Here is a 52,200-nt window from a genome sequence, read left to right on the forward strand (position 1 = left end):
TCGAACATAAGAAGAAACTTCTGACTCACTGGTTGGCTGATGAAACTCTTGATCAAGCGGTTGTATTCGCGAGCACTCAAGAAGATACAGATATGTTGGCTGAGGAACTTGCAGAAGCAGGTCACTCTGTAGTTGCACTTCATGGTGCAATGCCACAAACAGTTCGTAACCGTCGTTTACGTAGTATTCGTGAAGGTCGTGCAAAAATCTTGGTAGCAACAGACGTTGCTGCACGTGGTCTTGACGTACCGACAATTTCTCACGTAATTAACTTCGGTTTACCAATGAAACACGAAGACTATGTACACCGTATCGGTCGTACAGGTCGTGCTGGTCGTACGGGTCAAGCAATTACTTTAGCGACTTATCGTGAACGCGGTAAAATCCGTGCGCTTGAAGACTATTTAGATGCACGTTTAAGTGTTTCTGAAATTGAAGGCTTAGAGCCATCTCCACCTCCTGCTCGTTCAGGTCGTGATGGCGGTGGTCGTGGTCGTGGCGGCAATGGCGGTCGTGATGGTCGTCGTGGTGGCGGTTTTGGCGGTGGTCGTCGTTTTGAAGGCGAAAGCAACTTCAAACGCCGTGAAGGTGGTCGTGATGACCGTCCACGTCGTAGCTTCGATGACAAACCACGTGGTGAACGCCCATTCGGTGGTGAAGATCGTCCACGTCGCGAGTTCAATTCAGATCGCCCACGTCGTGAAGGTGGTTTTGAAGATCGTCCACGTCGTGAGTTCAACTCAGATCGTCCGCGTCGTGAAGGTGGTTTCAACGATAAACCGCGTTTTGACTCAAATGATGACAACCGTGGTAACCGTGTAGATTACAAACCGCGTCGTGAAAATGGTTTTGGTGACCGTCCAAAACGTAGTTTCGGTGGTGAAGATCGTCCACGTCGTAGCTTTGATGATAAACCTCGTGGCGAACGTCCATCATTTGGTGGCGAAGATCGTCCACGTCGTGAGTTCAACTCAGATCGTCCACGTCGCGAAGGCGGCTTCAACGATAAACCACGTCGTAGCTTTGATGATAAACCACGTGGTGAGCGTCCAGCGTTTGGTGGCGAAGATCGTCCAAAACGTAGCTTCGGTGGTGAAGATCGTCCACGTCGTAGTTTTGATGATAAACCGCGTCGTAAATTCGACCGTTAATCAAGTAGTTATTTAAAGAAAGGCCAGTATTTATACTGGCCTTTCTTATTTTTCAGTTTTGTTATAAAATAACAAAGTGTGAATTAGTTCAATTTTTTATTAAATAATGAGTCAAATTAAACGAAAAGAAACAATAATGGCGCAGTTGAAGAACTTATTGGTTCAGCACGGTTTGCCTTATCTTTTTATTGCACTCGTTTTGTGTAATGGGGTTTATTTTGCCTATGCTTTTATAACTGGGACTTCTATTGAGCAGTTTCAAATTTCTGAATTAACTTCTTTTTACGAACATACCTCTTCTATTTCGATCAAATAAGTTAGCTTTGCTTGTGTCAAAATAACAACAAGTTTGCTAATTTTCAGTGTTATAGTATGCGTGCATAAAAGTGCAGGAACGATTGCCATTATGAATAATAAAACTCCTCTCTCGGCTCAACCACTTATTGAAGTGAAAAATTTGAGTTTTAATCGAGGGGAACGCGTCATTTATGACAATATTAGTTTAAATATACGTCGAGGCCAGATTACGGCCATTATGGGACCTTCTGGTACAGGTAAAACAACATTATTACGTCTGATCGGTGGACAGTTAGTTCCTGATCAGGGCGAAGTTTTGCTCGACGGTAAAGATATTGCCAAAATGTCTCGTCAGGAACTTTTTTCAGCCCGCGCACGTATGGGAATGTTATTCCAGAGCGGTGCTTTATTTACGGATATGTCCGTCTATGAAAATGTGGCATTTCCAATTCGAGCCCACACCAAGCTTCCTGAAAATCTAATTGCTGAACTGGTTGCATTAAAACTTGAATCGGTAGGTTTGCGTGGTTCTGAACAGTTAATGCCAACAGAACTTTCAGGTGGTATGAATCGTCGTGTCGCTTTAGCACGCGCAATCGCGCTTGACCCTGATTTAATCATGTACGATGAACCTTTTGCGGGGCAAGATCCGATTGTAAAAGGTGTGTTGACACGTTTAATTCGTTCATTGCGAGAAGCTTTAGATTTAACCACAATTATTGTTTCGCATGACGTTCCTGAAACCCTTTCTATTGCTGACTACATTTACGTTGTAGCAGAAGGGAAAATTCAAGGGGAAGGAACGCCAGAAGAGTTACAAGCATATGCTTCTCCATTTGTACGCCAATTCTTAACAGGTTCGGCAGAAGGACCGGTTGAATACCAATTTAGTCATCAAGCCTATTTAGATAACGAGGTTCGTCCATGAATACGATTGCCTGGTTAGGTAGACTCGTTATTGAGCGGATTCGAGGGATTGGTGTTGCGGCACTAATGCTCTTACAAATTATTTTTTCTTTTCCTTCATCTGGTGGTTTTGGGCGATTTATTTACCAAATGCATCGGGTAGGGGTGATGTCTTTGTTAATTATTACTGTGTCAGGCCTATTCATTGGTTTGGTACTTGGTTTGCAAGGATATTCAATTTTAGTGAACGTCGGCAGTGAATCAATGCTAGGCACTATGGTGTCTTTAACATTGCTGCGTGAATTGGCACCAGTGGTTGCTGCTTTATTATTTGCTGGTCGAGCAGGTTCTGCATTAACAGCAGAAATTGGTTCAATGAAGCAAAGTGAACAACTTGCCAGCATGGAAATGATTGGGGTTGACCCATTAAAACAAATCGTATCACCACGTCTTTGGGCGGGAGTGGTCAGTTTACCCATGCTAACTGTCATTTTTGCTGCGATTGGTATTGTGGGCGGTAAAATGGTAGGTGTCGATTTTCTTGGCGTCGATGAAGGCTCATTCTGGAGCGGAATGCAAAACAACGTGCAATTTGGGCATGATGTCGTAAATGGCATTATCAAAAGTATTGTGTTTGCTTTGTTATGTACATGGATTGCGGTATATCAAGGATATGCGTGTGATCCGACTCCAGAAGGAATCGCAACTGCAATGACGAGAACAGTTGTATATTCTTCATTATGTGTTTTAGGTTTTGATTTCGTGTTGACTGCGGTCATGTTCGGAGGGATTTAATGAAATCACGTAGTAGTGAGCTGGCCGTAGGTATCTTTGTTATTATCTTCGGTATTGCCTTGTTCTTTTTAGCCATGAAAGTTAGTGGCCTTGTGGGTACTAACTTAAATGATAGTTATACCATGAAGGCTCAGTTTGATAACGTCAATGGTTTAAAGCCTCGTGCTAAAGTAACGATGAGCGGTGTCACAATTGGTCGTGTTGATTCAATTACTCTTGATCCAGTTACGCGTTTAGCTACCGTAACATTTGATTTAGATGGGAAGTTGACAAGTTTTAATGCTGAACAGCTAAAAGAAGTTCAAAAAAATGCTTTAGATGAACTCCGTTATAGTTCTGACTACACGCAAGCTTCTCCAGAGCAACAAAAAGCAATGGAACAGCAACTGACCAGTAACATGAACTCCATCACAAGTATTGATGAAGATGCTTATATAATGGTAGCAACGAATGGTTTATTGGGTGAGAAATATTTGAAAGTCGTTCCGGGTGGTGGCTTAAACTATCTTAAACGTGGCGATGTGATTTCAAATACTCAAGGAACCATGGATTTAGAAGATTTAATTAGTAAATTTATTACTGGCGGTGGTGCAGGTAAAGTTGCCGCTGGTTCAGCCTCAACAGATGCAGGTACTCCTGCAAGCACTAATAATGATAGTGCACAAACATCATTTGTTGAGTAAAAGATTATTTGAAGGAGTAGTTCCAGGTGAATACGTTGTTTAAACAAACCCTGACAGCAAGTCTTTTGTCTACGATGATTGCAGGTACAGCATTTGCTGCGCCTTCAGAAGCACCACCTGATTTTATTAAGCGTGTTGCTGATGGCTTGATCGCTCGTTTAAAAGCAGATCATGCAAAATTACAAAGCAATCCTGCGTTAGTGAAAACGATCGTACGTCAGAATTTAGACCCGTATGTAGATTCACAAGCGTTCACTCGTATTGTGATGGGTACTTATGCGACGAATCAGTATAGTACAGCTGCACAACGTGCTCAGTTTGAAACGAATTTCCGTAATACATTAATTGAAAATTACGGCAGTGCATTTGCTAAATATACGAATCAAAGCTATACCATGCGTCCTTACAAGGCAACTGCGGGTAAAAACCCTGTAGTGACATTGGACTTTAATCACAATGGTGAAAAAATTCCTGTCTCTTTCCAGTTAGCTGACAAAGGTACTCAGTGGAAAATCCGTAATATCAATGTTTCTGGTATTGATTTAGGATTACAGTTCCGTAATCAGTTTGCTGCAACAGTGAAACGCAATGGCGGTGATTTAAATAAAGCAATTGCAACGTTCCAACCTGATGCAGACGCAGCTGTTAATCAAAACAAACAGAAATAAGTAGGTGACGAGTGGTTCAGTATCTCAACCAACAATTGGTTGTTTCGGGAAAAATTGATTTTGAAAATGCGGAACAACAGTATCAAGCAGGTTTGGCTATCATAAAGAAGCAGCAAAGCTTCCCTCTAGTGGTAGATTTAACTGAGCTTGAACATGGTAGTACCTTGGCATTGGCTGTTTTAGTTCAATGGTTGCGAGAAACTCCAAAAAATACTGGTTTACATTTTAAAAATGTACCCGAGAAAATGCTGAAGATCATTCAAGCTTGCCATTTGCAGGAAGATCTGCATCTGATCTGATGTTTAAGATATAAAAAAGCACCTATATTTAGGTGCTTTTTTATGCTTGAAATTAGCATTTTATTACAAAGCTTAGATCCATTTTTTCCAGCGGAAGTAAATAATTGGACCAATAAAGAAACCCATAATAATGAGTAATACAACGAAGAAACTGGTCGTACCATGCGCAAAAGGTAATACGTCTGTGTTCATGCCATAAATACTGGCAATGAGCATAGGTGGAGCTAACATGCTTGGCAAGATCGAGAATCGACGAATCGTGTCATTCTGTTCGGTATTAATGAATCCGGAAGTCGTATCAAGTAAGAATCGTACTTTTTGGAATAAGAAGGCATCATGTTCTACCAGTGAGCGCACATCCTCACTTAGTTCTCGAATGTCGGCATCATAGATGTGACTGCCTAATGCTCGTGGACGCGATAAGAAAGTGAGCACACGTCGTAAATCAATGAGACAGAGCTGTGCTTTTCCTAGCATATCTTCTTGTTGAGCAAGGCGTGTAATCATGTCATCAAGATCTAGAATTTTTTCACGTTGGTGGTTATTTAGAACCTCTGTGGAGTATTTTTCTAAATCTTTGTGGATATCTTCTAAGATATCCGCAAGCTCATCGAGTTTCGCTTCAAGAAGGCCTAATAAAATCCATGTAGGATCTTTATAGTCCATGTCATAGTCATTTCGACGAGCACGTGCACGAAAGGCGCGAAAAGCAACTAACTTTTCCCCGCGCATCGTGAACAGGCGGTCCTTATGTAAAATGAAAGCGACCGTTTGCACCATTGCTAAAATGTGTGATGAGTCTTCTGCGTCACCATCTACCTGATAATTTTTATTTTTCGTTAAAAAATAAGTACTGATATGCAAAATACCGTCATCATCACGGTAAAATCGTGCAGAAGATGAAATATCTTCAAGCGACTTTAGTGTTGGTAAGTTTTGGTCATAGGCATCTAATACCCATTGTTGCTCTTCTTGTGAGGGTGCAATAAGATCAAGCCAGACTAATTCGGGATGTAGATCAAATCCACCATTGATGGTGGCATCTTCCAGACTTCCGCGTTCTGTGGCATAAAAGGCTTCAAGCATGTGTCTTTTTTCCTCACGCAGTCTGATGGAAATGGATGGGTGTATTTTAGACAAGGATTTGCCGAAAAACACTTGCCAATACGCTATTTTGCAAAAAAAAACTCTATCGATAGTTTAGTTTGTCAGCATGACAGTTCAATAAAACGGTTTTTTACACTATGAAATCAATTTGTATTTTCTGTGGTTCATCTCTTGGTTCAAACCCAATTTTCCAACAAATTGCCCAAGCTACAGGCGAGGCTATTGCAAAACAAGGTAAGACCTTGGTTTATGGTGGTGGTCGCTCAGGTCTAATGGGTGTCGTTGCCGATAGTGCCTTACAAGCAGGTGGACAAGTGATTGGCGTGATCCCTCGTGCTTTAGTCGATCGTGAGTTAGCTCATCCGGGCTTAACCAGATTATATGTGGTCGAAAATATGCATGAGCGTAAAACCAAAATGGCGGATCTTTCAGATGGGTTTATTGCTTTGCCGGGTGGCGCAGGTACATTGGAAGAAATCTTTGAACAATGGACTTGGGCGCAATTAGGTATTCATCAAAAGCCATGTGCTTTCTTAAATGTAGCGGGTTTTTATGAAGATTTACTTAAAATGATCCAAGGAACGGTAGATAATGGATTTAGCCAAGCACGGTTCGTTGATAAATTGATCGCATCAGACAACATTGAAGATATTCTTCAACAGTTTGAGCAATATCAGGCTCCTGCTCCAAAATGGACAAATGCAGACGTTCAACCATAAACGAGGTTAAATAGGTGAAAACAATCACGGTCGCTGCCGCAGTGATCTTAAATGAGCAAAATCAGTTATTGCTCGTAAGAAAGCAAAATACTCAAGCTTTTATGCAAGTAGGTGGCAAGCTGGAACCCAATGAGGCACCAGAGATCACCATGCAGCGAGAAATTTTAGAGGAAGTAGGTAGCTCTTGTGTGATTGAGCAATTTATTGGCCATTTCGAAACTGCAGCTGCCAATGAGCCAGATCATATTTTAGTGAGCCATTTATATCTAGTTCAGCTCGATCAAGCACCTAAAATTGCAGCTGAAATTGCTGAAATGAAGTGGATAGATTTAAATGATTCGGAAACTCAACTTGCACCATTGACCAAAGAAATTGTCATTCCTTGGTGTGAAGAGTATTTATCTACAGTGCAATAGCCTAATTCTTTAGTGTTGCTGCTAGGCAAGCCATGTGAATAGATGTGCAGCCTAATTGTTGAAGGGCTTGACTGAGCGCATGAATAGAGCTTCCTGTGGTTATCACGTCATCAATAATGAGAACACGGCGATAACGTCGTTTCTCTTTATGATGAGGTATAAATTGTTGTTCTATATTTTCAAAACGTTCTAGTCGAGAAAGACCTTTTTGAGAATGTTCGTTTAAACGGTGAATTGGTTGCCAAACGGGTATTTTTAAGTGTTTGCTTAAAATATTGGCAAGTAATAATGACTGATTAAAACCACGTTCAATTAAACGTTGATTGGAAATAGGCATGGGTACGATAGCTTGTACTTTAGGAAATTTTAATTGTTTTAAAATTTCCCCTAATAAGATTTGATAATGTAATTTCTGCTCATATTTAAACTGCTGAATAATCCGGTTAACTGGATAAGCATAGTCACAGGCCACAAGAACAGATTGATTATTACGTTGAATCGTTTGTTTAAGCCAAGGCAGCTGTTCCCAACAGTCTTTACAAAGTGAATATTTTTCTCGCGCACCTAACTCGCACAATGAGCAAGGTGAAAATAACTGAATAAGATGTTGGACGTTTAAAAAACTAAACATAGGCGTAGCGAGGTGCCTCAGGAAGCCAGCGCTTTAATAGAGCATCTGCCTGTTCTGGATAATCTTTTAAAACTTGCTGTGCTACATAGTGAGCTTGACTCAGTAAGTGATCATCTCGCTCTAACCGAGCAACTCTAAATCCCATATCCCCAGTTTGTTTAGTCCCTAGTAATTCACCTGGTCCGCGTAACTCTAGATCTTTTTCTGCAATCACAAAGCCATCATTACTTTCTCTTAAAATAGAAAGTCTCTCTTGCCCATTTTGTGAAAGAGGCGTTTTATATAGAAGTACACAAAAGCTGGCTTGAGCGCCTCGACCTACACGACCACGTAATTGATGTAACTGAGAAAGGCCCAAGCGCTCAGCATTTTCAATCACCATGATAGAGGAGTTAGGAACATCGACTCCAACTTCAATGACCGTTGTCGCGATAAGAAGTTGTAATTCATTATTTTTAAATGCTTGCATAACAGCTTGCTTTTCGTCAGCTTTCATTTTGCCATGCACCAAGCCAATGTTGAGTTCAGGAAAGCGTTCTTTCATTTCCTGATAGGTGGCTTCTGCTGCTTGAGCATCTAAAGTCTCAGACTGCTCAACTAGTGTGCATACCCAATACGCCTGTTTTCCATCTCTGCAATTTGAAGCAATACGTTGCAGTACTTCTTCTCGACGATCAAGAGGAATGGTAACCGTTTGAATTGGAGTACGGCCCGGAGGTAACTCGTCAATTATTGATGTGTCCAAATCACCATATGCACTCATTGCTAGAGTTCTTGGAATGGGAGTGGCCGTCATGACGAGTTGATGTGGGGTGAACTGCTCAGCACCTTTATTACGTAGAGCTAAACGCTGATCTACACCAAAGCGATGTTGTTCATCAATAATTACGAGTCCTAATTTGGCAAAACCAACATTGTCTTGAAATAAGGCATGAGTACCCACAATAAGTTCTGCGTGACCTTCTTTAATTTGTTGTTCTGCTTGAGCGCGAGCTTTACCTTTTTGTTTACCAGACAACCATGCTACTGTAACGCCTAATGGTTCAAACCAACGTTTAAAATTCAAATAATGCTGTTCTGCCAGAATTTCAGTAGGCGCCATTAATGCAACCTGCCAATTGGCTTCTAAAGCATGGCACGCGGCCACAGCAGCAACTAAGGTTTTTCCAGCACCTACGTCACCTTGCACTAGGCGTAGCATAGGTTGGTGCTGTTTTAAGTCATTTAAAATTTCTTTAGATACACGTTTTTGTGCATTGGTCATTTGAAAAGGTAAAGCTTCTAATAGCTTTTTAGCTAATATTTTGCTGCTTGAAAAAGCAGGTGATGCAATTTGACGAATATAAGCACGGCGATTAAGTAAACTAATTTGATGAGCAACTAGTTCTTCAAAAATAAGCCGTTGCTGCGCAGGATGAGATCCTTGGGCCAATTGAAGCATATTGGCATCAACGGGAGGCTCATGAATGTAATACAAAGCCTCTTTCAGCGCATAGCCATTGGTATATTGTTTTGGGAGTAACTCTGGTAGAGCATCACTATGATGCTTTAAAGCTTGTTTAACGTATTCGCGTAATTTAGGCTGAGTCAGCCCATCCGTACTTGGATAAATTGCTGTCAGTTGAGTTTCTGGTAGAGGTGTATGTTCATGAATGAGCTGAATTTCGGGATGATACATCTCAAGGCCGCGAGCACCTACACGAACTTCACCAAAAATACGTAAGCGATGACCAGGTTTTATTTTATCAGTCAGGTTTTTATAAATATGATAAAAGCGTAAGGTGACTTTACCAAATTCATCTTGCACCAAGGCTGCCATGGATTTTCTTTTTCCCGGAGGAAAGTCAATTGATTTGACTTCACCTTCGAGCAAATAGCTCCGACCAACCACAAGTTGATTCATTGGAATAATCGTACTTCGGTCTTCATAATCACGTGGCAGATGAAACAGTAAATCATCTGTGGTAAAAATATTTAGTTTTTCGAGCAGGGCTGCTGAAGCCGATCCAACGCCTTGTAACTGATGGACTGAAGTCATGTCCCCTCAACGAGTTTTCTATGCATATATTATTTATCGGTTATGGTAAAACATCTCAGCGTGTTGCTAAACAACTATTTGAGAAAGAACATCAAATTACCACAATCAGTCGTAGTGTAAAAACGGATAGTTACGCAACACATCTTGTCCAAGATATTTTTTCGCTTGATTTAAGTAAAATTGATCCTGTAGATATCGTGTATATTTTACTTTCTCCAAACGAGAGCACGGTTGAGGGCTACCAGCACACTTATGTAGATAGTATTGAACCGATTCGAGAAGCATTAAAAATACATCCAGTAAAAAAAATAATCGTTGTTTCGTCGACACGGGTTTATGGTGAAAATGCGGGGGAGATCATTGATGATTTTAGTGAAATTCATCCAAGTGATGAACAAGGCCATATATTACGTAATATGGAACTACTCTGGCAGAAACATTATCCAGCGCAATGTGTAATTGTTCGCCCTACTGGTATTTATGGAACTTCTATTGCCCGTTTAAAGAAAATGGCTGAAAATAGTCGAAGTTATCCAAACATACATTATAGCAATCGAATACATATTGATGATTTAGCAAGATTTTTAGCTTTTATGGCTGACTACGAAACTCATCAAGCGAGCTATATTGTGACGAATAACCAGCCATTACCATTACATGAAGTTATAGTCTGGTTTCAAAAACAATTAGGATTGCCAGAGCTAACTTTGGAATCAAGCCAAATTTCAGGTAAAAGAATTTATGCGAAACATTTGCCAGCAACGGGTTTTCAGTTAGAGCATCCAATTTGCTTTAATGACTATTTATTATGTTTAAATGTTCATGGTACTAAATAAAATTTTGATTAAACTTTAAATAAGAACAGAAATACCTGATGAGGCAGTCAAATTGCCGATAAAGATAAAAAGGTTGAAAGTGAAAAAAATTTGTTTAGCTCTGATTTTGAGCGTAGTAGCTGTTGCGAGTTGGGCTGAGGATCAGGTGTGGTGTGCATATGATCCTATTGGGTCCCAAGGGGATATTACTCGCCGTTTAAATGACATTCGGCTATATGCCCAGCAATATCAAGTCAAATTTAAAGTAGTTACCTATCAAAAAGAACAGCAGGCGATACAAGCTTTTGATGATGGGAAATGTTCAGGTCTAGCTGCATCCAATTTCAATACTTATCGTTATAACCAGTTTATGGGGAGTACTGCGGGTATAGGACTAATTCCTAATAATCGTACAGCCAAAAGCTTCTTGCAGCTTTTAAATCACCCTACAATTGAGAAAAGACTGGTTTCTAAGGACTATGAAGCTGTAGGAATGATTCCAATTGGTACTGCTTACATGGTTCTAAAAAATAAGAAACTCTCTAGAGTCGCTCAATTAAGAAATCAACGTATTGGTGTGCTACCCAATAATCCACCGCAACAAGCATTGGTACGAAGTGTAGGAGCTCGGCCAGTTTATGTTGATTTATCTAACGCGATTGTGCAGTTTAAGCAAAATAAAATCGATATTGTTCCTGCCCCAGTGTATGGCTTATTGCCATATAACTTACAAAAAGAATTTGGACAAGATACTCAAGTTATCAATTTTCCTTTGGCATATTTTGGGGTCAATTTAATTATTAAACCGCAAGCTTATCCTGCTAATTTTGGCCGAAAAATTCGGGGATGGTTTGTTCAGAATAGCCAATTGCTAACTAACCGTGCGACACAATGGGAAAATCATTTACCTGCTTATTATTGGGTGGATGTCTCTTTTTATGAAAAACAAAGTTATGACGTAATGGTTGCCAAAATACGTAATCAGTACGTCCTTTCAGGTTACTACGATGCTTATTTTGTTCAACTTATGAAACGTTTGCGTTGTATGGATGATCCACGTTATTTTGAATGTCCAATTCGTTAATAAAATAAAAGGCAACCGAGGTTGCCTTTTTGTCTGAAGACTTTAAGCTTTTTTACGTTTTAAGCGACGTTTAGCTTGTTGAGAGGCCATTGCTTCAAGAGCATCCTTTAACTCTTCGTCAGTAAAGGTCGTGATGTGCTGCAACATTTGCAAGGTTACTTCATCAAGCACCAACTGTGCGCCAGCAGCCATTTGACGGAAGTTATCATCAAACTCAATTTGGCCTTGATCGTTAGTACGAATGTAATTTTGCTGTGTAAGTACTTTTAAGAAGCTTTGGAATAAAGCTTTATCGAAGAACTCTGGCGAATTAAATTCATAGAGAACTGACAAACGTTGTCCAAGTAAATGACTTAACTCTTCAACTTGTTTCGCAGAAATATTCCCCGAACCGCGTTGAGTAATAAGTGCAAGCGTCATGTAGTAACGCTCAAGACTTTGCTTAACAGGAGTAGCTAAAACAACAAGCTGATTATGTTCTTCTGTATTTGGTGCAGAGCTAATCAGGTTACCTTCATCGTCTTGTTGGATAAGGTTTGATTGAACTAACGCATCAGCATATTGCTCAATTTGTGCCTTAAGCTCGCTACTCTTCCATTTAAGGAATAACTCAGCTTTCAAGAATGGATAGAGCGTATAGATGACATTGGTTAAATCTGAACGACTGATTTTTCCATTATGTTCAACAAGTGAAGCCACCAATGAAGGTAAAACAAAGGCGTGCAAAATGTTATTACGGAAGTAGGTCAAAAGAACGGCTTGATTATCTTCAATCGCAATGATATCGCCAAGCGCATGCTGAACTCGTTTGATAAGTTTAAGCTTTAAACCATACGCAATAATTTCTTTACCAGAAAGTGGCGTTACTTCCATACGTTGGTCATATGGGAAGTTTGATGCCAAGTTGCGATAAGCTTCTAGTTGCTTAATACAGATTTCTTCATCAAGCGTATGCTTTGGCGTTGCAAGCAAAATAATAGAAAGTAAAGAGACAGGGTTAATGACCACCGCTCGGTTAATATTTTCTAAAATTGCGTGTGCAGAGCTATTTACCGCATCTGAAACAGCTTGAGGGATTGGGTCGTCATTTTTCTCGATGTAAACGTTTTCTGCATTATGTTGCTTAAGCAGATCATCAAGGAAAACAGGTTCACCAAAGTTTACATGGACTTTACCAAAGATACGTTCAATTTTTCGTAAGGTTTTTACAATACCAAAAATAGATTCGGCTTCTTTTGGCTTACCTTGCATTTCACCTACGTAAGTTGAGCCTTCCATGAGTCGTTCATAACCAATATATGTTGGTAAGAAAACGATTGGTTTAGCACGACCACGTAAATGGCTGTGAACTGTCATGGCAAGCATACCGGTTTTAGGCGGTAATAGGCGTCCTGTACGTGAACGTCCACCTTCAATAAAGTATTCAAGTGGGGTATTACGTGACAAGATGCTATATAAGTATTCTTTAAATACAGTGGTGTATAGGCCATTACCGCGGAAAGAACGGCGAATAAAGAATGCACCACCTCCACGTAAAAGCTGCCCAACAAATGGTAAGTTTAAGTTATCACCCGCAGCAATATACGGAACCATCAATCCACGTTTATAGATCACATACGACAATAATAAATAATCAATGTGACTGCGGTGGCAAGGTGTGTAGACAACTTCATAATCTTTTGCCAGCTCACGAACTGTACTAAAGTTATGTACTTCTACGCCGTCATAAAGCTGAGTCCATAAGCGCGTTAAGGCAAGGTCAGCAAAGCGCACTGCTGAATGTGAATAATCCGATACGATTTCATTCACATAACCAATCGCACGGCGTTCCGCTTCAAGCATGCTCACTTTTCCGCGAATACTTTCACGGCGGATTGCTTCTTGAACATCACGAGATTTTACGACTGACTGCATGACATTACGGCGATCCGATAAATCGGGACCTAGCACCACTTCACGCTGACGGTCTAAATAATCATTTAACGTACTTACAATATAAGTTGCTGGTGAAAGATTTGGATAATGCTGCTGGGCATATTCAACCAATTCACGTAGCGATTGCGGTTCATGAAACTCTAAATAAGACTGACGACCATGCAAACCAATATTAACCAACTGCTTAACTGTGCTTGGCGTTGCCCATGTGTCGGAAAATAATAATTTAAACCAAGAATCTTCTTTATCTGGCGAACGGCCCCATAAAACTGTAACCGGAACAAGTTCTATATCAAGTTCAGGATTTTCTTGTAAAACTTCAATCAGTTTTATTAAGCGTGGTGGAAAAGCATGAGGAGGCGGATTCAGTAAATTATTTTCATCATTGTGCTGTAAAAATAAAACTGATGCTTTTTCCTGATGAGCGCCAACAACTAATGGATCTAACGCAGGTTTTAAATTTAAACGACGCGTTTCCCCATCAACCACTAAAGCATTGCTTCTAGAATGGTTTTGCAAGACATAGCAAACCACTTTTTGGCGCTCAGTCTTTGCTTCTGTTTCTGTTGTTTCTGATACTGGTTCAGTAGGAACTTCCCCAAGAACATGTGGTGTTACCACGAGGTCAAGTAGTTTACTCGAAAGCCGACGATACATTTGACCAAACCCACTCTTGGACATAAGAACTCCTACTTCTTAAAGACAAATCCCAGCACCAAATGCAGAGGGTAATTATTTTGCGGCATTTATTAAAAAAAACAATATGCTACTTTCTTATAAATTATAATGCTTTTGGCATATTTTATCGTTAAAAATCGTATTTTTAGCTGTTATATGAGCAATGTTCGTCAGAAGTTGACTGATTGTTCCATGTTCAAATAGCTTTTTATGGCACAATAGATTCTACACATCTGTACTTTAATACGATTTTTTACCTGAAATATGAAGGTATCTCTCATGAATGCGTTAACCCAAGAACTTGTCGATCTTCTTACTTTAGAAAAGCTAGAAGAAAATATTTACCGTGGCATAAGCCGTAATCTTGTCGGTAAACGTGTCTTTGGTGGACAGGTTTTGGGTCAGGCTTTACGTGCGGCATCTTATACAACTGATCGTCCCGCGCATTCTTTACATGCATATTTTTTATATGGTGGCGATATTAATGCCCCAATTATCTATGAAGTAGACCGTTTACGTGATGGGAAGAGTTTCGTAAGCCGTCAGGTTCGTGCAGTTCAGCATGGGCGAGTTATATTTTCGGCGATGGTTTCTTTTGCTAATCCAGAAGAAGGTCTGAATTATCAACATCAAGAACCAGACTACCCTGCACCAGAGACTCTTAAATCTGAAAATGAACTCAAAGAAGGTATTCTAAACTTCGTACCGGAAAATGTTCGCGCTAGCTTTATGCGTGAGCGCCACGTAGAGATTCGCCCAATTGATCCGGTAAATCCGTTTCAACCGCAACCTGAAGCTCCTTATAATGCGCACTATATCCGCACACATGACCGTATTCCAAAACAATTAGATGATATTGCTCTGCATCAAGCAATTGTTGCGTTTTATTCAGACTTTACCTTAATGACAACGGCTTTAAGACCGCATGGGCTCAGCTATATTTCTCCAAGTTTGCAGTGTGCAAGTATTGATCATGCAATTTATTTCCATCGTCCGCTACGCGCTGATGAATGGATGCTTTACGATATGGAAGCAACAGTCAGCGCAGCTTCTCGCGGTTTAAACTTTGGCCGTATGTGGCAAAATGGCCAACTTGTTTGCAGTACCGTGCAAGAGGGTTTAATTCGTTTGCGGGAAATTGAAACGCAATAAACTCATTTATAAAGCCATCTCATCAGATGGCTTTTTTATTTTTAATTGAAACGATGTGACAAAAAATTGCTCGTATGAAAAGCAAGCTCATGTCATATTTGCAAAAGGATTGCCAACTGAAAAAAATAATGCTGATATGAACTTAAACACACAAATTCTTATTGCTGCCATTTTAGGCTTAGCCTTTGGTTTCTTATTAACGTTGTATCCCGATACTGCGTTTGTAAAACATAGTTTATATGGGCTAGGCATATTAAGTAGTGTCTTTATTGGGCTGCTTAAAATGTTGTTGGTGCCTTTGATTTTTAGCTCGATTGTTGTGGGTGTCTCTAATTTGCAGGCGGGAGGGCAGTTAGGTCCAGTCTGGAAAATTACCTTTTTATGTTGTTTGACCACAACAACTTTGGCTTTAATTTTAGGTATAAGTTGTGCTCATCTATTTGAAGTAGGGCGCGGTATAGATATTTCTATTTTCCAAACGTCTATGCAAAATTATCAGGCGCCCGATAGTTTAAACCCTGCAAGTTTTTTCACCAATTTTATTCAAAATACATTAATCAACCCATTTAAAGCGTTTAGTGACGGTAACGTTTTAGCGGTTGTGGTGTTTGCATTATTTGTTGGTGTTGCGCTAGTCCATGGCGGTGAGCGTTTCAAAAGTATTCGCGTATTGAGTCATCAGTTTTTTGAAATAATGATGATGTTAGTCGGCTGGGTGATGAAGCTGGCACCTTTAGGTATTTTCGCTCTATTGGCAAAGTTAATGGCAACGGAAGATATTTCGGTATTAAGTCGTTTGGCTGAGTTTGCTGTTGTCGTAACGGGGACTACTATCTTTCATGGCGCTGTTGTTTTACCGCTACTACTTTGGATTTTTGGTCGTATGAGTCCTTGGACTTTTTTCAAAGGAACACGTACAGCGCTGATCACTGCATTTGCTACCAGTTCTAGCTCTGCCACGATGCCGCTTAGTATGAAATGCGCACAAGAAAACTTAGGTGTGCGCCCTCAAACAGCGGGCTTTGTGATTCCTTTAGGTACGCAGCTTAATATGGATGGTACTGCACTATATGAAGCTGCAGCTGCACTCTTTGTGGCAAATTTAGTGGGACTAGATTTAAACCTGACACAACAAATTATCGTGTGCTTAACAGCAATGATTGCATCACTTGGTGCACCTGGAATTCCGAGTGCGGGTATGGTCACCATGATTATGGTTTTACAATCGGTAGGTTTGCCAGCTGAGGCAATTGCGATTTTACTTCCGATTGATCGTCTATTAGATACAGTAAGAACAGTGGTCAATGTGCAAGGAGATATGATGATTAGTGTCGTTGTAGATCGTTATACAAAAGATAAAGATATCAGTGTCTAATCTCCTATAAAAAAGCAGGATTTAAAATCCTGCTTTTTTATTTTTAAGCGGCTTGAAGTTCGGCTCTTTTTGCTGCTGGAGATTGAGATAAATAACTTACCGCATCTTCAGTGCTGCCTTCTTTAACTGGATCATACCAAGGCATGAGGTAATCAATTTGTTGGGCAATCAGCCAAAATGGATTTGGTAGCACTTGGTTATCTTTGCGACTAATCTTAAGCCATTCTACAGCAACCCATACTGGGAAAAATCTGGATTTAGCTGCATCAGCAAAACGTGGATCTTGTTTCATAATATGTGCAGCGCCATCTACCCATAATCCAAGTACCAGTACAATCACTGCAAGACTTAAATAGTAGCGTGGAATATAGCCACCACCAAGATGGCGATATAAATCAAAAGCAACGGTACGGTGTTCAATTTCTTCTGAACCATGCCATTTCACTAGATCGACCATTTCGGGGTCAGCGCCTAACTCTTCCCAACGCTTGTTATAGAGTGCATATTTTCCTAATACACAAGTCATATGTTCGACGGTTGCAATAACGCCTAAACGGAAAAGGTCCCATTGTTCTTGTAGAAATTGAGGGACTTCTTTATCAAAGGGTTTATCTGCTAAGGCGGTCGTAAATAGATAATTCATAATGTCCAGATTTCGCTGGATATCAATATTACGTGCACTTAAATATTCTTTATTGGCAGAAGTATGCGCATTGGCATGCATAGCTTCTTGGCGGATAAATGCTTGTACATCCTGTTTAAGTTTTTCATCTTTAATTTGCGGTAAAACTTTATTGTACAAACGGCAAAACCAGAATTCTCCGGCAGGTAAAATATTATTAATTTCATTAATAAAATAACTGGCGAAAGGCTGATTTGGAATCCAGTCAACAGGGGTATCTTTCCAGTCAAATTTTACTTTACGGGGAAGAATTTTATAGTCAATAGAAGAACCTAAAGCCTTGTTCTTCAAAAAAGATAACAATTTCATCATTTAGTCCTGATTTTTAACTCGATGAAGTTATAACGAGTATAAAAAAAGCCCCTACATTTGTGTTTAGCAATAGGGGCCAATTTGAATATAAATTTAATGAAGAAATTGTATCTGCTATGACAATTTAACTTTCAGCGTCCTCATCGGTGGCTTCAGGAATCGCATCGACATCAAATTCTGGTTCTTGATCAAGCGTAAAATGTAGTCGTCCAGCCATAACACTTGCTAGCTCTTCTAAACCTAATTTATTAAGTGATGAGAAAAGTTGAATCGAGAAATCAAGCTTCATTTTTTTCAGCTGCTGCTTAACTTCTAATAGCACTTTGTTTGCTGGACCACGATTAAGTTTGTCTGCTTTTGTTAGAAGGATATGAACAAAAAGATGACGTGAATAAGCCCACTCTAGCATCATCATGTCGAAGTGCTGTAATGGATGGCGAATATCCATCAGTAATACTAAGCCTTGTAAGCTTTTACGATGAATGAGATAGTTCTCTAATTCTTTTTGCCATACTCGTTTCATATCTTCAGGTACAGCTGCATAGCCATAGCCAGGAAGATCGACTAAACGCTGATCAGGGTTACCTAGACTGAAGAAGTTAATCATCTGTGTACGGCCTGGTTTTTTTGAGGCACGTGCGAGTTGTTTTTTATTGGTTAAGGCATTAATAGCACTAGATTTACCAGCATTTGAGCGCCCAGCAAAAGCAATCTCGTAGCCACTATCTTCAACACAAAGTGCCAATTTAGGAGCACTCATTAAAAATTCAGCTTGGCGTAACCAGTTTAGTGATTGCACGGCATATTCCGTGATCGCTGGGTCTGGTTTCTTTTCATAGCTGATCTTTTGCTTTGGTGCGAGTCTGGCTTTGGTGTCTTTCGATTTTTCACTACGACGCATAAAAAATAACTTTTTAAATGAGAGGGCTCGCACCTAGTATAAAGGAGCTTGGGTATTCTTGCTAATTTTCAATAAATCAACTTATGAAAATTAATCCAAGTTAGATTTCTAAAAAGGCAATAGGAGAGTGAGCAGGAGCAGATTTTGATTGCTGCAAAACTTCTCCGAGTGTGTATTGGTCTAGGCTTTGATAAAAGCTCTCTAGAGCTTGATCTAAAATACCTTTTAAACCACAGTGACTGCGTAATACACAAGGGGGGGTATTGCACTCAACGATTTGATTATCACCCTGTAATATTCGAACAATTGAACCTAAATTTGAGTTAAGTGCATCTGGGTTTAAGCGTATTCCACCACCTTTTCCACGAATGGTAATAATCCATTCTTGTTTGCCCATAAAGTGAACAACTTTAACCAGATGGTTTTGTGAAACATGCAAATCTTTCGCGATTTCTGCAATCGTGTAGGGTGCATCACTTGGGCGTGCAACATACATTAATATTCGTAATGCATAATCGGTAAATTTATTAAGCTGCATGATCACCAAAAATGGAAGAGAATAAAAAGGATGATCATCTTAGCCTGAAAGTTTAAATAAGAAAACTTTCAGGCAAGAGGTTTTTACATTACAGCGTTAAAGGAGCTGAAACCTGCACTTGATCACCCACTCTGTAATGCTCAAGTAAAATATTAGCCACCGAAAACTCAGTATGGTTTTCTTCAGGCTGAACATCGAAGTGATATGAGTTATTTTCTTGAGCTTCTGTAAATTTAAAAGCTTTTGGTTGTTCAAGTTGTTGCTCTGGAACTTGTACTTTAACCGAAATAAAAGCATTGGCTGGACCAGTTAATACGTCCTCATGGTCAGTTGCTTTTAAAGTAAAACGTTTGCCAGATTCAAGAGGATCAATTTGTGTAATCTCAAATGAGCGCCAGCCAGCCCATCCACCTTTTAAGCTCTCAAGTTGTTCATACTTTTGTTTTTCAACGCCAATTAAAATGTCTGCTAATTGTAGATAAGCTTGCTTCCATGCCTCGATAAGTTCTGATTCAAATGGCACATTGAGTACTTCACTAATTGAATGAAGTAGGTTGTCACCAACAATTGCATATTGATCAGGCTGAATATCTAAGCTCACGTGTTTAGTGGTGATGCGTTCTACAGCTTTAGCGAGCACACTAGGGTTCTCAATATTTTCTGCATATGCAAGAACCGCAGCTGCAAGCGCGCGTGGCTGGCGTAAGCTAGTTTGATCATCTAAGTTGAAAACATTTTTTAATTCAGGGTTGTTATTCAACATACGCTTATAAAAGTATGTAGTTAGCGTAACGCCGTGTTCACGTAAAACAGGTACGGTAGATTTAACAAGTTCAATTTGTTGTGGAGTCATGGCTAGACCTTATTTATCTGGCTGTATAAGATGTATTTAAAATACATCTTTAAAAAATTAATGGCAATAACTTTTTGAGAAAAACCATAAAAAAATTAGGGGATATAAAATCCCCTAGTATTAACACAGTTTTATTAAAATTTTTTTATTTTCCAAATAACGAACCAAGTAGGCCTCGTACGAGTTTTTGGCCTGTACTTCCTCCTAAACTGCGCGCTGCACTTTTTGCAAAAGTTCCAACAATGTCTTGGGTCAGCTTGGCTCTTTCACGTGCTGCTCGTTCTTCTTCTTTTAATTGTTCACGTGCCAATCTTTCTTGCTCTTTAACTTGTTGTTTGGCTAAAGTTTCTTGTTCTTTTGCTTGTTGTTTAGCAATTTCGGCATTTTGTTGTTGCTGCTCGCGTTCAGCAACTTTATTTTGTAGCATTTCATAGGCACTATCACGATCTACAGCTTGTTCATATACACCAGCAATAATGCTTTGCGAGATTAGGGTTTGGCGCTCTTCGGGAGTGATTGGTGTAAATGCAGAGTACGGAGGCATGACCCAACCGCGTTCTACAATTTGTGGAGTACCTTGCTCATCTAGGCAACTAATGAGTGCCTCACCAACACCAAGTTCCGTAATTGCTTCATCAACTTTAAAGTTTGGATTAGCTCGGAAAGTATCTGCTGCAGTTTTTACCGCTTTTTGATCTTTAGGGGTAAATGCGCGTAGGGCATGTTGAACGCGATTACCAAGTTGCCCCAGAACACTTTCAGGTAAATCGAGTGGATTTTGGGTAATGAAATAGATACCTACTCCTTTAGAGCGGATTAAACGTACAACTTGTTCAATCTTGTCTTGGAGTGCTTGGCTGGCATTATCAAATAATAAGTGAGCTTCATCAAAGAAAAATACGAGTTTAGGTTTATCCATGTCACCGACTTCTGGAAGCTGCTCAAATAACTCTGAAAGCATCCATAAAAGGAAAGTGGCATATAGTTTAGGTGTATTCATGAGCTTGTCAGCCGCAAGAATATTAATGTAGCCATGCCCATTTGCATCAGTTTGAATAAAATCTAAAATATTTAAAGCAGGTTCGCCGAAAAATTGCTCTCCACCTTGATCAGCAAGGGCTAGTAAATTGCGCTGAATAGCGCCTAGGCTTGCTGGAGATAAATTGCCATATTCAGCTTTAAACTCGGCTGCATGTTCGCTAACAAACGTAATCATGGCTTTTAAATCTTTAAAGTCGACTAATAGTAGACCTTGGTCATCTGCAATGCGGAATACAGCAGAGAGCACACCTTCTTGAGTATCGTTTAAATTGAGCATGCGAGCCAATAAAATTGGCCCAATTTCAGAAATAGTGGTTCGGATAGGATGACCTTGCTGACCAAATAAATCCCAAAAAACAACTGGATTAGCTGCGAAAGGAACACTATCAATTTGTAAAAGCTTTAATCGTTCATTAAATTTATCTGAAGCTTCTCCCGCTTTTGCGAGACTCGAAACATCACCTTTAGCATCGGCAAGAAATACCGGTACACCAATTCGAGAGAAACTCTCTGCTAGAACTTTTAACGTAACTGTTTTACCTGTACCCGTGGCGCCTGCAATAAGTCCATGGCGGTTAGCAAACTGGGAAAGTAAAACAATTTCTTTGGATGTGTCATTAATATTTTTAGCAATAACAATCGGTGTACCCATATATTTTTATCCTGTGGTTCGAGTCACTATGATCTTGTCGTTTTTACAGTTGTTTCAGTGCGTTTTCGATATCTTGTATTAAATCTTGCGGATCTTCTAGTCCTATACAGAATCGAACCAATAATCCTTGTTGTAAATGTGTATTTTTAAGTTTTCGCATCATTTTTAAATCATAAAGCATAATCAGGCTAACAGGTCCTCCCCAGCTAAACCCGAGCTTAAATAAAGCCAATGCATCGCAGAAGCGACGTACTGCTTTAATATCATATTCAGCTTTAAAAATGACACTGACTAAACCAGCACTTTGACCATCTGTGCAGATTTCTTGCCAGTACTGATGGCCTGGGGCGTTCTCATCGCTTGGATGTAGAACTTGTGCAAATTGAGGTTGATTCTTTAGCCATTTAAGTAGAGTGTAGGCATTGGCTGACTGTTTTTCATAGCGTAAAGACATATGAGCAAGGCTACGTTGAATCTGTGCTGCATCGTCTCCCGAAACTGCAATACCTAAAATGGCATGCGTACGGAATAGGCGGTGATGCAGTTTTTCATCACGAGTTACAATGCTGCCCATTAAGATGTCACCCCCACCGCTTGGATATTTGGTGAGTGCATGAATAGTTAAGTCGACTGACAGATGTTCATCAGAAAAATTAAAAGCATTAAATGCAAGCCCAGCTCCCCAAGTGTTATCAAGAGCTGTTAAAACACCATGTTCTTTAGCTTTTTTGACTAGATTTTTAAGATCGGGGAATTCTAGGGTAACGGAGCCCGCAGCTTCTAGCCATAGCAGTTTGCTTCTATCGGTTGGCTGAAAGCTTGATGCATCAATTGGGTTATATACTTTAACGATAATCCCATATTGATCTTGTAGGTAATTTAGATGTTCGAGATTAGGTCCATAAATATTGTCTGGAACCCATACTTCATCATTGGTACTTAAAAAAGCTGAGTTCACAATATTAATTGCTGATAAACCGCTCGGTGCAAGTAAACAATGCAATCCACCTTCAATTTGCGCAATATTGTCGCCTAAAGTGAAGGTAGTAGGGGTGCCATGGGTTCCATAACTATAGTCATAAGGGTCAGTCCAATGACGATCAAAAAGGTGCGAAGTTGATTTAAAAATAATAGTTGATGCACGAAATAAGGGAGGTTGCACTGTTTCAATGAGTTGCGGAGCCTTTCTTGGGGCATGAATGAGGCGAGTTTGAAAATCGTTATGCTTTTTCATAGTGCGTTGTGTGTTAAATGATAAAGTTAGATTAAGAGAAATTTAAACTCTTCGCTAGATTTATAAAGTTTTGTAAGACGTTTCGTTACAGTAGACCCATAAAACAAAAACTTGGCTTTATTTTTGCAAAGACCACTACAACATTCTAACAACAATAGGTTTAAGTGCATGAAGTCGCATTTAAGAGTTCATTATTTTCAACATATCGCAGGTGAAGGCTTTGGGAGCTGTTATTCATTCTTAAAAGCTCACCATGCGACTATTAGTTCTACGGAATTTTTTGCACTTCCGGTCGATCGCTCACTTGAAATAGAAGCTTTACCTCAAATAGACGAGGTTGATTTGTTACTCGTCATGGGTGGCACCATGAGTGTAAATGATGAAGCAAATTATCCATGGCTTAAGATAGAAAAAAGATGGTTACGCCGATATTTAGCAGCAGGAAAGCCTGCTATAGGACTTTGCTTGGGCGGGCAGCTAATCGCTAATGCATTGGGGGCAGCCGTCAGCCGCAATCGCTATCAGGAACTTGGGTGGTCGACAGTTCAGAGAGTTGCTAATTTACCTCAAGACAGCTTTCCATTGCCTGAAAAAATAAAGGTGATGCAATGGCACAGTGAAACATTTGAAATACCTAAAGGTGCTATACACTTGGCTGAGAGTACGGCTTGTCGTAATCAAATGTACCAAATTGGAAAGAATGTATTGGGCTTTCAATTTCATCCGGAGATGACACCATCGACTTTAAAACTCTTGCTTGAAAATGAAGAGGAGCTATCAATTTTTAATGGAGAATATGTTCAATCTCCGAGAGAACTACAATATTCGGAAGCGCAAAAATTTGAACAAGGTAATCAACTCTTAAATAAAGCAATTGAATTTGTCATAAATGCATAGATGAGTTTTCAATGCTCAGTTAAAGCAGGTTTTGAGCAAAAAATAGAAAAAGAGAATTGCATAAGACTTAAACAATCGTTATAATGGGCGACCCTCAAAAGGAGGGGCATTTACTGCGAAGAAAGTAGTAAATGTGCATTACAGTCGTGGCATCGATCATGACCTTAGTGATTTTCACTGCCTTTGACACTTACCAATGGGTGAGATGCGTCAAAGGTGATTCTTTATATGTTTGGCTTGGAGTTTACTGGTATGTCTAACCAGAGAATTCGTATCCGTTTGAAGTCTTTTGATCATCGTCTGATTGATCAATCAGCTCAAGAGATCGTAGAAACCGCTAAGCGTACTGGCGCACAAGTTTGTGGTCCAATTCCGATGCCTACTCGCATCGAACGCTTCAACGTTCTTACTTCACCGCACGTTAACAAAGATGCGCGTGATCAGTACGAAATCCGCACCTATAAACGTTTGATCGACATCGTTCAACCTACAGATAAAACTGTTGATGCATTGATGAAATTAGATCTTGCGGCTGGTGTTGATGTTCAGATCGCTTTGGGTTAAGGCTTTCGGTTGATTAACTTCTAAGTTAATTAGGCCGCTTTTTTAGAGGTTTATGCACATGGCTATTGGTTTAGTCGGTCGCAAATGTGGTATGACTCGCATCTTTACAGATGCAGGTGTTTCTGTACCTGTTACAGTCATCGAAGTCGATCCAAACCGCATTACGCAAATCAAAACACTTGAAACTGATGGTTATCAAGCTGTTCAAGTAACTACTGGTGAACGTCGCGAATCTCGCGTAACTAACGCTCAAAAAGGTCACTTTGCGAAAGCTGGTGTTGCTGCTGGTCGTTTAGTTAAAGAGTTCCGTGTTACTGAAGCTGAGCTTGAAGGTCGTGAAGTTGGCGGCACTATTGGCGTTGATTTGTTCACAGTTGGTCAAGTAGTTGACGTAACTGGTCAATCAAAAGGTAAAGGTTTCCAAGGTGGTGTTAAACGTTGGAACTTCCGTACCCAAGACGCTACACACGGTAACTCAGTTTCTCACCGTGTATTAGGTTCTACAGGTCAAAACCAAACTCCTGGACGCGTGTTCAAAGGCAAGAAAATGGCTGGTCACTTAGGTGATGAACGCGTAACAGTACAAGGTCTTGAAATCGTATCTATTGACGCTGAACGTTCTGTTTTAGTTGTTAAAGGTGCAATTCCTGGTGCAACTGGCGGCGACGTGATTGTACGTCCTACCATCAAGGCCTGAGGGGAAATACCGTGAATTTGAAAACTGTTTCCGGCTCTGCTGTTGAATTGTCTGAAGTTGCTTTCGGACGTGAATTTAACGAAGCTCTTGTACACCAAGTTGTTACTGCTTACTTAGCAGGTGGTCGTCAAGGTACTCGTGCTCAGAAATCACGTGCAGACGTTTCTGGCGGTGGTAAAAAGCCATTCCGTCAAAAAGGTACTGGTCGTGCTCGTGCGGGTTCTATTCGTAGCCCTATCTGGGTTGGCGGTGGTAAAACTTTTGCTGCTCGTCCACAAGATTGGTCTCAAAAAGTAAACCGTAAAATGTACCGCGGTGCAATGCAATGTATCTTAGCTGAACTTGTTCGCCAAGATCGTCTTGTATTAGTTGAAGAGTTTGCTGTTGCAGCTCCAAAAACTAAAGAGTTGCTTGCAAAACTTAACGACTTAAATGCTGCTCGTGCATTAATCGTTACTGACGCTGTAGATGAGAACTTATATCTTGCAGCACGCAACCTTCCGCATGTAGATGTGGTAGATGCAACTGCAATCGATCCTGTAAGCTTGATCGCGTTTGATAAAGTTGTGATGTCTGTAGCTGCTGCTAAGAAAATTGAGGTAGAACTCGGATGAACAACGAACGTATCTATCAAGTCCTTAAAGGACCAGTCTTCTCAGAAAAGGCACAAGTTTTAGGTGATACTGTTGGTGTTCAAGTATTTAAAGTAGACATCAATGCTACTAAGCTTGAAATCAAAAAAGCAGTTGAAAAACTTTTTGGTGTAGAAGTTGTTAAAGTTAACACAACTATTACTAAAGGTAAGACTAAGCGCTTTGGTCGTACATTAGGACGCCGTTCTGATGTTAAAAAAGCATACGTCACCCTGAAAGCCGGCCAAGATGTTGAAATGGCTGACTTGGGCGATACCGCTGAAAGCGCAGCGGAATAAGGACGAAAATTATGCCGATTCAAAAATGTAAGCCAACGTCTCCAGGACGTCGCTTTGTAGAGAAAGTGGTTCATGACCATCTCCACAAAGGCGCGCCTTACGCACCGTTGGTTGAAGCTAAAAAACGTACTGGTGGTCGTAATAACAACGGTCACATTACTACTCGTCACGTTGGTGGTGGTCATAAACAACACTACCGTATCGTTGACTTCAAACGTAACAAAGACAGCATCCCAGCTGTTGTAGAGCGTATTGAATACGATCCAAACCGTACAGCACATATTGCTTTATTGAAATATGCTGACGGTGAGCGTCGTTATATCATTGCACCTAAAGGCTTACGTGCTGGCGATAAAGTACAATCTGGTAACGATGCTCCAATTCGTCCAGGTAACTGCTTGCCACTTCGTAATATGCCAATCGGTTCTACACTTCATAACGTTGAACTTAAAATTGGTAAGGGTGCGCAATTAGCGCGTTCTGCTGGTGCTTCTGTTCAGTTATTGGGTCGTGATGGTTCTTACGCAATTATTCGTCTTCGTTCAGGCGAAATGCGTAAAGTACATGTTGAATGCCGCGCTGTAATTGGTGAAGTTTCTAACCAAGAAAACAACCTTCGTTCATTGGGTAAAGCTGGTGCTTCGCGCTGGCGTGGTGTTCGTCCTACCGTACGTGGTATGGCGATGAACCCAATTGATCACCCGCACGGTGGTGGTGAAGGGCGTAACAAAGGTATTCAACCTGTAAGCCCATGGGGTCAAAAAGCTAAAGGGTACAAGACACGTACCAATAAGCGTACGACTAAGATGATTATTCGCGACCGTCGCGTCAAGTAAAGGAATCTGACTAATGCCTCGTTCTCTGAAAAAAGGCCCATTCGTCGATGCGCACTTGTTCGCTAAGGTTGAAGCGGCTGTTGCTAGTAACTCTCGCAAGCCGATTAAAACTTGGTCTCGTCGTTCGATGATCCTTCCAGATTTTGTTGGTTTAACAATTTCTGTTCATAATGGTCGTAACCACGTTCCAGTAATTGTTACTGAGCATATGGTTGGTCATAAACTCGGTGAATTCGCGCCAACTCGTACCTATCGTGGTCACGGTGTTGACAAGAAGTCTAAACGTTAATAGGTGTCATGATGGAAGTAACTGCTAAATTACGCGGTGCCGCTATCTCGGCACAGAAAGCACGTTTGGTTGCAGATCTTATTCGCGGCAAATCTGTTGCGCATGCTTTAAATATCTTAAACTTCAGCAATAAAAAAGCTGCTGTTTTAGTGAAAAAAGCATTGGAATCTGCGATTGCAAACGCTGAACACAATAACAGTTTAGATGTTGACGATCTTAAAGTATCTACGATTTACGTTGACGAAGGCATGAGCCTTAAACGTATTATGCCACGTGCTAAAGGCCGTGCAGATCGTATTACTAAGCGTACTTGTCACATCACCGTTAAGGTAGGGGTTTGATATGGGTCAGAAGGTTCATCCAATCGGTATCCGCCTAGGTGTTGTGAAACGTCATAACGCTAACTGGTATGCGAATCCGAAACAATACGCTGAATACTTGCTTAAAGATCTTCAAGTTCGTGAGTTTTTAACTAAAAAACTTAAGAATGCGATGGTGAGCAATATTCTTATCGAACGTCCATCAGGCGCTGCTAAAGTAACTATTAGCACAGCTCGTCCTGGTATCGTAATCGGTAAAAAAGGCGAAGATATTGAGAAATTACAGCGCGAACTTACCAGCATTATGGGTGTTCCTGCGCAAGTAAGTATCAACGAAATTGATCGCCCAGACTTAGATGCGCGTTTAGTTGCTGAAGCTATCGCTTCTCAATTAGAAAAGCGTGTAATGTTCCGTCGTGCTATGAAGCGTGCGGTTCAAAACACTATGCGTGCTGGTGCTAAAGGTATCAAAGTTGAAGTGTCTGGCCGTTTAGGTGGTGCAGAGATTGCTCGTACAGAATGGTATCGTGAAGGTCGTGTACCTTTACATACGCTACGTGCAGACATTGACTATGCTACTATGCGTGCAGAAACAACTTACGGTACGATTGGTGTTAAAGTTTGGATTTTCCGTGGCGAGATTTTAGGTGGCATGAAACAAGTCATGAACCCTGCTCCTGCTGAAGATCGTCCAGCTAAACGTGGTCGTGGTCGTGGTGAAGGTCAAGAGCGTCGTGGTCGTCGCGGTGACCGTGCTGCTGACAAGGGAGAATAATCCATGTTGCAACCTAAACGTACCAAATTCCGTAAGGTGCACAAAGGCCGTAATACTGGTCTAGCGCATCGTGGTAGTACAGTATCATTTGGTTCGATTGCAATCAAAGCAACTGAACGTGGTCGTATGACTGCTCGTCAGATTGAAGCTGCACGTCGTACTATTAGCCGCCGTATTAAGCGTGGTGGTAAAATCTTTATTCGCGTATTCCCGGATAAACCAATTACTCAAAAGCCTCTTGAAGTGCGTATGGGTAAAGGTAAGGGTAGCGTGGAGTACTGGGTTTGCCAGATCCAACCAGGTAAGATCCTGTACGAAATTGAAGGTGTGAACGAAGAATTAGCGCGTGAAGCATTTGCTTTAGCTGCTGCTAAACTTCCGTTTAAAACCACTATCGTGACTCGGACGGTAATGTAATGAAAACTAAAGATCTACGTGAAAAATCGGTAGAAGAGTTGAAAGCTTTGCTTGATGAGCAACAGCTTAATCAATTCCGTCTTCGTATGGCGAAAGCAACTGGTCAGTTGGGTAAATCGCATGAAGTGCAAGTTGCTCGTAAGACAATTGCTCGTATTAAGACACTCCTTACCGAAAAACAGGGGAACGGACAATGAGTGAAAAAACAGTCCGCACGTTAACCGGCAAAGTAGTAAGCGACAAAATGGACAAGTCTATTGTTGTTCTTATCGAACGCCGCGTTCAACACCCGTTGTATGGCAAATCAATTCGCCGTTCAACTAAGTTACACGCTCATGATGAGAACAATGTTGCTAAACTTGGCGATGTTGTGACCATTAAAGAAAGCCGCCCAATTTCTAAAACTAAAGCTTGGACTTTAGTGGAAGTAGTTGAAGCAGCTGCTGAGTAATTCGACGTTCTTGTTGCATCATCGGTCAATTTCGAGTACTCTTTGAGCCTTTCGAAATTGTGACCGGTGATGCTCGGTTTTGGAGTAGGGCAATGATTCAAACCGAAACTATGCTCGACGTAGCAGACAACAGTGGTGCTCGCCGCGTACAATGTATTAAAGTACTTGGTGGTTCACATCGTCGTTATGCTTCTGTTGGCGACATTATTAAAGTTACTGTAAAAGAAGCAATCCCACGCGCACGTGTTAAAAAAGGTGACGTGATGAATGCGGTTGTAGTTCGTACTAAATTCGGCATTCGTCGTCCAGATGGTTCTGTGATCCGTTTTGATGATAATGCTGCAGTTATCCTGAACAACAACAAAGCTCCGATTGCTACTCGTATCTTCGGACCAGTGACTCGTGAACTTCGTACTGAACAGTTCATGAAAATCATTTCATTGGCTCCTGAAGTTCTATAAGAGGCAATCATGGCTAAGATTAAAAAAGGCGATCAAGTTATCGTGATCGCAGGTAAAGAAAAAGGCAAACAGGGTACTGTATTGTCTGTTTCTGAAGACCGCGTTAAGGTTGAAGGCCTTAACTTAGTGAAGAAGCATCAAAAGCCGAATCGTGTAACTGGCGCTGAAGGCGGTATCGTTACTCAAGAAGCTTCGCTTCATATTTCAAACGTGGCAATTTTAAATGCTACAACCCAGAAGGCTGACCGTGTTGGTTACCAAGTGATTGATGGCGTGAAAACTCGCGTTTATAAATCAAATGGTGAATCAGTGGCGGTAGCGAAGTAATAGGTTGAAAAGGCAATGGCCAGACTTAAAGCACGTTACAACGAAGAACTTAAAGCGAAGTTACAAGAAGAACTTAGCATTAAGAACGTGATGGAAATTCCACGCATCACAAAAATTACCCTAAACATGGGTGTAGGCGCAGCTGCAACTGATAAGAAATTATTAGATGGCGCTGTAGTCGACATGCAATTAATTGCTGGTCAAAAACCAGTAATTACACTTGCTCGTAAATCTATCGCTGGTTTCAAAATCCGTGATGGTTGGCCGATTGGTTGTAAAGTTACTTTACGTGGCGACCAAATGTACGAATTCTTGGACCGTTTGATCTCAATCGCAATCCCTCGTATCCGTGACTTCCGTGGTTTCTCTTCGAAATCATTTGATGGTCGTGGTAACTACTCAATGGGTTTGAAAGAGCAAATCGTTTTCCCTGAAATCGATTTCGATAAGATTGATCGTATTCGTGGTATGGATATTACTATTACTACGACTGCTCGCACCGATGACGAAGGCCGTGCGCTTATGCGTGCATTCGGCTTCCCGTTCAAATAAGAGGTCGATATGGCTAAGAAAGGTATGATTAATCGCGAATTGAAACGCGAAAAAACAGTTGCTAAATACGCTGCAAAACGTGCTGAATTAAAAGCTACGATTGCAAACGTAAATGCAAGTGAAGAAGAGCGTTTCGAAGCGATGTTAAAGTTACAAGCATTGCCACGTAATGCATCTCCGGTACGTCTTCGTAACCGTTGTGGTTTAACTGGTCGTCCTCATGGTTACTTCCGTAAGTTCGGTTTAAGCCGTAACAAATTACGTGACACAGTAATGCAGGGTGATGTACCAGGCGTTGTTAAGGCAAGCTGGTAAGGAGCGACTAAATGAGTATGCAAGATACCGTTGCCGACATGCTAACACGTGTTCGTAACGCACAAATGGCTAAGAAACAAACTGTTTCTATGCCTTCCTCTAAGTTGAAAGTTGCTATTGCAAACGTACTTCAACAAGAAGGTTATATTTCAAATGTAGAAGTTGCTCAAGAAGAGACAAAATCTACTTTGACAATTACTTTAAAATATTTCGAAGGCAAACCAGTTATCGAAATGGTTAAACGCGTAAGCCGTCCAGGTCTTCGCCAATACCGTGGTAAAGATAAACTTCCAAGCGTTAAGCAAGGTTTAGGTATTGCAATTGTTTCTACAAGCAAAGGCATCATGACTGATCGCGCTGCACGTGCTGCGGGCGTTGGTGGTGAAGTTATTGCTTTTGTTTCTTAATAGGTGATTCCTCATGTCTCGTGTGGCTAAAGCCCCAGTAACTGTACCTAATGGTGTAGCAGTTACTCAGAACGGCCGGCAGGTCGAAGTGAAAGGCAGCAAAGGTACATTGTCTTTCAACCTGCATGCGCTGGTCGAGCTAAAACAGGAAGAAGGTAAACTTCAACTTGCTCCAGTTAAAGAATCGAAAGATGCTTGGATGCAAGCTGGTACTGCTCGCGCTGTATTGAATAACCTTGTAAAAGGGGTTAGTGAAGGCTTCGAACGTAAGTTGCAGCTAGTTGGTGTTGGTTATAAAGCTGCGGTTAAAGGTACTGTTGTAAACCTTAACCTTGGTTTTTCACACCCAATTGACTACGCTTTACCTGAAGGTGTAACAGCGGAAACTCCAACTGCTACTGAAATCATTTTGAAATCAGCAAACAAGCAGTTGTTAGGTCAAGTAGCGGCAGAAATCCGTGCGTATCGTTCTCCTGAACCATATAAAGGTAAAGGTGTTCGTTATTCGGATGAAGTCATTCTTCGTAAAGAAGCTAAGAAGAAATAAGGCGCGAGGTTCTTATGAACGAAAAGAAACAATCCCGTTTGCGTCGTGCGAAAAGCACACGCTTGCACATTCGTGCATTGGGTGCGACTCGTTTGTGTGTAAACCGCACTCCGCGTCACATCTATGCTCAAGTTATTTCAGCAGATGGTGGCAAAGTTTTAGCACAAGCTTCAACTTTGGATGCATCTTTACGTAGCGGTACTACAGGTAATGTAGACGCGGCTACTAAAGTAGGCGCTTTAATCGCAGAGCGTGCGAAAGCAGCTGGTGTAACTAAAGTTGCATTTGACCGTTCTGGTTTTAAATATCATGGTCGTATCAAAGCCTTGGCTGATGCTGCTCGTGAAAACGGCTTGGAGTTCTAATCATGGCTAAAGTTGAACAAAACGAAGGTCTTGTTGAAAAGCTGGTTGCCGTTGATCGTGTAGCCAAAGTTGTTAAGGGTGGTCGTATCTTCTCTTTCACAGCATTAACTGTTGTGGGTGATGGTAATGGTCGTGTTGGTTTTGGTCGTGGTAAAGCACGTGAAGTTCCAGCTGCTATTTCTAAAGCACTTGAAGCTGCACGTCGCAACATGATTACTGTAGACCTTGCAGGTACTACTTTACAACACCCTGTGAATGCTCGTCATGGTGCAAGCCGTGTATATATGCAACCTGCTTCTGAAGGTACTGGCGTAATCGCTGGTGGCGCAATGCGTGCCGTTCTAGAAGCTGCAGGTGTACATAACGTACTTGCTAAATGTTATGGTTCTACTAATGCTGCCAACGTAGTAAACGCAACTTTCAAAGGTTTGCGTGATATGACTTCTCCTGAGAAAGTCGCTGCGAAACGTGGTAAATCAGTAGAAGAAATTCAAGGGTAATCAATCATGAAAACGATTAAAGTTACCCAGACTAAATCTTCTTCACATCGCTTGAAAAATCACAAGCTTTGCTTACAAGGTTTAGGTCTGCGTCGTATTGGTCATACTGTAGAAGTGCAAGATACGCCTTCTAACCGCGGTATGATCAACAAAGTCTACTATATGGTTAGTGTAGAGGAATAAGCCATGACTCTGCGTTTAAATGAACTTGCGCCTGCAGAAGGTGCAAAACGTGAACACCGTCGTTTAGGCCGTGGTATCGGTTCTGGCGTTGGTAAGACTGGTGGCCGTGGTGTCAAAGGTCAAAAATCACGTAAAAGTGGTGGCGTTCGTCCAGGCTTTGAAGGCGGTCAAACAGCGATTTATCGTCGTTTACCTAAATTCGGTTTCACTAGCCAAATCGCTTTAAAAACTGCTGAAGTACGTTTATCTGAGTTAAGCAAGGTTGAAGGCGACATCGTTAGCCTAGAAACTTTGAAAGCTGCGAATGTTGTTCGTCGTGACCAAATTCGTGCTCGTATCGTACTTTCTGGTGAAATCACTCGTGCATTCACTGTTCAAGGTGTTGCATTGACTAAAGGCGCTAAAGCTGCGATTGAAGCAGCTGGCGGTAAAGTCGAGGAGTAATCTCGAGTGTCTATGTCTCCTAGTTCTTCAGGTCATGTCAACATGATGAAAGGTCAGCCATTTCATGTGAAATATCGTGAAATTATTCGCCGGATGAGTTTTCTAATCGGTGCATTGCTGGTCTTTCGACTAGGAGCGCATATTCCAGTACCAGGCATTAATAATGCTGCGTTAGAAAATTTATTTCATGCGAACCAAGGAACTATTCTTGGGCTATTCAATATGTTTTCTGGCGGTGCTTTAGAGCGAATGTCTATTCTTGCTTTAGGGATTATGCCTTACATTTCTGCATCAATTATTGTGCAGTTAATGTCTACTGTAATTCCTTCACTTGAAGCCTTGAAAAAGGAAGGTGAGCAAGGTAAGCGTAAAATTAATCAATATACGCGTCAGGGCACATTGTTACTTGCAGTGGTTCAGGCAGTTGGTATGTGTGCAGGTTTGATAGGTCAGGGTATTACTCTGTCTGTTGGCCTTGCATTTTATATACCGGCAGTTACTTCACTTGTCGCTGGAACTATGTTCTTAATGTGGCTAGGTGAGCAAATCACTGAAAGAGGTATTGGTAACGGTATCTCAATGATTATTTTCGCAGGTATTGTTGCTGGTTTGCCTAAATTAATTATGCAATCAGTATCTTCTGTAGATAATGGTCAGACAAGTTTGATTGGTCTTGTAATCTTTGGTCTTTTGTCTTTAGGTGTATTGGCAGCCATTGTGTTTATCGAAAAAGCACAACGTCGTATTCCAGTAAACTATGCACAAAAGCAACAAGGTCGTCGTATATTTACAGCACAGCAGACGCATTTGCCATTAAAAATTAATATGGCTGGTGTTATTCCTGCGATTTTTGCAAGTTCTTTACTATTGTTCCCAGCTAGTCTTGGACAATGGGTAGGAAGTGCAGATCCAAATGCTGGTTTTATTAAAAGTAGCTTACAAGACTTAGCGTTAGTATTGTCGCCTGGACAGCCTTTGTATTTGGTGCTCTTTGGTGCGTTAATTATCTTTTTCTGTTACTTTTATACGGCTTTAGTATTTAGCCCTAAGGAAGTATCAGAAAATCTAAAACGCAGCGGAGCTTATGTGCCTGGTATTCGCCCAGGTGAGCAAACTGCTCGTTACTTAGATCATATTCTTAATCGTTTGACGTTTATTGGTGCGATTTATATTACGGTCATTTGTTTAATGCCAATGATTCTACAAAGCTCTTTTGGGATTCCATTCTATTTAGGTGGTACCTCATTATTGATCGTAGTAGTCGTGGTTATGGACTTTATGGCTCAGCTACAAGCGCATTTAACATCTCATCAATATGACAATCAAACATTAATGAGAAAAACGACTGCTCATCCTAAGGGATAAGCGCACTTAGAGGTTTCATCATGAAAGTACAAGCTTCTGTAAAGAAAATTTGTGGTAGCTGTAAAGTTATCCGTCGTAATGGGGTTATTCGCGTAATTTGTAGCGCAGAACCTCGTCATAAGCAGCGTCAAGGTTAATCTAATCAAGACCTGTTGATTTCAGTAGGCGAATTGGGTTAATATCCGCCCCTCAAGATTTTTGTGGGGCGGTTGATTATCTCTACTGCCTTTTTGGAGAAAGTGAATGGCTCGTATTGCCGGTGTAAACATTCCGGATAACAAGCATGCTGTTATCTCCCTCACTTATATCTTTGGTATCGGTCGCCACACTGCTAAGAATATCTTAGCTGCAGTTGGTATTACTGAAACTACTAAGATCCGTGAGTTGGACGATGCTCAGCTTGATGCGATTCGTGCAGAAGTTGCTAAGGTTCCTACCGAAGGTGACTTACGTCGCGAAATTTCCATGAACATTAAACGTTTAATGGATTTGGGTTGCTATCGCGGCCTTCGCCATCGTCGCAGCTTGCCTGTCCGTGGTCAACGCACCAAAACTAACGCACGTACCCGTAAAGGTCCGCGCAAACCGATTAAAAAGTAAGATTTCTGGAAGCTAAAAGATGGCTAAAGATACTCGCACACGCAAGAAGGTCACCCGTACCGTCTCTGAAGGTGTTGCACACATTCACGCGTCTTTTAATAACACCATTGTTACGATTACTGATCGTCAAGGTAATGCATTGGCTTGGGCCACCTCAGGTGGACAAGGCTTCCGTGGTTCACGTAAATCAACTCCGTTTGCTGCTCAGGTAGCTGCTGAAGTTGCTGGTAAAGCAGCTTTGGATTACGGTTTGAAAAATCTGGACGTCCTTGTAAAAGGTCCTGGTCCAGGTCGTGAGTCTGCGGTTCGTGCATTAGGCGCAGTGGGTTATAAGATTAACAGCATTACCGATGTGACTCCAATTCCTCACAACGGTTGCCGTCCACCTAAAAAACGTCGCGTGTAAGGAGAAACATTCATGGCTCGTTATATTGGTCCAAAATGCAAACTCTCTCGCCGCGAAGGGACAGACCTGCAACTTAAATCTGGCGTTAAACCATTTGACGTCAAAACTAAAAAAGCTAACAAAGCACCTGGTCAACATGGTCAGGCACGCGGTGGTAAGCAATCTGAGTATTCACTACAATTACGTGAAAAACAAAAAGTCCGTCGTATTTACGGTGTGTTAGAACGTCAATTTAGTAACTACTATAAAGAAGCAGCTCGTGTTAAAGGCGCAACAGGTGAGAACTTGTTGAAATTGCTTGAAAGCCGTCTTGATAACGTTGTTTATCGCATGGGTTTTGGTTCTACACGTGCAGAAGCTCGTCAGTTAGTAAGTCACCGTAGCATTACTTTGAATGGTCGTCGTGTAAACATCGCATCTATTCAAGTTAAAGCTGGTGATGTAATTGCGGTTCACGAAGGTGCTAAACAACAATTGCGTATTAAAAACGCGATTGAGTTAGCTACACAACGTGGTATTCCAGCTTGGATCGAAGTTGATCATTCTAAGCTTGAAGGTACGTTTAAAGCTGCACCAGATCGTTCTGATTTACCTGCTGAAATCAACGAAAGCTTGATTGTAGAATTGTATTCTAAATAATCCTTGAGGTAGCAATAATGACGCGTACTGCAAACGAGTTTCTAACTCCGCAAGCGATCAAGGTCGAAGCGGTAAGCGGGACCTCGGCAAAAGTGATTCTAGAACCTTTAGAGCGTGGTTTTGGCCATACTCTAGGTAATGCTTTACGTCGCATTCTATTGTCTTCTTTACCTGGCGCTGCTGTGGTTGAAGTAGAGATAGAAGGTGTCGAGCACGAGTACAGTACTTTAGAAGGCTTGCAGCAGGACATCGTCGAGCTCTTGCTGAACCTAAAAGGATTGTCTATTAAGCTGTTCGATCAAAATGAAGCATATTTAACATTAGAAAAACAAGGTCCTGGCGATATTACTGCTGCTGACCTTCGTTTACCTCATAATGTTGAAGTGGTTAACCCAGAACATTTAATCGGTACTTTAAGTGCTTCAGGCTCATTAAAAATGCGCTTGAAAGTTGCTCAAGGTCGTGGTTATGAAACATCTGATTCTCGTTTTCCTGAAGGTGAAACACGTCCTGTTGGTCGTTTGCAATTAGATGCTTCTTATAGCCCAATTAAACGTGTTTCTTACACCGTTGAAAATGCGCGTGTGGAACAACGTACCGATTTAGATAAACTGGTAATCGACCTTGAAACAAATGGAACGGTTGATCCTGAAGAAGCTATCCGTAAAGCGGCAACAATCTTGCAACAACAAATTGCAATTTTCGTTGATCTTCAGAAAGACCAAACTCCAGTTGCTCAAGAGCCTCGTGAAGAAGTTGACCCAATCTTGCTTCGCCCAGTAGATGATCTAGAGCTTACTGTTCGTTCTGCTAACTGTTTGAAAGCAGAAAATATTTACTACATTGGTGATCTTGTTCAACGTACTGAAGTTGAGTTGTTAAAAACTCCTAACCTTGGTAAAAAATCGTTAACAGAGATCAAAGATGTTTTGGCATCGAAAGGCTTACAACTCGGTATGCGTCTTGAAAACTGGCCACCAGCTAGTCTTCGTATGGACGACCGTTTTGCCTATCGTAGCCGTTAATTAAGTAGGACTATCACCATGCGTCATCGTAATAGTGGTGTGAAATTAGGCCGTACAAGCAGCCATCGTAAAGCGATGTTCCAAAACTTGGCTAATTCTTTATTTGAACACGAGTTGATCAAAACAACTGTGCCTAAAGCTAAAGAATTACGTCGTGTTGCTGAGCCTTTAATCACTCTAGCAAAAAACGATACTGTAGCAAATCGTCGTTTAGCATTTGCTCGTACTCGTAATGCTGCAACTGTTGGTAAATTATTTACCGTACTCGGCCCTCGTTACAAAGAACGTAACGGCGGTTATCTACGTGTTCTTAAAGCGGGCTTCCGTGCTGGTGATGCAGCACCGATGGCTTACGTTGAGCTTGTAGATCGTGAAGTAAACACTTCAGCTGAATAATTGATTTTATTCAAAAAAGACCGGTTTTATACCGGTCTTTTTTATTTCTAGTCACAAAATAAATTATAAAAATGTCCTCAAGTGATATAAAAAAGCAGATAAACGGTCAAACTTGACATTGTGTATTGTCAAAATTGTGTTTTAATAAACTTATATTCTCAACAATGGGTATAAAAATAAAATGGAAAAGCAAGTTGATATTTTAATCATTGGTGCAGGTATTTCAGGAATCGGAATCGCTGCTCATTTGTCAAAAAATTCACCACAACGACAGTTCGAGATTTTGGAACGTCGTGAGTCTTTTGGTGGAACATGGGATCTTTTCCGTTATCCTGGTATCCGTTCAGATTCAGATATGTCTACCTTTGGTTTTAACTTTAAACCATGGTGTAAAGCGAATGTATTAGCTGATGGTGCTTCTATTAAAGGTTATTTAGGCGAAGTAATTGATGAATATAAATTAAAAGAAAAAATTCATTTTGGTCATCGTGTACTTTCTGCTAATTATGATTCTGCCTCAAAAAAATGGCAGGTTGTAGTAGAAGATAGCAATAAAAAACAGCAGACTTGGATTGCAAATTTTGTTGTTGGATGTACAGGTTACTATAACTATGATCAGGGGTATGCGCCTTCTTTCCCAAATCAAGAAGCATTTAAAGGGCAGCTTATTCACCCACAGCATTGGCCGGAAAATTTAGATTACGCAGGTAAGAAAGTCGTTATTATTGGTAGTGGTGCAACAGCAATTACTTTAGTACCAGCCATGGCTAAAGGTGGAGCAGGTCATGTCACCATGTTGCAGCGTTCTCCAACGTATATTGCTAGTGTTCCTTCTATCGATTTCATCTATGAAAAAACGCGTAAATTTATGTCTGAAGAAGCAGCTTATAAATTTACCCGTGCTCGCAACATTGGCATGCAACGCGCTATTTATGCATTGTCTCAGAAGCATCCGAAAACTGTACGTCGTTTACTTTTAAAAGCAATTGAAGTGCAACTTAAAGGTAAGGTTGATATGAAGCATTTTACGCCTTCATATAATCCTTGGGATCAGCGTTTATGCGTAGTGCCAGATGGTGACTTGTTTAAGATTTTACGTGAAGGCAAAGCAAGTGTAGAAACTGATCAGATTGAGAAATTTACCGAAAAAGGTGTTTTGCTTAAATCTGGCAAACATCTTGATGCTGATATCGTTGTTTCTGCAACAGGGCTACAAGTTCAGATTATGGGTGGAGTTCAGGCTACTCTTGATGGGAAACCAATCAACTCATCTGAACATATGCTTTATAACGGCATAATGCTCAGTGATGTACCAAATATGGCGATGATAATTGGCTATGTGAATGCATCATGGACACTTAAAGTGGATATCGCTGCCGAATATATTTGTCGCTTATTAAACTATATGGACAAAAATAGTTATGATGAAGTGATTCCATCGGGTGATAAGACGGTGATGGAAGAAGATACCGTGATGGGTAAACTATCTTCAGGCTATATTAACCGTGCAGCTCATGAACTTCCTAAACAGGGTAAACGTGCTCCATGGCAGGTGACTAATAACTACCTCGAAGATAGAAAGTCCCTAAAAAATGCGACATTTGAAGATGGTATTCTTCATTTTCATAAGCGTTCTGAAGCAAATGAACGTAAACCCAAATTAGTATCCTAAGTCATGTTAAATAAGAAAAGGGGCGTAATGCCCCTTTTCTTATGAAGGTATTAAAGTGTTCTTGAAATTAATTCTTTCATGATTTCATTTGTACCTGCATAAATTCGATTTGCTCGATGATCTATGTAGGCACGCGCAATTGGATATTCAAGCATATAACCATAACCACCATGCAATTGAAGGCATTCATCTACAATCTTCGAGAACATATCAGAAATTTTATATTTAGCAGCTGCGGCAGCTTCGACACTCAATTTTTCTTCAAGTTGTAATTCCATACAACGATCTAGATAAGTACGGCAGAAATCTATCTCTGTTCTAAGTTCAGCAAGTTTAAAGCGTGTATTCTGAAATGCGCCTATAGGTTTACCAAATGCTTTACGATCTTTTGTATATTGAACGGTATGCGCAAAGGCTGCTTCAGCGCCTGCCTGACAAATAATAGCAACTAACATTCGTTCCCATGCTAATTCTTTCATGAGCATAATAAAGCCCATACCTTCCATGCCTAAAAGGTTTTCTTTAGGAACGCGAACGTTATCAAAGAATAATTCGCAAGTATCCTGACCTTTCATTCCTATTTTGTTTAGAGGTTTACCTTTACTAAAACCAGCACGGTCTGCTTCCACAATAATTAAGGATAAGTTCGCCGAACCTTTATCACTATTACCAGTTTTACAAACGACTACGGCCATGTCGCATAGGTAGCCATTCGTAATAAAAATTTTAGAGCCATTAATAACATATTCATCACCATCAAGTACGGCTGTGGTTCTTACCGCTTGTAAATCTGAACCCGTACCCGGTTCTGTCATGGCAATAGCGGTGACCACTTCTCCAGTTGCCATTTTAGGTAACCATTTTTGTTTTTGTTCTTCATTACCAAAATTATTAACGTAATTAGCAACAATGTCGGAATGCAAAGAGAAACCGGTACTCGAGTCCATCGCATATGCTTGTTCTTCGATAAGAATCATACTGTATAGACGATCTACCCCAGAACCACCATATTGCTCTGGCATTGTGGTGCAAAGAAGACCTAATTCTCCAGCTTTATTCCAAAGATCTCGGTCCACATGTTGCTGTTTTTCATATTTTTCTATATTTGGAACTACTTCCTTTTCATAGAATTTACGGACGGTCTCACGGAAGGCTTCATGTTCTTCATTAAATAAGTGTCTCGGTAACATATTTGGAATAGGACGGATGGCACCAGATTGCATTTGTATTTCTTCCTTGGTTCAGGTGTGATGTTATGTCCCTAAACATACGGAAGCATTTCATACCTAACAATGTGATGAATGCTCAATTATGAGAACAAGATGATAAATTTGGTCAATTTGATATTTTTAGCGATCTTTGGAAGGTGATCAGGTAAACTAGGCGCACTATCAACGCAGATGGGGAAATAAATGTCTGACGAAATGACCTTGGAAGAACGTAAAGTAATTTATCGAGCACGCCGCGGCTTAAAAGAAATTGACGTCTATTTTGACCCGTATGTAAAAAACTATTATTTGAAAGCTGATCCGGCAGAAAAAGCATTGTTTGCAGAGTTAGTTGAGCAAGAAGATCCAGATTTATTAGATTGGTTCATGGAAGTTTCTGAACCTCCACGTACAGAGTTACGTGAATTTATTTATAAATTAAAACAGTATGTGCATGGCTAAACTGTTTTGATGAAAGAATTAAATTTTAAGCTGAAATATAGCCGTGTCTCGGTAATATTTCAGCTTTTTGTTGGTTTGGGCTTAGCAATCCTGCTTTATCAATTATTAACACCTATGTGGTGGCTATGTGCTCTTATTCTTTTATCTATTAGTTTTATCTTCTTTTTAAAGCAAACACGAATATCTCAAATTGTATATTTAGATCAAAAATTATGGTCGGTTGCATACACCTCTCAAAACGCGATTCACCGGTTAGCAATTATTAAAATAATTGATTATCAGATATTCATAGTCGTTTATTTTGAAGGAGGACCTACGAAAATAGCTATTATTTGGTACGATCAGCTTCCTATTCAGCAGTGGAAAAGGATAAAAGTTTTAGAAAAACTCTATTAATTGTTAGACAATTCTACATTTGTATATTTATTTAAAAATTATAAAAAACAGAAGGTTAATAATTATTTTCTTGCTTGAGTTCAGGATTGTCTAATTAAAATATAGAAAAAAGCGAAGGAAAGGTGATTGTCTGACAATTTCACCTATAGGTATTTATTTGATCGGTTAAAGTACAAACACCAACGTAAAGTGTGTCGGAGGTCTCAAAATGGAGATGCCAACATGGTCGTTCTTGGTCATTGCCATAATTTTGGCAGTGGTAATAGGAAGAGCAGGAACTTTACTCAGGGAACATCTTAACAAAGTTAATTTTAACAAAGTTAAGAGACAGAGGATGCAAGGTCGTCGATCAGTCAATTATTAAATTGGTTAGTCGATTAATTTCATCAAGTGTCCAGTTTATTACTGGGTGCGATTGTAGTAAGGAGGTCTCTCATGGAGATTTCAATGTGGATGTTTCTGTTAATTGCAGTAGTTATGGCTGTAGTAGTAGGAAGAGCAGGAACTTTACTTAAGGATTATATAGAACAAAAATAATATAAGCCGTTAAAAGCTTATCCCAGTTAATAAGTAGCATGTGCTGAACCGTCGCAATGCTACTTTTTTTTGCCCAAAATTTCTGTTTCCTCGAAAAACTGTCAATTTTATCTGCTGTGAAGTGTGTCAAAGTATAAGCGCTACAATTAGAGTAATTACTCTTTTATTCAGGATATGCATCTGCTAATGTACATCTGAAAAGGAAAAAACAAATTACATAGAGGACAGGAAGATGTCTAAAGTCCAAAAAATAAGCCAAGGTCTGGCGGTGAGTTTTCTTGCAGCTTCAGTTTTATCAGGTTGTTCTTATGTGGTAAAAACCGGAGCCAATGTTGCTTTAGGCTTTACTGAAAAGCATATGATTCCACCTATTCTTGCTATGCAAGATGCTGAAATGGTCTGTAATTCAGGTAATGCTTTAACTCCAGCAATTATGTCTACTAAAGGTATGGGAGCAGACCCTACACGTGTTGCAGTATTACTATATGCGGCGTCGGGTGTCTGTGCTGAAAACCAGGCTTTAGAGGCAGAATTACGTTATTTGCGGGCTTCAAAAGCGGGACAGGTAACAGAAGCTCAGGATGCTCGTATTGCACAAAAACGTTGGGCTGCAATTGCGGCTGAACGTCAATATACGGGTTATAAGTTATTTGCTGACCGTTGGGAATCTAAATATAAATATCATTTAGGTGATTCTTGTCCAACAATGCGTAGTGACTTAGATCAAACTGTCTATTTAATGGGAATGATCAGTGGTCTACAAGCTGTGACCAATGATATTAACTCTGGTGGCGCAGTGAATGTTCCTAAAGATATCGCTGCTATTGTAGAGCGGGGAATGGTCTGCCTAGATAATGAAAAATTCTGGGGAGCGCCTAACGCAACGCGTGCTGTTATATGGACTTTATTACCTGGTGCAGATGAGGGTAAGCCAGATCCATATCAAACTTTGAAACAGTCAGTGCAATTAGGCGAGCAAAAAGGTGTTCGCTTATCTCATGCTTTATATGCAGTGGCTGCCCAAGCAAGTGGTGATGATGCAAAAATTCGTGATGCATTAAGATCATATGCGGCATCTCAAGCTGATGATAAACCTGTCAATCCGAACTTTAAGTTAATTGATAGTATGGCAGGCCTTATTGTACGTGGTATCTCTGACCGTTACTGGACCGAGCATACTGGCGTACGTACCGGAGATGATGGAATGTCTCATTTCTGGGATGATAAGAATGAAGGTGCAGCAGAGCTAGATGAATTGTTTGATGGCGGAGCTGCTTCTGAAGTTCCTGCGGATTCATCTACTACACCAGCAGCGCAGTAAAAATATTTGAAAGACTAACTTCTTGCGAGTCTATTGTTAAGTTCTACAATAATTGCAAGAAGTTTAATTTCAAGGAGTGTGCCATGAAGGATCATGTACTGAATAGGAAAGTGCTTTTGGTCGCAGTGTGCATTTCCATTTCTGCGTGTCTACAGGTGTTTCCTGATACTTTTATTTATTGGCGTGACAGTTTACTTGGCGAATTCTGGCGTTTATGGACAGCGCACTGGGTTCATGTAGGTTGGATTCATTTTCTTTTAAATATGATGGCATTTGCCTGTTTACCCTTTATCTTTCCACATACAAAAGCATGGCATATTTTAAGCCTGCTTTTGCTGTTGCCACCTTTTATTAGTTTGGTGTTCTACTTTTATTTACCTTATATCGAAGCGTATGCAGGGCTGTCTGGTGTATTACATGGGCTATATACAGCGGTTGCTTTAGTGTATTTGCAATATCGTAAAGAGCGTAATTTTGCTCTTTTGGTTCTAGGATTAATCGTAGCTAAACTCATATGGGAAAATACATTCGGGCAAACAGGAACTGCCCAGTTAATAGGAAGTCCTGTTTTAACTGAGGCCCATTTATATGGAGCGATAGGTGGAGCAATTTTTGGGGGATGCTATTGGCTTGTGCAGAGATTAAAAAAGAAACATTGACAATACAAACTGTTAAAAAAGTGATTTTAGTCATTCTTTATTCATAAAGTTTGATGCAAATTTGATCGTTGAATAAAGGGATTGGTAGAAGGGGGATGGATTTAACCCCTGACCAAGAAAATTGCATGACTCAAACTCCTGTTTTTACAGGTTTTTGAGAGAACAAAATTGGAATATTTATGCAAGAACATCAAGAAAAAAGATCTGGATTAGGTCTGCTGGGTTATATCTGGAACGAATGGATCTCAACATTCGTCATCCTTATTCTGCTATTAATGACTCTAATTATTGGTACCGGGGAAATGATCCACGGACAATTATTACGTATCGGGGAGCGCCTCTATGGTGACCCTGCTACAGGTATGCAATATTCTTTTTTGCGTGCTGAGCCAGAAAAGCCAACTTGTGATCGACATCCAAATATCGATGCTCAAGTAAAAGAACAAATGAAAGCGAATGCATCTGATGATTTCGCGAGTTTCTTTGGTGCAGCATCGGAAAGTGATGTCCGTGCATCACTACTCGCAGCGCAGCAACAATGTGATGAAAAATACCAAGCGTATGATAAAACCATTAAATATATCGAAGCTAACCCAGGGGTACGTACTTACCGTGCTATTGAGACTGGTTTCTTTGGTATTTTTAAATTCGGTACAGAGAACCGCGCTATTTTACTCATCTTTATGGTTCTGATTTCTGCGATCACTGCATCGTTGAAATATCACCATATTGGCTTACGTAATCCGGCAACAAAAATAGATTACAAAGTGTATTCCCTCTTTATGTTGATTGGTAATGCACTACTTAGCTTCTCGGTAATTAGTCAGTATCGTTCAGTCATAAATTCTGGGGTAACACCTACCTATGAAACAGTAACGATTTACTGGATCTGGATGATTCTATTTGTTGTACTGACCTTAATTAGTTTGTATCAATTATTTTTCTCACCTCCACCAAAACGTGAAGGCGGTAATATAGGTTTGGCCTTACTATCGGTGCCTTTATATGCTTACATGGCACTAATTACAGGCATCGTATTTACATTCTTTATGGATTACCCAATGGGGCAAGGGATTTACCTTGGTTTATTGGTTGAGTTCTCAGGTATCTTCTTAAACCTTGCCTTGTTTATTTGGGCAGGTATGCTTTTGACTCAAACACGTGTTATGGATTTGTTCCTTAATGTGCTTCGCCCATGGAACTTGGCGCCAGAAACTTTAACGTGGTTAATTCTAATTGCTGCTGCTGTACCAACAGCTTATACAGGTGCATCAGGTATTTTCGTAATCGCAGCTGGTGCAATTATTTATAAAGAAGTCTGGAATGCAGGTGCTCGCCGTCAATATGCGTTGGCTGTGTCTGCCATGTCAGGTTCTTTGGGGGTAGTTGTACGCCCATGTCTATTGGTCGTTTTAATTGCAATGCTTGATAGCCGCCATGTAACGTCCGATGAATTGTTTGGTCATGGTATTTATGTATTTTGGTTAACTGCATTTATTTTCTTGGGTGTTTCCTTACTTTTGGCTGAAGAAAAATTCCGTGTAAATTCACCAAAAGTTGCGATTCCAGGCATGATGCGTGCCTTTATTCCCGTAATTCCATATATTCTGATCACTGCTGTTGTTCTTGCGATCTATAAATATGCGCTAGATACAGGAATGAATGAGTTTACTGCACCAGTAATTTTGCCATTAGTCCTCATAGCAATGATCTTGTATGACAAATTGGTCGCTACCAAAGAAGCTCCTGCAATTAATATTCATGAGGCGATTGTTCGTGAACACGAACAAAAATCACCATTCCTTCGTGCGCATGATCCGCATAGTTCTCAATTCCGTCTTGGTTTTGGTGGAGCACTTCGTTTTGCGACCTCAGAAACTGTAGGCCATATTGGTGCTCTAATTATCTTGATGGCATTGTCTGCAAGTGTAGGTGGTTTAATTGAACGCTCTGAAGTGGTTGAATTATTGCCGACCCATTTAGGCAGTATCTATATCTCACTTGCATGTATTGCGTTATTACTTGCCATTATTGGTATGTGTACAGACCCATTTGGTGCTGTAATTTTAGTTGCTGCAACTATTGCACCTGTGGCATACGAAAATGGTATCCATCCAATCCATTTCTGGATGATTGTATTGGTTGCATTCGAATTTGGTTATGTAACACCACCAGTTGCCTTGAACCATCTACTCACGCGGTTGTCCGTCGGAGATGATGAAGTGAATGCTGCTGATGCTGAAGCGAAAGAGAAATATACAAGTTTCTACTTCCGATATGAGCGCTGGTTGCTACCAATTATTGTCTTGTTCTCATCATTGGTATTAGTGACTTACGTACCGTATGTATTTAAGTTATTCGGTTGGTATCATTAACTTAAATTAAAGTATCGGTTATATAAAAAAGCCTTCCTAAACGGAGGGCTTTTTTTATAAGTAGATTGAGTAAATTTAGAAAAAGATAATTAATACTATTTTTAAATCCAAATAAAAAAAGCTAAAGATAGATGACTTTAGCTTTTTTAAGAGTCCGCTCAAAAACTATTGCTGTTTAAGCTGAGCTTCAAGCAATTTAACTTGTTCTTCCTTCAGTTTAGTTAATTGATCAGCGTCAGCATGCTGAGCTTTTAAGTTGGCTTCCTGATCTTTTAACTGATGATGGATATCTTCAAGTTTTGATACTTCTTCTTTTGCTAAAGACTCTTGGGCTGGTACAGGTTCTTTAAGCACCTTCTCACTGACAAGTTGCTGAGAACTTGCATTTTCAGCTAAAGGTTCAGAGCTTGGTGATGGATCAGCAGGTTGAGCAGGAGCGGGCGTCGATACAGGTTGAGGATCAACCAGTGGTGCTGACGACTCAGTTTTTTTAAAAAACCATTGTGCTGCAAAAAAAAGCACTATGAGAATGCTTAAGCCCCCAATTAAAATCCATAATAATTTTGAGTTTTGTTTTCTTTGTAGTGGCATGTTTAAGACCTTTAGTCGGGACGACGTGGCTTGAACTGTATTACCCCAATTTCATCAGGTATAGCAGGCGTCTCAGGCTCATCAACATGAGTCGGACGATTTTCGCTATAACCGCATTCAATACATTCAATCCATTCATCTTCTGCGGTGGTTAGCATGACAATCCGATCCATGGCTTCACATTTTGGACATTTTGCCCCAGCAATGAAACGTTTTTTCATCTTTATCACCCTAACCACACGATCAATTTAGGCCCATAGTTTAAGCGGTTTTGTTGTCATTCGTCCAACCTTGATGACGTAACAACGCGTCAATTTTAGGTTCGCGCCCACGGAAATTAACAAATGCCTCAAGCGCGGTATCTTTTCCACCCACAGCTAAAATTGCTTGACGGAATTCTTTACCTGTTTGAGTGTTAAAAATACCTTCATTTTCAAAACGATCAAACGCATCACTTGCTAAGACTTCTGCCCATTTGTAAGAGTAATAACCCGCGGCATAACCACCAGCAAAAATATGACTAAAACTATGTTGGAAACGGTTGTAGTCGACAGTAGGAACGACTGCATACTGCTTACGAATGTCGTTTAAGGTCTGCTGAATTTGCTCACTGTTTAGTGCAGGTGTTTTTGTGTGAATGGTCAAGTCAAACAACGCAAATTCAAGCTGACGCAAAGTTTGCATACCAGATTGGAAGAATCGGGCATTTAATAAAGCATCCAGTAACTCTTGTGGCAAAGTTTGTTTACTATCGATGTGTTCACTTAGTACATCAAGGCTTTCTTTATCCCATGACCAGAATTCCATAAACTGGCTTGGTAGCTCTACTGCATCCCAAGCAACACCGTGCGTTCCTGCAACCGAGATGTTATCTACCTCTGTCAACATGTGATGTAAACCATGTCCGAACTCGTGGAATAAAGTAATCACTTCGTCATGAGTCAATAAAGCAGGTTGATCACCTACCGGAGGGGTGAAATTACACACCATATAGCAAATTGGTTTTTGTAAGCCATGAAGCGTTTGCATACGTGAGCGGAAACCATTCATCCATGCACCACCACGTTTGCCCGTACGAGCATAGATGTCAAAGAAGAATCCACCAATCACTTGGTCTTGGTCTTCTAATTCAAAATAACGTGCATCTGGATGCCAGACAGGTGCTTGTCTTTCGATAATATTAATGCCGTATAGGCGCTGCACAATCTGGAATAATCCCTGAAGAACTTTAGGTGCAGGGAAATAAGGTTTTAAAGCTTCTTGAGATAAGTTGAATTGTTGCTGTTTAAGCTTTTCAGAATAGTACGTTGTATCCCAAGGTTTGAGTTCATCTACACCATCTTCTTTGGCAATTTCTTGAAGTTCCGCAACTTCTTTAAGCGCAGGAGCACGCGCATGTTCTGCTAGATCAACCAAAAACTCATGTACTGTTTTTACGTCTGGCGCCATTTTGCTTGCCAGAGAATATTCAGCATAGTTATTGAAACCAAGTAGTTTCGCCATTTCCTGACGAAGACTCAAAATTTCTTCCATAATTTTGCTGTTATCAAACTCAGTTTGTTCAGACTGTTCGGATGCGCGAGTTACATAAGCTCTATAAAGCTCTTCACGCAATGCACGGTCATCTGCATAAGTCATGATCGCAAAATATGCTGGGAAATCGAGGGTTGCTACAGCTTGGTCAAGTTCACGTTGTTTGCCGTACTGTTTTAATAGCTCAATATTACTTTCTGGAAGGCCTTTTAACTGATCTTCGGTAAGTGGTTTAAAGTAAGCCTGTGTTGCATCAAGTACGTGGTTTGAAAAATCAGAAGAAAGCTGTGAAAGACGTGCAGAAATCTCTGCATAACGTTTTTTCTCTTCACCCTCTAAGGCTACACCAGAAAGTTTAAAGTCACGTAAAGCGAGGCGAATAGCACTTTGTTGGGCTGGGCTAAGCAATGTATAGCTTTGATCATCATGGATGTGTTGATATGTCTGATAAAGTGCTGTGTGTTGACCAAGCTGAGTGTAATATTCACTCAATGCTGGTAATAAGGATTGATAAACTTCTCTCGTTTCTGCATTACTCATTACCGCATTTAAATGCGATAAAACGCCCCATGATTCACTCAGATTATTCTCAAGCGTATCGACTTGCTCAAGTACGGAAAGTTGCTGTGCTCTATCTGTAGGTGCAGCTGTAAGAGTATTTAAAAATTCCTGACCTGCTTGAATTGCTTGCTGGATGTCTTGTTTTAAATTTTCTAATTTAATTTGGTCAAAACGCGGAGTTGGTAAAGTCGCTTGCTGTAAAGTCATTGCTAATAGCCACATTATTTTTTAAACATGGTATTAGATGTAGGTCCTCTCAAGCCGGAAATCAAGCTTAATGTGTAAAATAACCCTTTTTAAAAAGAAATAAGCCTCCTATTGGAGACTTATTACTGAAACGTGATAATTATTTACCCACTATTCTGCCTTTGATTTTGCATTCGACTTTTTCTTTTTAGGCTTAGATTTCTTCTTCACCTTCTCTGGTTTAGCCTCAGCTTTTGCTGAGGTTTTTTTACCAGATTTTTTGGTGTAAGAACTTGGCTTACTTTTTTCTTTCTTTTTATGAACAGGTCTTTCACCGTCGCTACTAACAGTTGGTTTGCTAAAGACCTCTTCGTTAGCCTGAGCAGCTGTTTTAGTGGTGCGTGGTGCACGACTACGAACTACTCGGCCTGCATGGGTAACTTGCTTAATAAGCTGAAAGTCAATTTTACGTTCTTCCAGATTGACGCCCGCAACCTGAATTTTAACTTCATCGCCTAGACCAAAGACTTGACCACGATTTTGACCTACCAGATTTTGGCTCGCTTGGTCATAAATAAAGAAGTCATCGCCGAGTTGGCTAATATGAATCATGCCATCGACATATAGATCTTTCAGCGTCACAAACAAACCAAATTCGGTTACCGCACTCACAATACCAATAAACTCATCCCCTAAATGCTGTTGCATGTAGTGGCACTTCAACCAAGTGGTTACGCTGCGAGATGCTTCATCAGCACGGCGTTCTGTTTGAGAGAAATGTTCACCTGCATCATCTAGTGCAGCACCAGAGAGTGGATAAGGCTTTTGTTTGAGATGTGCTTTAATGGCACGGTGCAATAATAAATCTGGGTAACGACGGATTGGCGAAGTGAAATGTGTATAAGCTTCATAAGCCAAACCATAGTGCCCTGCATTTTTTGCGCCATAATAAGCTTGCATCATTGAGCGTAATAAAACGGCATGAATGCTTGGTGCATCAATACGATCTTTGGTTGCTTCAATAACTCTTTGGTAGTCCGCTTGAGTTGGCTGGTCAGGGAAGGGTAGACCCAGTAATTTTACGAAGTCTTTTACTTTCTGAATACGTGAAAACTCTGGAGCTTCGTGCACGCGATATAACATTGGAACATCATGTTCCAATGCATATTCTGCGGCAGCAACGTTAGCAAGTAACATACATTCTTCAATGAGCTTATGTGCTTCATTACGTGTACGTGGCAAAATTTCTTTAATCCCGCCTAGCTCATCAAAAGTCATGTAGGTTTCAATGGTTTCAAATTCCATTGCATGACGATCAGCACGTAAATTTTTCAAAATCTGATAAAGCTGGAAAAGCGTATTTAAAGATTTATGAACATCACGATCTTTTGGAATCGCATCTGTGGCGCCGTCAAAATATTGTGCTACCTGTGTATAGGTCAAACGTGCTTTTGAATGCATGACTGATGGATAAAACTCATAACCTGTTACACGGCCTGTACGAGAGAGTTTTAAGTCACAGACCATACATAGACGGTCTACATGAGGGTTCAGAGAGCACAAACCGTTTGACAAAGCCTCTGGTAGCATCGGTAATACAAAGTGCGGGAAGTATACCGAAGTTCCTCGTTCCTCAGCTTCTTCATTGAGGGCTGAGTCTAAGCGGACATAATGACTCACATCAGCAATTGCGACGACTACACGGTAACCACCGCCTGAACGTTTTTCTGCATAAACCGCATCATCAAAATCTCGAGCATCTTCACCATCGATCGTAACTAATGCTAAATCTCTTAAATCAATACGGCCTTCACGATCTTGAGCGGATGGCTCTTTAAAACTTTCAGCTTCTTTTAAGACTTGATCTGGAAATTCGTAAGGTAAGCCAAACTCAAGAATGGTCTGTGGAATAATAATTTCTGTATCAGCTTTATCGGCCATAGACTGAATAATATGCGCCGTCGCAAACTCTTCACGAGTCGGATAACTATCTATTGCGACACGTAGCATATCGCCAACATTTGCTTTGGCGTGTGTTACTAATTCTTTTTCTAAAGGAATAGGTTGGTGCTGATTTGGATTGTTGGGTTGAATAAAATATTCGCCATCGTGAACTGACAATTTACCAATTAATTGTTTAACGCGATGCTGTAAAACTTCTGTGATAAAACCCCATGGTTTACCTTTACGGTCAACCGAAGTCTGGCGCACTCTAACTCGGTCACCATTAAATACTAAACGTAATTCGCGTTCAGGAAGTAAAAGATCAGTTTGACCATCAATATGTGCCGTACCTAAACCTTTACTATTAATATAAACAGTTGCTTCATAGGTTGGTTGATCTGCCACCAACTGAAATTTAAAACCGTCTTTCATGATTTGGCCGTCACGAACCATAGCACTTAAGCGGTGACTTAGAGCTTCAATACTTTTTTGGTCATGAATATTAAAATGATCGACAAGTTCTGCATGAGATTGCGGTGTCTGCAATTGTTCCAATGTATCTAAAATAAGAGTACGGCTTGGAATAGGATTGTCATAACGTTCAGCTTCAGCTTTCGCTTCGGGGTCAGCCCAGTTTTTTGTCATGTCGTTTGGTTTCACGCTTGGCAGATAAGTTTAGCATAAGTCATGCAGACCCGAACTGCACGTTTAGGTTTGCAATAATGTGTTATGCACTACAGTATTTTGATGAAGAAATAATATCTATCTTAACAAGCGTTTGATCGAAAAAGACGAAAATAATGAGGAAATTGCTTAAAAAATAATTCATTGAACTAAAAAACAAGAAAATTTCACTATGATGACTTGAACAATAGGGTTTTAGTTTGTATTATGGCGGCTCGTTCCGGTGAGGTGGATGAGTGGCTGAAATCACTTCCCTGCTAAGGAAGCATACCTATTACTGGTATCGAGGGTTCGAATCCCTCTCTCACCGCCATTTACTTAATGCGCTCATAGCTCAGCTGGATAGAGCACTTGGCTACGAACTAAGGGGTCGGGAGTTCGAATCTCTCTGAGCGCACCA

The 52,200-nt window shown here is 40.5% G+C and carries 62 protein-coding genes, 2 tRNA genes and 2 pseudogenes (1 of these 66 running past the window's edge); 50 read left to right on the forward strand and 16 right to left on the reverse strand.

The window, feature by feature from the left end:
* From KTI78_RS11780 to KTI78_RS11810, 7 genes are all read left to right on the forward strand, one after another.
* Nucleotides 1-1,151, forward strand: the 3' portion of a protein-coding gene (locus KTI78_RS11780) for a DEAD/DEAH box helicase (RefSeq protein ID WP_016143582.1). It extends 712 nt beyond the left edge of the window; the window shows 1,151 of its 1,863 coding nt (coding positions 713-1,863); its start codon lies off the left edge, out of view; its stop codon occupies nt 1,149-1,151.
* Between the two features lie 106 nt (nt 1,152-1,257).
* A complete protein-coding gene (locus tag KTI78_RS11785) occupies nt 1,258-1,467 on the forward strand; it encodes a hypothetical protein (RefSeq protein ID WP_016142956.1) in 210 nt (69 codons plus the stop codon).
* A gap of 90 nt (nt 1,468-1,557) precedes the next feature.
* Nucleotides 1,558-2,376, forward strand: coding sequence for an ABC transporter ATP-binding protein (locus KTI78_RS11790; protein WP_239967817.1), 819 nt, complete (start codon nt 1,558-1,560; stop codon nt 2,374-2,376).
* Complete coding sequence (mlaE, locus tag KTI78_RS11795) at nt 2,373-3,149, forward strand: lipid asymmetry maintenance ABC transporter permease subunit MlaE (RefSeq protein ID WP_016142958.1); 777 nt, start codon at nt 2,373-2,375, stop codon at nt 3,147-3,149. The genes KTI78_RS11790 and mlaE overlap by 4 nt, the downstream gene beginning before the upstream one ends.
* Entirely contained in the window at nt 3,149-3,832 is a 684-nt protein-coding gene (locus KTI78_RS11800; RefSeq protein ID WP_014207762.1) for an outer membrane lipid asymmetry maintenance protein MlaD, read from the forward strand. The genes mlaE and KTI78_RS11800 overlap by 1 nt, the downstream gene beginning before the upstream one ends.
* A 26-nt stretch (nt 3,833-3,858) precedes the next feature.
* Nucleotides 3,859-4,500 carry a phospholipid-binding protein MlaC gene (locus KTI78_RS11805; RefSeq protein WP_016142959.1) on the forward strand — a complete coding sequence of 214 codons (642 nt, stop codon included), beginning with the start codon at nt 3,859-3,861 and terminating at the stop codon, nt 4,498-4,500.
* An 11-nt stretch (nt 4,501-4,511) separates the two neighbouring features.
* Nucleotides 4,512-4,799, forward strand: a complete 288-nt coding sequence (locus tag KTI78_RS11810) for a lipid asymmetry maintenance protein MlaB (protein ID WP_016142960.1) — start codon at nt 4,512-4,514, stop codon at nt 4,797-4,799.
* Between the two features lie 72 nt (nt 4,800-4,871).
* Here the strand turns inward: KTI78_RS11810 and KTI78_RS11815 are convergent, their stop codons facing one another.
* Nucleotides 4,872-5,885 carry a magnesium and cobalt transport protein CorA gene (locus KTI78_RS11815; RefSeq protein WP_016142961.1) on the reverse strand — a complete coding sequence of 338 codons (1,014 nt, stop codon included), beginning with the start codon at nt 5,883-5,885 and terminating at the stop codon, nt 4,872-4,874.
* A 158-nt stretch (nt 5,886-6,043) separates the two neighbouring features.
* Here KTI78_RS11815 and KTI78_RS11820 point away from each other — a divergent pair, with 158 nt between their 5' ends.
* Entirely contained in the window at nt 6,044-6,625 is a 582-nt protein-coding gene (locus tag KTI78_RS11820; RefSeq protein WP_025470442.1) for a TIGR00730 family Rossman fold protein, read from the forward strand.
* Nucleotides 6,626-6,639: 14 nt separating this feature from the next.
* The gene (locus KTI78_RS11825) at nt 6,640-7,041 is read left to right on the forward strand and encodes an NUDIX hydrolase (RefSeq protein WP_057074644.1); all 402 of its coding nucleotides are present in this window, start codon (nt 6,640-6,642) and stop codon (nt 7,039-7,041) included.
* Nucleotide 7,042: 1 nt separating this feature from the next.
* On the opposite strand, the gene KTI78_RS11830 is transcribed toward KTI78_RS11825, so the two are convergent.
* Both KTI78_RS11830 and recG read right to left on the reverse strand, forming a co-directional pair.
* The gene (locus KTI78_RS11830) at nt 7,043-7,672 is read right to left on the reverse strand and encodes a ComF family protein (protein ID WP_224993453.1); all 630 of its coding nucleotides are present in this window, start codon (nt 7,670-7,672) and stop codon (nt 7,043-7,045) included.
* Entirely contained in the window at nt 7,665-9,710 is a 2,046-nt protein-coding gene (gene recG / locus KTI78_RS11835) for an ATP-dependent DNA helicase RecG (RefSeq protein ID WP_262446208.1), read from the reverse strand. Before recG ends, KTI78_RS11830 begins: the two co-directional genes overlap by 8 nt.
* A 20-nt stretch (nt 9,711-9,730) precedes the next feature.
* Between recG and KTI78_RS11840 the strand changes: the two genes are divergently transcribed.
* Both KTI78_RS11840 and KTI78_RS11845 read left to right on the forward strand, forming a co-directional pair.
* Nucleotides 9,731-10,546 carry an NAD-dependent epimerase/dehydratase family protein gene (locus KTI78_RS11840; RefSeq protein WP_262446209.1) on the forward strand — a complete coding sequence of 272 codons (816 nt, stop codon included), beginning with the start codon at nt 9,731-9,733 and terminating at the stop codon, nt 10,544-10,546.
* A gap of 79 nt (nt 10,547-10,625) precedes the next feature.
* On the forward strand, nt 10,626-11,609 hold the full coding sequence (locus KTI78_RS11845; RefSeq protein ID WP_262446210.1) for a putative solute-binding protein: 984 nt from the start codon (nt 10,626-10,628) through the stop codon (nt 11,607-11,609).
* A 42-nt stretch (nt 11,610-11,651) separates the two neighbouring features.
* Here KTI78_RS11845 and plsB read toward each other — a convergent pair whose 3' ends face one another.
* Complete coding sequence (plsB, locus tag KTI78_RS11850; RefSeq protein ID WP_016142967.1) at nt 11,652-14,225, reverse strand: glycerol-3-phosphate 1-O-acyltransferase PlsB; 2,574 nt, start codon at nt 14,223-14,225, stop codon at nt 11,652-11,654.
* A 276-nt stretch (nt 14,226-14,501) separates the two neighbouring features.
* On the opposite strand from plsB, the gene KTI78_RS11855 reads away from it, so the two are divergent.
* Both KTI78_RS11855 and KTI78_RS11860 read left to right on the forward strand, forming a co-directional pair.
* On the forward strand, nt 14,502-15,374 hold the full coding sequence (locus KTI78_RS11855; RefSeq protein WP_016142968.1) for an acyl-CoA thioesterase: 873 nt from the start codon (nt 14,502-14,504) through the stop codon (nt 15,372-15,374).
* A 109-nt stretch (nt 15,375-15,483) separates the two neighbouring features.
* Nucleotides 15,484-16,749: a dicarboxylate/amino acid:cation symporter gene (locus KTI78_RS11860; protein WP_262446219.1), complete on the forward strand. Its 1,266-nt coding sequence runs from the start codon at nt 15,484-15,486 to the stop codon at nt 16,747-16,749.
* A 43-nt stretch (nt 16,750-16,792) separates the two neighbouring features.
* On the opposite strand, the gene KTI78_RS11865 is transcribed toward KTI78_RS11860, so the two are convergent.
* From KTI78_RS11865 to KTI78_RS11895, 7 genes and pseudogenes are all read right to left on the reverse strand, one after another.
* The gene (locus tag KTI78_RS11865) at nt 16,793-17,743 is read right to left on the reverse strand and encodes a metal-dependent hydrolase (protein WP_082183844.1); all 951 of its coding nucleotides are present in this window, start codon (nt 17,741-17,743) and stop codon (nt 16,793-16,795) included.
* A 124-nt stretch (nt 17,744-17,867) separates the two neighbouring features.
* Nucleotides 17,868-18,644 carry a ribosome biogenesis GTP-binding protein YihA/YsxC gene (gene yihA / locus KTI78_RS11870; RefSeq protein WP_016142971.1) on the reverse strand — a complete coding sequence of 259 codons (777 nt, stop codon included), beginning with the start codon at nt 18,642-18,644 and terminating at the stop codon, nt 17,868-17,870.
* A 100-nt stretch (nt 18,645-18,744) separates the two neighbouring features.
* On the reverse strand, nt 18,745-19,182 hold the full coding sequence (locus KTI78_RS11875) for an RrF2 family transcriptional regulator (RefSeq protein ID WP_239967803.1): 438 nt from the start codon (nt 19,180-19,182) through the stop codon (nt 18,745-18,747).
* An 88-nt stretch (nt 19,183-19,270) separates the two neighbouring features.
* Nucleotides 19,271-20,035, reverse strand: a complete 765-nt coding sequence (locus tag KTI78_RS11880) for a globin domain-containing protein (protein WP_016142973.1) — start codon at nt 20,033-20,035, stop codon at nt 19,271-19,273.
* A 2-nt stretch (nt 20,036-20,037) separates the two neighbouring features.
* Nucleotides 20,038-20,162, reverse strand: a pseudogene (locus KTI78_RS11885) (hypothetical protein).
* Between the two features lie 18 nt (nt 20,163-20,180).
* Entirely contained in the window at nt 20,181-21,728 is a 1,548-nt protein-coding gene (locus KTI78_RS11890) for a helicase HerA-like domain-containing protein (protein WP_224993466.1), read from the reverse strand.
* 43 nt (nt 21,729-21,771) lie between these two features.
* Nucleotides 21,772-22,962, reverse strand: a complete 1,191-nt coding sequence (locus KTI78_RS11895) for a PLP-dependent transferase (protein WP_262446211.1) — start codon at nt 22,960-22,962, stop codon at nt 21,772-21,774.
* A gap of 168 nt (nt 22,963-23,130) precedes the next feature.
* Between KTI78_RS11895 and KTI78_RS11900 the strand changes: the two genes are divergently transcribed.
* The 30 genes and pseudogenes from KTI78_RS11900 (at nt 23,131) to KTI78_RS12045 (ending at nt 39,343) form a co-directional block, all read left to right on the forward strand.
* The gene (locus KTI78_RS11900; protein ID WP_262446212.1) at nt 23,131-23,859 is read left to right on the forward strand and encodes a type 1 glutamine amidotransferase; all 729 of its coding nucleotides are present in this window, start codon (nt 23,131-23,133) and stop codon (nt 23,857-23,859) included.
* 252 nt (nt 23,860-24,111) lie between these two features.
* Nucleotides 24,112-24,423, forward strand: a complete 312-nt coding sequence (gene rpsJ, locus KTI78_RS11905) for a 30S ribosomal protein S10 (protein ID WP_000070912.1) — start codon at nt 24,112-24,114, stop codon at nt 24,421-24,423.
* A gap of 58 nt (nt 24,424-24,481) precedes the next feature.
* A complete protein-coding gene (gene rplC, locus KTI78_RS11910) occupies nt 24,482-25,120 on the forward strand; it encodes a 50S ribosomal protein L3 (RefSeq protein WP_002117051.1) in 639 nt (212 codons plus the stop codon).
* An 11-nt stretch (nt 25,121-25,131) separates the two neighbouring features.
* Nucleotides 25,132-25,734, forward strand: a complete 603-nt coding sequence (gene rplD, locus KTI78_RS11915; RefSeq protein ID WP_002049755.1) for a 50S ribosomal protein L4 — start codon at nt 25,132-25,134, stop codon at nt 25,732-25,734.
* Nucleotides 25,731-26,051, forward strand: coding sequence for a 50S ribosomal protein L23 (gene rplW / locus KTI78_RS11920; RefSeq protein WP_002049693.1), 321 nt, complete (start codon nt 25,731-25,733; stop codon nt 26,049-26,051). Before rplD ends, rplW begins: the two co-directional genes overlap by 4 nt.
* A gap of 11 nt (nt 26,052-26,062) precedes the next feature.
* Nucleotides 26,063-26,887, forward strand: coding sequence for a 50S ribosomal protein L2 (rplB, locus tag KTI78_RS11925; protein ID WP_002049686.1), 825 nt, complete (start codon nt 26,063-26,065; stop codon nt 26,885-26,887).
* Nucleotides 26,888-26,900: 13 nt separating this feature from the next.
* Entirely contained in the window at nt 26,901-27,176 is a 276-nt protein-coding gene (gene rpsS, locus KTI78_RS11930; RefSeq protein ID WP_001138119.1) for a 30S ribosomal protein S19, read from the forward strand.
* A gap of 11 nt (nt 27,177-27,187) precedes the next feature.
* Nucleotides 27,188-27,517: a 50S ribosomal protein L22 gene (gene rplV, locus KTI78_RS11935; RefSeq protein WP_001982638.1), complete on the forward strand. Its 330-nt coding sequence runs from the start codon at nt 27,188-27,190 to the stop codon at nt 27,515-27,517.
* Between the two features lies 1 nt (nt 27,518).
* Nucleotides 27,519-28,335, forward strand: a pseudogene (gene rpsC, locus KTI78_RS11940) (30S ribosomal protein S3).
* A complete protein-coding gene (rplP, locus tag KTI78_RS11945; protein ID WP_002049688.1) occupies nt 28,275-28,688 on the forward strand; it encodes a 50S ribosomal protein L16 in 414 nt (137 codons plus the stop codon). Before rpsC ends, rplP begins: the two are co-directional and overlap by 61 nt.
* Nucleotides 28,688-28,885 (forward strand): 50S ribosomal protein L29, encoded by a 198-nt coding sequence (gene rpmC / locus KTI78_RS11950; protein WP_000849928.1) that lies wholly within the window; start codon nt 28,688-28,690, stop codon nt 28,883-28,885. Before rplP ends, rpmC begins: the two co-directional genes overlap by 1 nt.
* Nucleotides 28,882-29,139 carry a 30S ribosomal protein S17 gene (gene rpsQ / locus KTI78_RS11955; RefSeq protein ID WP_002116661.1) on the forward strand — a complete coding sequence of 86 codons (258 nt, stop codon included), beginning with the start codon at nt 28,882-28,884 and terminating at the stop codon, nt 29,137-29,139. Before rpmC ends, rpsQ begins: the two co-directional genes overlap by 4 nt.
* Before the next feature lie 92 nt (nt 29,140-29,231).
* Nucleotides 29,232-29,600, forward strand: coding sequence for a 50S ribosomal protein L14 (gene rplN, locus KTI78_RS11960; RefSeq protein ID WP_001982634.1), 369 nt, complete (start codon nt 29,232-29,234; stop codon nt 29,598-29,600).
* A 9-nt stretch (nt 29,601-29,609) separates the two neighbouring features.
* Nucleotides 29,610-29,927, forward strand: a complete 318-nt coding sequence (gene rplX, locus KTI78_RS11965; protein WP_002116820.1) for a 50S ribosomal protein L24 — start codon at nt 29,610-29,612, stop codon at nt 29,925-29,927.
* Between the two features lie 15 nt (nt 29,928-29,942).
* The gene (gene rplE, locus KTI78_RS11970; RefSeq protein ID WP_002116961.1) at nt 29,943-30,479 is read left to right on the forward strand and encodes a 50S ribosomal protein L5; all 537 of its coding nucleotides are present in this window, start codon (nt 29,943-29,945) and stop codon (nt 30,477-30,479) included.
* A gap of 9 nt (nt 30,480-30,488) precedes the next feature.
* A complete protein-coding gene (gene rpsN, locus KTI78_RS11975; RefSeq protein ID WP_002049689.1) occupies nt 30,489-30,794 on the forward strand; it encodes a 30S ribosomal protein S14 in 306 nt (101 codons plus the stop codon).
* A gap of 11 nt (nt 30,795-30,805) precedes the next feature.
* A complete protein-coding gene (gene rpsH, locus KTI78_RS11980) occupies nt 30,806-31,201 on the forward strand; it encodes a 30S ribosomal protein S8 (protein ID WP_002049732.1) in 396 nt (131 codons plus the stop codon).
* Between the two features lie 13 nt (nt 31,202-31,214).
* Nucleotides 31,215-31,748 carry a 50S ribosomal protein L6 gene (gene rplF / locus KTI78_RS11985; RefSeq protein ID WP_002116801.1) on the forward strand — a complete coding sequence of 178 codons (534 nt, stop codon included), beginning with the start codon at nt 31,215-31,217 and terminating at the stop codon, nt 31,746-31,748.
* A gap of 14 nt (nt 31,749-31,762) precedes the next feature.
* Nucleotides 31,763-32,113, forward strand: coding sequence for a 50S ribosomal protein L18 (gene rplR / locus KTI78_RS11990; RefSeq protein ID WP_002049741.1), 351 nt, complete (start codon nt 31,763-31,765; stop codon nt 32,111-32,113).
* A 2-nt stretch (nt 32,114-32,115) separates the two neighbouring features.
* Nucleotides 32,116-32,613 (forward strand): 30S ribosomal protein S5, encoded by a 498-nt coding sequence (rpsE, locus tag KTI78_RS11995; RefSeq protein ID WP_001141025.1) that lies wholly within the window; start codon nt 32,116-32,118, stop codon nt 32,611-32,613.
* Nucleotides 32,614-32,619: 6 nt separating this feature from the next.
* The gene (gene rpmD / locus KTI78_RS12000) at nt 32,620-32,796 is read left to right on the forward strand and encodes a 50S ribosomal protein L30 (protein ID WP_000849088.1); all 177 of its coding nucleotides are present in this window, start codon (nt 32,620-32,622) and stop codon (nt 32,794-32,796) included.
* A 3-nt stretch (nt 32,797-32,799) separates the two neighbouring features.
* Nucleotides 32,800-33,240, forward strand: coding sequence for a 50S ribosomal protein L15 (gene rplO, locus KTI78_RS12005; protein WP_002116985.1), 441 nt, complete (start codon nt 32,800-32,802; stop codon nt 33,238-33,240).
* Nucleotides 33,241-33,285: 45 nt separating this feature from the next.
* Nucleotides 33,286-34,605: a preprotein translocase subunit SecY gene (gene secY, locus KTI78_RS12010; protein WP_014207743.1), complete on the forward strand. Its 1,320-nt coding sequence runs from the start codon at nt 33,286-33,288 to the stop codon at nt 34,603-34,605.
* Nucleotides 34,606-34,625: 20 nt separating this feature from the next.
* A complete protein-coding gene (rpmJ, locus tag KTI78_RS12015) occupies nt 34,626-34,742 on the forward strand; it encodes a 50S ribosomal protein L36 (protein ID WP_000867907.1) in 117 nt (38 codons plus the stop codon).
* A 106-nt stretch (nt 34,743-34,848) separates the two neighbouring features.
* Nucleotides 34,849-35,205, forward strand: coding sequence for a 30S ribosomal protein S13 (gene rpsM / locus KTI78_RS12020; protein WP_000090815.1), 357 nt, complete (start codon nt 34,849-34,851; stop codon nt 35,203-35,205).
* 19 nt (nt 35,206-35,224) lie between these two features.
* Complete coding sequence (gene rpsK, locus KTI78_RS12025) at nt 35,225-35,611, forward strand: 30S ribosomal protein S11 (protein ID WP_001040166.1); 387 nt, start codon at nt 35,225-35,227, stop codon at nt 35,609-35,611.
* 12 nt (nt 35,612-35,623) lie between these two features.
* Complete coding sequence (gene rpsD, locus KTI78_RS12030) at nt 35,624-36,250, forward strand: 30S ribosomal protein S4 (RefSeq protein ID WP_062850165.1); 627 nt, start codon at nt 35,624-35,626, stop codon at nt 36,248-36,250.
* Nucleotides 36,251-36,267: 17 nt separating this feature from the next.
* Complete coding sequence (locus KTI78_RS12035) at nt 36,268-37,275, forward strand: DNA-directed RNA polymerase subunit alpha (protein ID WP_002116730.1); 1,008 nt, start codon at nt 36,268-36,270, stop codon at nt 37,273-37,275.
* An 18-nt stretch (nt 37,276-37,293) separates the two neighbouring features.
* A complete protein-coding gene (gene rplQ, locus KTI78_RS12040) occupies nt 37,294-37,671 on the forward strand; it encodes a 50S ribosomal protein L17 (RefSeq protein ID WP_002049717.1) in 378 nt (125 codons plus the stop codon).
* A gap of 181 nt (nt 37,672-37,852) precedes the next feature.
* The gene (locus KTI78_RS12045) at nt 37,853-39,343 is read left to right on the forward strand and encodes a flavin-containing monooxygenase (RefSeq protein WP_239967797.1); all 1,491 of its coding nucleotides are present in this window, start codon (nt 37,853-37,855) and stop codon (nt 39,341-39,343) included.
* Nucleotides 39,344-39,393: 50 nt separating this feature from the next.
* On the opposite strand, the gene KTI78_RS12050 is transcribed toward KTI78_RS12045, so the two are convergent.
* Nucleotides 39,394-40,566: an acyl-CoA dehydrogenase family protein gene (locus KTI78_RS12050; RefSeq protein ID WP_016142979.1), complete on the reverse strand. Its 1,173-nt coding sequence runs from the start codon at nt 40,564-40,566 to the stop codon at nt 39,394-39,396.
* Nucleotides 40,567-40,755: 189 nt separating this feature from the next.
* Here KTI78_RS12050 and KTI78_RS12055 point away from each other — a divergent pair, with 189 nt between their 5' ends.
* The 5 genes from KTI78_RS12055 to KTI78_RS12075 all read left to right on the forward strand — a co-directional run bounded on the left by KTI78_RS12055 (nt 40,756) and on the right by KTI78_RS12075 (nt 46,301).
* On the forward strand, nt 40,756-41,013 hold the full coding sequence (locus KTI78_RS12055) for a succinate dehydrogenase assembly factor 2 (RefSeq protein ID WP_016142980.1): 258 nt from the start codon (nt 40,756-40,758) through the stop codon (nt 41,011-41,013).
* A 6-nt stretch (nt 41,014-41,019) separates the two neighbouring features.
* On the forward strand, nt 41,020-41,409 hold the full coding sequence (locus tag KTI78_RS12060) for a hypothetical protein (protein ID WP_224993476.1): 390 nt from the start codon (nt 41,020-41,022) through the stop codon (nt 41,407-41,409).
* A 769-nt stretch (nt 41,410-42,178) separates the two neighbouring features.
* Nucleotides 42,179-43,267: a hypothetical protein gene (locus KTI78_RS12065; protein WP_016142981.1), complete on the forward strand. Its 1,089-nt coding sequence runs from the start codon at nt 42,179-42,181 to the stop codon at nt 43,265-43,267.
* A gap of 83 nt (nt 43,268-43,350) precedes the next feature.
* Complete coding sequence (gene rrtA, locus KTI78_RS12070) at nt 43,351-43,926, forward strand: rhombosortase (RefSeq protein ID WP_262446213.1); 576 nt, start codon at nt 43,351-43,353, stop codon at nt 43,924-43,926.
* A gap of 179 nt (nt 43,927-44,105) precedes the next feature.
* A complete protein-coding gene (locus tag KTI78_RS12075; RefSeq protein ID WP_262446214.1) occupies nt 44,106-46,301 on the forward strand; it encodes a TRAP transporter large permease subunit in 2,196 nt (731 codons plus the stop codon).
* Nucleotides 46,302-46,466: 165 nt separating this feature from the next.
* Here the strand turns inward: KTI78_RS12075 and KTI78_RS12080 are convergent, their stop codons facing one another.
* The 4 genes from KTI78_RS12080 to rnr all read right to left on the reverse strand — a co-directional run bounded on the left by KTI78_RS12080 (nt 46,467) and on the right by rnr (nt 51,761).
* Nucleotides 46,467-46,892, reverse strand: a complete 426-nt coding sequence (locus tag KTI78_RS12080; RefSeq protein WP_262446215.1) for a hypothetical protein — start codon at nt 46,890-46,892, stop codon at nt 46,467-46,469.
* 11 nt (nt 46,893-46,903) lie between these two features.
* Nucleotides 46,904-47,113: a YheV family putative zinc ribbon protein gene (locus tag KTI78_RS12085; RefSeq protein WP_016142985.1), complete on the reverse strand. Its 210-nt coding sequence runs from the start codon at nt 47,111-47,113 to the stop codon at nt 46,904-46,906.
* Between the two features lie 40 nt (nt 47,114-47,153).
* Nucleotides 47,154-49,208: a M3 family metallopeptidase gene (locus KTI78_RS12090; RefSeq protein ID WP_262446216.1), complete on the reverse strand. Its 2,055-nt coding sequence runs from the start codon at nt 49,206-49,208 to the stop codon at nt 47,154-47,156.
* 135 nt (nt 49,209-49,343) lie between these two features.
* Complete coding sequence (gene rnr, locus KTI78_RS12095) at nt 49,344-51,761, reverse strand: ribonuclease R (RefSeq protein ID WP_262446217.1); 2,418 nt, start codon at nt 51,759-51,761, stop codon at nt 49,344-49,346.
* A 261-nt stretch (nt 51,762-52,022) separates the two neighbouring features.
* Between rnr and KTI78_RS12100 the strand changes: the two genes are divergently transcribed.
* Nucleotides 52,023-52,113, forward strand: a tRNA-Ser gene (locus KTI78_RS12100).
* 10 nt (nt 52,114-52,123) lie between these two features.
* Nucleotides 52,124-52,200 (forward strand) — tRNA-Arg (locus KTI78_RS12105).

Source organism: Acinetobacter sp. WU_MDCI_Abxe161 (assembly GCF_025514355.1).
Lineage (GTDB): Bacteria > Pseudomonadota > Gammaproteobacteria > Pseudomonadales > Moraxellaceae > Acinetobacter > Acinetobacter pittii_E.

Coding starts and splice junctions, on each gene's coding strand:
- KTI78_RS11785 (WP_016142956.1), top strand. CDS start 1,258: ATGAGTCAAATTAAACGAAAAGAAACAATAATGGCGCAGTTGAAGAAC.
- KTI78_RS11790 (WP_239967817.1), top strand. CDS start 1,558: ATGAATAATAAAACTCCTCTCTCGGCTCAACCACTTATTGAAGTGAAA.
- mlaE (WP_016142958.1), top strand. CDS start 2,373: ATGAATACGATTGCCTGGTTAGGTAGACTCGTTATTGAGCGGATTCGA.
- KTI78_RS11800 (WP_014207762.1), top strand. CDS start 3,149: ATGAAATCACGTAGTAGTGAGCTGGCCGTAGGTATCTTTGTTATTATC.
- KTI78_RS11815 (WP_016142961.1), bottom strand. CDS start 5,885: ATGCTTGAAGCCTTTTATGCCACAGAACGCGGAAGTCTGGAAGATGCC.
- KTI78_RS11820 (WP_025470442.1), top strand. CDS start 6,044: ATGAAATCAATTTGTATTTTCTGTGGTTCATCTCTTGGTTCAAACCCA.
- KTI78_RS11830 (WP_224993453.1), bottom strand. CDS start 7,672: ATGTTTAGTTTTTTAAACGTCCAACATCTTATTCAGTTATTTTCACCT.
- recG (WP_262446208.1), bottom strand. CDS start 9,710: ATGACTTCAGTCCATCAGTTACAAGGCGTTGGATCGGCTTCAGCAGCC.
- KTI78_RS11840 (WP_262446209.1), top strand. CDS start 9,731: ATGCATATATTATTTATCGGTTATGGTAAAACATCTCAGCGTGTTGCT.
- plsB (WP_016142967.1), bottom strand. CDS start 14,225: ATGTCCAAGAGTGGGTTTGGTCAAATGTATCGTCGGCTTTCGAGTAAA.
- KTI78_RS11855 (WP_016142968.1), top strand. CDS start 14,502: ATGAATGCGTTAACCCAAGAACTTGTCGATCTTCTTACTTTAGAAAAG.
- KTI78_RS11865 (WP_082183844.1), bottom strand. CDS start 17,743: ATGATGAAATTGTTATCTTTTTTGAAGAACAAGGCTTTAGGTTCTTCT.
- yihA (WP_016142971.1), bottom strand. CDS start 18,644: ATGCGTCGTAGTGAAAAATCGAAAGACACCAAAGCCAGACTCGCACCA.
- KTI78_RS11875 (WP_239967803.1), bottom strand. CDS start 19,182: ATGCAGCTTAATAAATTTACCGATTATGCATTACGAATATTAATGTAT.
- KTI78_RS11880 (WP_016142973.1), bottom strand. CDS start 20,035: ATGACTCCACAACAAATTGAACTTGTTAAATCTACCGTACCTGTTTTA.
- KTI78_RS11890 (WP_224993466.1), bottom strand. CDS start 21,728: ATGGGTACACCGATTGTTATTGCTAAAAATATTAATGACACATCCAAA.
- KTI78_RS11895 (WP_262446211.1), bottom strand. CDS start 22,962: ATGAAAAAGCATAACGATTTTCAAACTCGCCTCATTCATGCCCCAAGA.
- KTI78_RS11900 (WP_262446212.1), top strand. CDS start 23,131: ATGAAGTCGCATTTAAGAGTTCATTATTTTCAACATATCGCAGGTGAA.
- rpsJ (WP_000070912.1), top strand. CDS start 24,112: ATGTCTAACCAGAGAATTCGTATCCGTTTGAAGTCTTTTGATCATCGT.
- rplC (WP_002117051.1), top strand. CDS start 24,482: ATGGCTATTGGTTTAGTCGGTCGCAAATGTGGTATGACTCGCATCTTT.
- rplW (WP_002049693.1), top strand. CDS start 25,731: ATGAACAACGAACGTATCTATCAAGTCCTTAAAGGACCAGTCTTCTCA.
- rplB (WP_002049686.1), top strand. CDS start 26,063: ATGCCGATTCAAAAATGTAAGCCAACGTCTCCAGGACGTCGCTTTGTA.
- rpsS (WP_001138119.1), top strand. CDS start 26,901: ATGCCTCGTTCTCTGAAAAAAGGCCCATTCGTCGATGCGCACTTGTTC.
- rplV (WP_001982638.1), top strand. CDS start 27,188: ATGGAAGTAACTGCTAAATTACGCGGTGCCGCTATCTCGGCACAGAAA.
- rplP (WP_002049688.1), top strand. CDS start 28,275: ATGTTGCAACCTAAACGTACCAAATTCCGTAAGGTGCACAAAGGCCGT.
- rpmC (WP_000849928.1), top strand. CDS start 28,688: ATGAAAACTAAAGATCTACGTGAAAAATCGGTAGAAGAGTTGAAAGCT.
- rpsQ (WP_002116661.1), top strand. CDS start 28,882: ATGAGTGAAAAAACAGTCCGCACGTTAACCGGCAAAGTAGTAAGCGAC.
- rplN (WP_001982634.1), top strand. CDS start 29,232: ATGATTCAAACCGAAACTATGCTCGACGTAGCAGACAACAGTGGTGCT.
- rplX (WP_002116820.1), top strand. CDS start 29,610: ATGGCTAAGATTAAAAAAGGCGATCAAGTTATCGTGATCGCAGGTAAA.
- rplE (WP_002116961.1), top strand. CDS start 29,943: ATGGCCAGACTTAAAGCACGTTACAACGAAGAACTTAAAGCGAAGTTA.
- rpsN (WP_002049689.1), top strand. CDS start 30,489: ATGGCTAAGAAAGGTATGATTAATCGCGAATTGAAACGCGAAAAAACA.
- rpsH (WP_002049732.1), top strand. CDS start 30,806: ATGAGTATGCAAGATACCGTTGCCGACATGCTAACACGTGTTCGTAAC.
- rplF (WP_002116801.1), top strand. CDS start 31,215: ATGTCTCGTGTGGCTAAAGCCCCAGTAACTGTACCTAATGGTGTAGCA.
- rplR (WP_002049741.1), top strand. CDS start 31,763: ATGAACGAAAAGAAACAATCCCGTTTGCGTCGTGCGAAAAGCACACGC.
- rpsE (WP_001141025.1), top strand. CDS start 32,116: ATGGCTAAAGTTGAACAAAACGAAGGTCTTGTTGAAAAGCTGGTTGCC.
- rpmD (WP_000849088.1), top strand. CDS start 32,620: ATGAAAACGATTAAAGTTACCCAGACTAAATCTTCTTCACATCGCTTG.
- rplO (WP_002116985.1), top strand. CDS start 32,800: ATGACTCTGCGTTTAAATGAACTTGCGCCTGCAGAAGGTGCAAAACGT.
- secY (WP_014207743.1), top strand. CDS start 33,286: ATGAAAGGTCAGCCATTTCATGTGAAATATCGTGAAATTATTCGCCGG.
- rpmJ (WP_000867907.1), top strand. CDS start 34,626: ATGAAAGTACAAGCTTCTGTAAAGAAAATTTGTGGTAGCTGTAAAGTT.
- rpsM (WP_000090815.1), top strand. CDS start 34,849: ATGGCTCGTATTGCCGGTGTAAACATTCCGGATAACAAGCATGCTGTT.
- rpsK (WP_001040166.1), top strand. CDS start 35,225: ATGGCTAAAGATACTCGCACACGCAAGAAGGTCACCCGTACCGTCTCT.
- rpsD (WP_062850165.1), top strand. CDS start 35,624: ATGGCTCGTTATATTGGTCCAAAATGCAAACTCTCTCGCCGCGAAGGG.
- KTI78_RS12035 (WP_002116730.1), top strand. CDS start 36,268: ATGACGCGTACTGCAAACGAGTTTCTAACTCCGCAAGCGATCAAGGTC.
- rplQ (WP_002049717.1), top strand. CDS start 37,294: ATGCGTCATCGTAATAGTGGTGTGAAATTAGGCCGTACAAGCAGCCAT.
- KTI78_RS12045 (WP_239967797.1), top strand. CDS start 37,853: ATGGAAAAGCAAGTTGATATTTTAATCATTGGTGCAGGTATTTCAGGA.
- KTI78_RS12050 (WP_016142979.1), bottom strand. CDS start 40,566: ATGCAATCTGGTGCCATCCGTCCTATTCCAAATATGTTACCGAGACAC.
- KTI78_RS12055 (WP_016142980.1), top strand. CDS start 40,756: ATGTCTGACGAAATGACCTTGGAAGAACGTAAAGTAATTTATCGAGCA.
- KTI78_RS12065 (WP_016142981.1), top strand. CDS start 42,179: ATGTCTAAAGTCCAAAAAATAAGCCAAGGTCTGGCGGTGAGTTTTCTT.
- rrtA (WP_262446213.1), top strand. CDS start 43,351: ATGAAGGATCATGTACTGAATAGGAAAGTGCTTTTGGTCGCAGTGTGC.
- KTI78_RS12075 (WP_262446214.1), top strand. CDS start 44,106: ATGCAAGAACATCAAGAAAAAAGATCTGGATTAGGTCTGCTGGGTTAT.
- KTI78_RS12080 (WP_262446215.1), bottom strand. CDS start 46,892: ATGCCACTACAAAGAAAACAAAACTCAAAATTATTATGGATTTTAATT.
- KTI78_RS12085 (WP_016142985.1), bottom strand. CDS start 47,113: ATGAAAAAACGTTTCATTGCTGGGGCAAAATGTCCAAAATGTGAAGCC.
- KTI78_RS12090 (WP_262446216.1), bottom strand. CDS start 49,208: ATGTGGCTATTAGCAATGACTTTACAGCAAGCGACTTTACCAACTCCG.
- rnr (WP_262446217.1), bottom strand. CDS start 51,761: ATGACAAAAAACTGGGCTGACCCCGAAGCGAAAGCTGAAGCTGAACGT.